Raw genomic sequence first — 41,390 nt, 5'->3', positions numbered from 1 at the left:
TGGCGAACATAGCGGTTTGGAACCACCTGATCCCATCTCGAACTCAGTAGTGAAACATTCCTGCGCCAATGATAGTGTGAGGTCTCCTCATGCGAAAGTAGGGCATCGCCAGGGCTTTATTTAGTAGTACGAAGCAACATAGAAAATCATATGTTGCTTAAATGTAAAGAGCATATGCTGGCGTAGCTCAGTTGGTAGAGCAACTGACTTGTAATCAGTAGGTCCCGGGTTCGATTCCTGGTGCCAGCACCATCTAAGTTTAAAATAATGTCAATTGGTATTGACATTATTTTAACATTAAAAGACAATTGCGTTCATTCTGGAGGGGTTCCCGAGCGGTCAAAGGGATCAGACTGTAAATCTGACGGCTCTGCCTTCGAAGGTTCGAATCCTTCCCCCTCCACCAGTTACAAAGGTTAAACAGCGGGTGTAGTTCAATGGTAGAACTTCAGCCTTCCAAGCTGATAGCGTGGGTTCGATTCCCATCACCCGCTCCAAATATTAAAAGTTTTGTACTTAGAGTTATTAAGCTAGTATAAGCCCACATAGCTCAGGCGGTAGAGCACTTCCTTGGTAAGGAAGAGGTCGTTGGTTCGAGTCCAGTTGTGGGCACCATGTAAATATTAATTTAGCAAACGGGGAGACTTTCCGATGGCGAAGGAAAAATTTGAGCGTAAGAAGCCACACGTTAATGTGGGGACAATCGGTCACGTAGACCATGGTAAAACTACATTAACCGCAGCTATTACAACCATTATGGCTAAGAAGTTTGGTGGAGAAGCAAAAGCGTACGACCAAATTGATGCTGCACCAGAAGAAAGAGAGCGTGGAATTACAATTTCTACTGCACACGTTGAGTACGAATCTACGAATAGACACTATGCTCACGTTGATTGCCCAGGCCATGCTGACTATGTTAAGAACATGATCACTGGAGCTGCACAGATGGACGGCGCTATATTAGTTGTTTCTGCAGCTGATGGCCCAATGCCACAAACTAGAGAGCACATCCTATTATCACGCCAAGTAGGTGTACCATACATTGTTGTATTCATGAATAAAGCAGATATGGTAGACGATCCTGAATTACTAGAATTAGTAGAAATGGAAGTGCGTGATTTATTAAGCAGCTATGAGTTTCCTGGTGATGATATTCCAATCGTTGTTGGCTCTGCTCTAAAAGCATTAGAAGGCGACACAAGCGAGATTGGTGTAGCAGCTATTGAGAAATTAGTAGACACATTAGATGCTTATATTCCAGAGCCTGTACGTAATATTGATAAAGCATTCTTATTACCAATCGAAGACGTATTCTCTATTTCTGGACGTGGTACAGTAGTAACTGGCCGTGTTGAGAGCGGAATTGTTAAAGTTGGTGAAGAAGTTGAAATCGTAGGAATAAGAGATACACAAAAGACTACTTGTACTGGTGTTGAAATGTTCCGTAAATTACTTGACGAAGGTCGCGCTGGAGATAACGTAGGGGTATTATTGCGTGGAACTAAGCGAGATGAAGTTGAGCGTGGACAAGTACTAGCAAAACCAGGTACAATTAAGCCTCACACTAAATTTGAAGCGGAAGTATATGTACTATCTAAAGATGAAGGTGGAAGACATACACCATTCTTCAATGGATACCGACCACAGTTTTACTTCAGAACAACCGACGTGACAGGAACTTGTGATTTACCTGCCGGTATTGAAATGGTAATGCCTGGTGATAACGTACAATTAACTGTTAACTTACATGCACCGATTGCGATGACTGAAGGTTTACGTTTTGCAATTAGAGAAGGTGGCCGTACTGTAGGCGCCGGTGTTGTTGCTAAAATAATCGAGTAACGTTTTAAGTTTTGGCATGAATACTCTGATTCATGCCAACTAATTTAGGCCAGTAGCTCAATTGGCAGAGTGGCGGTCTCCAAAACCGCAGGTTGGGGGTTCGATTCCCTCCTGGCCTGCCAAATTACTAAGTAAATATGAAAAGTACAAACGAAAGTAAGACGCAGGATATACTATCTTGGTTCGCTATAGTGGCTATCACTATAGCGGCCTTTTTTTGCACCTATTACTACTCACTATCTGGTCCAATTCAAGCAATGCTATGGCTTAGCTGGCTTGTTTTAACTTTGATCCTTGGTTACTTCACAACTATTGGCAAACAAGTCTTTTCATTTGCTCAAGAAGCAAAAATTGAATTGCTTAAAGTAGTTTGGCCAACCCGTCAAGAAACTATACAGACGACGACCATAGTAATGGTTATGGTTACACTAACTGGTTTTATTCTCTGGGGAATAGATTCGGCTATGATGTGGGCTATAGCTAAAATAACACATTTAGGGTGAATAAGGTGGATGAGCAGAAATCAAAGCAATGGTACGTTGTGCATGCCTATTCAGGGTATGAAAATTTCGTAATGCGGGAAATTATATCTCGAGCTAAACACCATAATCTTGAAGAGAAAATTGGTGAAGTGGTTGTTCCTTCCGAAGAAGTTGTGGAAATGCGTTCTGGTCAAAAACGTAAAAGCACTCGTAAATTTTTTCCGGGTTATGTACTAGTAAATATGGTAATGGATGATCAAACTTGGCATATGGTGAGAGCCATTCCCAGGGTTTTAGGTTTTATTGGTGGAACAAGTCAAACGCCTACTCCTATTACTGATAAAGAAGCCCAAGCGATTATGCAACGGGTTGAAGATGGTGTTACTAAACCAAGACCTAAAATTCTCTTTGAACCAGGTGAGGTTATTCGTGTTAAAGAAGGTCCTTTTGTGGACTTTAACGGTGTAGTCGAAGAAGTAAACTATGAGAAGAATAAATTAAAAGTTGCTGTTCTTATCTTCGGACGTTCGACACCAGTAGAGTTAGAGTTTGGTCAGGTTGAAAAGAGTTAAACGGCTAAGCAAATAAAGTTTTTGTTAATCGGGGAGCTAATTTAAATTAGCGTATGACCCATAAGGAGTAAATATGGCTAAGAAAGTAGAAGCATATATAAAATTGCAAATTCCAGCAGGAAAAGCAAATCCAAGTCCACCTGTAGGACCTGCACTAGGTCAACGCGGTGTAAATATTATGGAGTTCTGTAAGGCGTTTAACGCGGCAACTCAAAATATGGAACAAGGCTTACCAACACCTGTTGTAATTACTGTATATAATGATCGTAGTTTTACCTTTGTTACCAAGACACCACCTGCTTCTGTGCTGTTGAAGAAAGCTGCTGGGATTCAAAGTGGAAGTGGTACACCCAACACTAAGAAAGTGGCTAAGCTACACGTTAGTAAACTGGAAGAAATTGCGAAATTAAAAGCACCTGATTTAACTGCAGCCGATTTAGCAGCAGCAGTTCGAAGTATTGCAGGTACTGCTCGCAGTATGGGTATTGACGTTGAAGGTTTAGAATAAGGGGTTAGCATGTCAAAATTAACGAAAAAGCAAAAGAAAATTGCTGAGGTAGTAAAAGTAAATCATTTATATACGGTTTCAGATGCAGTAGCGATATTGAAGCAATTCACATCATCAAAATTCCGTGAAAGTTTAGATATTAGTATTAACTTAGGCGTTGACCCACGCAAATCTGATCAAGTTGTTCGCTCGTCTACGAACTTACCCAAAGGTACAGGTAAGACAGTACGAGTTGCAGTCTTCGCACAAGGCGACAATGCAACTAAAGCTAAAGCTGCCGGTGCAGATATTGTTGGTTTTGAAGACTTAGCAGATAAGATTAAATCAGGATTTATGGATTTTGATGTGGTCATTGCTACTCCAGATGCAATGCGCATAGTTGGCCAGCTAGGTCAAGTTTTAGGTCCAAGAGGCCTAATGCCGAATCCTAAAGTAGGTACAGTGACTACCAATGTTGAAAATGCAGTCAATGATGCCAAATCTGGTCAGGTTCGTTATAGAACAGACAAAAACGGGATTATTCATTGTACAGTCGGTAAAGTTGATTTCCCAGCTGAAGACATCTTAGAAAATATGGTTGCTCTTATTAATGATCTTAAAAAGGCGAAGCCTACTTCTTCTAAGGGACAATACTTAAAGAAAATCTCCCTATCTTCAACAATGGGTCCTGGATTGCCTATTGATATTTCATCAATACCTGTATAAAATACACACCCATTTTAAGAATTCACGGCATAGATTAGGTTCCATGCCGTCGAAGACCGCAGGTGCTTCGGCTTAATTTCCTGCGCAGACGGTGAACCGGCTCAGAATATTTCAGAGACGGCCACCATAACTGTCAAATCCTAGTGATTTGTACAACTTAGGAGGTCAGTAACGTGACATTAGATTTAGCTGGCAAAAAAGCCGTAGTAGAAGAAGTGGCAGAAGTTGCTTCAAAGGCTATTTCGGCAGTAGTTGCTGATTATCGTGGTTTAACTGTTAATCAAATGACGCAGTTACGTACACAAGCTCGAAAATCAGGTGTATACCTTCGTGTGGTAAGAAACACTCTTACCCGCAGAGCGTTTAAAAACACTGAATTCGAATGCTTAAACGATTTACTCGTAGGTCCTTTATTTGTAGCCTTATCTCTAGAAGCACCTAGTGATGCGGCACGTTTATTAAAAGACTTTGCGAAAACGTTTGATAAACTTGAAGTTAAAGCTCTATCTGTAGGCGGTAAAGTATATAATGCGGCACAAATTGATGCTGTAGCTAGCTTGCCGACTCGTGATGAAGCGATAGCCAAGTTAATGTATGTAATGAAAGCGCCTGTTGAGAAATTTGTTCGTACTCTTGCTGAACCACATGCTAAATTAGTGAGAACTATAGCAGCAGTAAAAGATCAAAAAGCAGGTTAATTACGATTTAATCATAACCCAATTTATAATTTAGGAGCTAGTAATGGCTGTATCAAAAAATGAAATTTTAGAAACAATTTCTAACATGTCAGTAATGGAAGTTGTTGAGTTAATCGAAGCAATGGAAGAGAAATTTGGTGTTTCTGCTGCTGCAGCTGCAGTTGCAGTTGCTGCCCCAGCTGCTGCTGGTGCTGCTGCTGAAGAACAAACTGAATTTAACGTTGTTATGACTAGCTTTGGTTCTAACAAAGTAAACGTTATTAAAGTTGTTCGTGGTATCACTGGTCTTGGCTTAAAAGAAGCTAAAGATTTAGTAGAAGGTGCACCATCAACAGTTAAAGAAGCTGTATCTAAAGACGAAGCTGAAAAAATCAAGAAAGAACTTGAAGAAGCTGGCGCTACAGTAGAAGTTAAATAATTAAGTTACATTAGTTATACAAGACCCAGCCATGGTTACATGGCTGGGTTTATGCGTTTGAAGTCATCAATAATTTACAGAGGAACCACCATGGCCGTTGCAGAAGCTAAACCTCAATATTCACATGCTGAGAAAAAACGATTTCGCAAAAGCTTTGGTAAGCAGACTGATATAATGGATATACCCAATCTGCTTGAAATCCAACTTAAGTCCTATAGGGATTTTCTCCAAGCTGATAGCAAATTAAATGAACAAATGAATACCGGATTGCATGCAGCATTCTCATCGGTGTTTCCCATTGAAAGTTTTTCTGGTAATGCAAGACTAGAATATGTTGGTTATAAGTTAGGTGAACCTGCATTCGATGTTCGCGAGTGTAAATTAAGAGGGTTAACCTATTCTGCTCCATTGCGAGTTAAAATAAGATTAGTAGTACTTGATAAAGATGCAAGTGATGAACCTAAGCCAATAAAAGACATCAGAGAGCAAGATGTTTTTATGGGCGAAATTCCTTTAATGACTGATGTAGGTACTTTTGTTATTAACGGTACTGAACGAGTTGTTGTATCGCAGCTACATCGCTCACCTGGTGTTATATTTGAACATGATAAAGGAAAGACCCACTCATCAGGAAAACTACTATATTCCGCACGAATTATTCCTTACCGTGGTTCATGGTTAGATTTTGAATTTGATCCGAAGGATTGCGTCTACGCACGTATCGATAGACGACGTAAACTACCGGTATCTATTTTATTAAGAGCCTTAGGTTATGAAGCAGAAGATATTCTTGCTGAATTTTTTGAAATTACAAGCTGTCACCTTAAAAACGGTGAGTATCATATTGACCTCATTCCACAACGCTTAAGAGGCGAAATTGCTTCTTTTGATATATTAATTCCTGACACAGGTGAGTTAATTGTTGAGCAAGGTCGACGCATAACAGCACGCCATATTAAGCAAATGGAAAAGGCGCTGATGAAGGATCTAGTCGTTCCTAGAGATTACTTGCTCGGTAAAACACTCGCTAAAAATATTATCGACACGGCAACTGGTGAGTTCATTGCCCAAGCCAACGACGAAATCACCGAAGATTTGCTCGATACCATGGCTAACAGTGGTATTGTGAATATTGATATGATTTATACCAATGATCTCGATCATGGTTCTTATATTTCGGATACCTTAAAAATCGATCCGACTACTTCCCAATTGGAAGCTTTAGTTGAAATTTATCGTATGATGCGTCCCGGTGAACCACCAACCAAAGAAGCAGCAGAAGCTCTATTTAAGAATCTCTTCTTTGTTGATGAGCGTTATGATTTATCTGCCGTAGGACGGATGAAATTTAATCGGCGCGTAGGTAGAAAGAACGATGATGGTCCTGGTACTTTAACCAAAGAAGACATTCTATCAGTGATTAAGACCTTAATCGATATCCGTAATGGTATTGGAATGGTTGATGACATTGACCATCTAGGAAACCGCCGGGTTCGTAGTGTTGGTGAAATGGCGGAAAACCAATTTAGGGTTGGTCTTGTTCGTGTTGAACGCGCAGTCAAAGAACGTTTAAGCCTAGTGGAGTCAGAAAATTTAATGCCGCAAGACTTGATTAATGCTAAGCCAGTCTCTGCTGCAGTAAAAGAATTCTTTGGCTCAAGCCAGTTATCACAGTTTATGGATCAAGTGAATCCTTTATCGGGTGTAACCCATAAACGACGTGTATCAGCCTTAGGCCCAGGTGGTTTAACACGTGAGCGCGCCGGATTTGAAGTCCGTGACGTTCATACCACTCACTATGGACGTGTTTGTCCTATTGAGACACCTGAAGGTCCAAACATTGGCTTGATCAATTCCTTATCCGTTTATGCTCGTACCAATGATTATGGTTTCATTGAGACCCCTTGCCGTAAAGTAGTTGATGGTCGCGTAACCGATGAACTGGAATACCTCTCGGCCATTGAAGAAGTTGATCAATATATTGCACAATCTAGTGTAGCTCTTGATGCTCAAGGTAACATTTTAGCTGATTTAGTTCCTTGCCGTCATCAAAATGAATTTTCTCTTACTACACCTGATAAAATTAATTATATGGATGTCTCGCCCAAACAAATCGTTTCGGTAGCTGCATCGCTTATTCCATTCTTAGAGCATGACGACGCGAACCGCGCATTAATGGGTTCAAACATGCAACGTCAGGCTGTTCCTACTTTACGTTCAGAAAAGCCTTTAGTAGGTACTGGAATGGAACGTATTGTGGCCTCTGATTCTGGAGTATCCGTTGTTGCTAAGCGCGGTGGAGTTATTGATTTAGTGGATGCATCTCGTATTGTTGTCCGTGTGAATGATGATGAAACTACTGCTGGGGAAACTGGGGTTGATATTTATAACCTGACCAAATACTTCCGTTCTAACCAAGATACCTGTATTAACCAGCGTCCGATAGTTTCTACGGGTGATCGTATCCAACGAGGTGATGTGCTCGCGGATGGTCCATGTACTGATATGGGTGAATTAGCCTTAGGGCAAAATTTACTCGTCGCGTTTATGCCTTGGAATGGATATAACTTCGAAGACTCTATTTTATTATCTGAGCGAATCGTTAAAGAAGATAGATTTACAACGATTCATATAGAAGAGCTAACCTGTATTGCACGCGATACCAAACTTGGTACTGAAGAGATCACTGCGGATATTCCGAATGTGGGCGAATCTGCTTTATCTAATTTAGATGAGTCAGGTGTTGTATTTATTGGTGCAGAAGTAAGTGCGGGTGACATTCTGGTTGGTAAGGTAACACCAAAGGGTGAGACTCAATTAACTCCTGAAGAAAAATTACTAAGAGCGATTTTTGGTGAAAAGGCTTCCGATGTTAAAGATTCATCATTACGTGTTCCTTCTGGTATGAATGGTACAGTTATTGACGTACAAGTTTTCACTCGTGATGGTCTTGACAAAGACGCCCGTGCTAAAAGCATCGAAGAAGAGCATTTAGCTCGCGTGCGCAAAGACTTAATCGATGAGCGCCGAATTCGTGAGGAAGATATTTATCACCGTGTTGCGAATTTGCTGTTAGATAAAGTTGCTAACGGCGGACCCAGTAATTTAAAACCTGGCTCTACTGTGTCACAAGATTATTTAGATAGAGTGGATCGTGAAAAGTGGTTTGATATCCGCATCGAACATGATGAAACAAGCCAGCAATTAGAGCAGTTATCGAAGCAATTAGAACTACTTACTAAAGAGATGGAAAAGCGCTTTAATGATAGTCGTAAGAAAATCATTCAAGGTGATGATCTCGCTCCTGGCGTCTTAAAAATTGTTAAAGTTTATTTAGCAGTTAAGCGACGTATTCAGCCTGGTGATAAGATGGCGGGACGTCATGGTAACAAAGGGGTTATCTCAATGGTTGTGCCAATTGAAGACATGCCTCATATGGAAGATGGTACGGCTGTTGATATCGTACTCAATCCTTTAGGCGTACCTTCACGGATGAATATTGGCCAGGTACTTGAAACCCATCTAGGACTTGCTGCAAAAGGCTTAGGTCAAAAGATTGAGCAATTGCTAGAAAAGAAAAAGACCAGCGAAGAGATAAAGTCTTTCTTGAATCAAATTTACAACCATGATAAGCAGCGTATAAACCTTGATTGCTTGAGTGAAAGTGAATTATTTAGATTGGCTGATAACCTTCGTGCTGGTGTGCCAATGGCTACACCTGTTTTCGATGGTGCATCAGAAGACGAAATTAAGCGGATGCTATTGTTAGCTGATTTACCCTCAGATGGTAAAACAACTCTAATAGATGGTAGAACAGGTAATAAGTTTGATAACAAAGTAACTGTAGGTTATATGTACATGCTGAAATTAAATCACTTAGTTGATGATAAGATGCATGCTCGTTCTACGGGTTCTTATAGCTTAGTTACCCAACAACCTCTAGGTGGTAAAGCGCAATTCGGTGGACAGCGCTTTGGAGAGATGGAAGTGTGGGCACTAGAAGCTTATGGAGCTGCATATACATTACAGGAAATGTTAACTGTTAAATCAGATGACGTAGGCGGAAGAACAAAGATCTATAAAAATATAGTCGATGGTGATCATCGTATGGACCCAGGTATGCCTGAGTCTTTCAATGTGCTATTGAAAGAAATTAGAGCATTAGGTATTGATATTGAATTAGATCATGATTAACCGTTTCGTGATACTGACTAACCAATTTTTGGAGGCATAGACTTGGCTACTCTAAGCAACGACCCAATGAAAAAAGCACCTGTAATGAGTGATTTATTAGGAATCCTCAAACAACAGGGGCAAAGTGAAGAGTTCGATGCGATTAAGATCGCATTGGCTTCACCAGAATTAATTCGCTCATGGTCTTATGGGGAAGTAAAAAAACCTGAAACGATTAATTACCGCACTTTTAAGCCAGAGCGAGATGGCTTATTCTGCGCAAAAACGTTTGGACCAGTTAAGGACTATGAATGTCTGTGTGGTAAGTACAAACGTTTAAAACATCGTGGTGTTATCTGCGAAAAATGCGGCGTAGAATTAGCATTGGCGAAAGTTCGTCGTGAGCGCATGGGCCACATTGAATTAGCAAGCCCAGTTGCACATATTTGGTTTCTTAAATCGCTTCCATCCAGAATTGGTTTATTGCTGGATATGACCTTAAGAGATATTGAGCGCGTTCTGTATTTTGAAGCTTTTGTGGTTGTTGACCCGGGCATGACTGAATTAGAGCGTGGGCAATTATTAAATGATGAAGCCTATCTTGATGCTATGGAGCAATACGGCGATGAGTTCGATGCGCGCATGGGTGCAGAAGCTATTCGCGATTTATTACGGCAAATTGACCTCGAAGATGAGATACGCAATTTACGGGAAGAACTACCGACGACCAATTCTGAAACTAAAATTAAAAAAATCACTAAACGCTTAAAACTACTAGAAGCGTTTTATGATTCAGGAAATAAACCTGAGTGGATGATCATGGATGTATTGCCTGTTCTTCCGCCTGATTTACGACCTTTAGTACCACTTGATGGTGGCCGATTCGCTACCTCAGATCTCAATGATCTTTATCGACGCGTTATTAATAGAAACAATCGTTTAAAGAGACTCCTTGATCTTAACGCCCCTGATATTATCGTACGCAATGAAAAACGTATGTTGCAAGAATCGGTTGATGCTCTGCTTGACAATGGTCGAAGAGGGCGTGCTATTACTGGTACGAACAAAAGACCATTAAAATCACTTGCCGATATGATTAAAGGTAAGCAAGGTCGTTTTCGTCAAAACCTTCTAGGAAAGCGCGTTGACTATTCTGGCCGTTCGGTAATTGTAGTGGGTCCCACTTTGCGTTTACACCAATGTGGTTTGCCTAAAAAAATGGCCTTAGAATTATTCAAACCCTTTATTTTCTCCAAATTAGAGTTTCGCGGTTTAGCAACCACGATCAAAGCTGCGAAAAAAATGGTTGAACGAGAAGAGTCAGTGGTATGGGATATTTTAGATGATGTAATTCGTGAGCATCCTATTCTGTTAAACCGCGCGCCAACTTTACACCGTTTAGGTATTCAAGCATTTGAGCCTGTTTTAATCGAAGGAAAGGCAATCCAATTGCATCCTTTAGTTTGTACGGCTTATAACGCGGACTTCGACGGAGACCAAATGGCGGTGCATGTGCCCCTAACTCTGGAGGCGCAATTAGAAGCCCGATCATTGATGATGTCGACCAACAATATTTTGTCACCAGCGAATGGTGAGCCAATTATTGTTCCCAGCCAAGACGTGGTATTAGGCTTATATTATCTGACCCGTGAAAAAGTTAACGCTTTAGGCGAAGGCAAAATATTTGTCAGTGCGCAAGAAGCGAAAAACTTCTATGAAGCTGGACATATTGATATTCATGCCAAAATAAAAATTCGCATGCTGAAAGACGAGAGTACTGATTACCATTTAGTAGAGACTACAGTGGGTCGTGCTATTCTGGCTGAAGTATTACCGAAGGGCATGCCTTTTGCTACTATCAATAGAACTATGACTAAAAAGGTAATTTCTAAAGTTATCGATAATTGTTATAGAAACTTTGGTTTAAAAGAAACAGTAATCTTTGCTGACCAATTAATGTATACAGGATTTAAATACGCTACACGCTCTGGTATTTCTATTGGTATAGAAGATATGGAAATACCTGAAGACAAAGCCACCATCATTGAGCATGCAGATAACGAAGTACGTGAGATCGAATCGCAATTCCGTTCAGGCCTCGTAACCAATGGTGAGCGTTATAATAAAGTAATCGATATTTGGTCACGTACTAATGAATTAGTTGCTAAGTCGATGATGACGCGAATTGCGACTGAAGAAGTTACTAATATTGAAGGTAAAAAAGTTAGACAAGAATCCTTTAACCCGATCTTTATGATGGCCGATTCAGGCGCAAGGGGTTCGGCGGCACAGATAAGACAGTTAGCTGGTATGCGTGGATTAATGGCAGCACCAGATGGCTCGATTATTGAAACGCCCATTACTGCAAACTTCCGCGAGGGATTGAATGTATTCCAATACTTTATTTCTACTCACGGAGCCCGTAAAGGTCTAGCGGATACCGCGTTAAAAACAGCAAACTCTGGTTATTTAACCCGACGTTTAGTTGATGTGGCACAAGACGTAGTAATTACTGAAGATGACTGTGGTGTTGATACGGGTATTCTAATGCAACCGTTGATTGAGGGGGGAGATATTGTAGAACCTCTACAAGAACGGGTGTTAGGACGAGTTGTCGCAACAGATGTCTATATTCCAAATCAAACGGAACCTGTAGTAACAGCCGGAACCTTACTTGATGAAGAGTGGGTTGCTAAACTGGAAAAGCATGGTGTCGATCAAATCATGGTTCGCTCACCAATTACTTGCCAGACTCGCTTTGGGCTATGTGCTAGCTGCTATGGCCGTGACCTAGCTCGCGGACATCTAGTTAATACCGGTGAGGCTGTAGGGATCATCGCTGCACAATCAATTGGTGAACCTGGTACTCAGTTAACCATGCGTACCTTCCACATTGGAGGCGCCGCATCTCGAGCAACTGCTGCTAATAATATCCAAATTAAAACGAAAGGTGTTATTCGTTTACATAACATCAAAACGGTAACACATGAGAATAAAAACCTGGTAGCGGTATCGCGTTCAGGAGAAGTTACTATTGTGGATGAGTTTGGTCGTGAGCGCGAACGCTATAAAGTACCTTACGGTGCGGTAATTTCGGTTCATGATAACTCGCCAGTAGATGCTGGACAGGTTATTGCTACTTGGGATCCACATACCCATCCAGTTATTTCTGAAGTAAGAGGAAATCTGAAGTTTGTTGATTTGATTGAAGGTATGACCATGAATCGACAAACTGATGAATTAACCGGCTTGAGCAATATAGTAATTATCGATGCTAAACAGCGTAGTGCTGCTGGTCGTGACTTAAAACCAATGGTGAAATTAGTTGGTGATGATGGCGAAGATATCTATCTAGCAGGTACCAATGTCCCTGCACAATATTATCTACCAGTAGATGCGATTGTAAATTTTGAGGACGGCGGTTTAGTCGGAATTGGGGACGTCATTGCTCGTATCCCACAAGAACGCTCTAAAACACGCGATATCACCGGGGGTCTACCAAGGGTTGCGGATTTATTTGAAGCCCGTAAGCCGAAAGATTCAGCCGTTATGGCAGAGGTCTCTGGTTTAGTTAACTTTGGTAAAGAAACTAAAGGCAAACGTAGATTAATTATTAATGTTAATGAAGATCAATGCCATGAAGAATTAATTCCCAAATGGCGCCATATTTCTGTGTTCGAAGGGGAACATGTGGAACGTGGTGAAATCATTGCAGAGGGAGCATTTAACCCGCATGATATTTTACGTTTGTTAGGAGTAGGTGCTTTAGCAAATTATATTGTGAATGAAGTACAGGACGTATATCGTTTACAAGGTGTAAAAATCAATGACAAGCATATTGAAACTATTGTCAGACAAATGTTACGTAAAAGAGTAATTACCTTTGCAGGAGATTCAAAATTCCTAGTAGGTGAGCAAATTGAAGAAAGCGTTATGCTGGAAGAAAATGATCGCCTCATTGCAGAAGGTAAACAAGTTGCTCGTGGTACTCCAATTCTATTGGGTATTACTAAAGCATCATTAGCTACAGAATCATTTATTTCTGCTGCATCGTTCCAGGAAACCACTAGGGTTCTAACCGAAGCTGCAGTAAGCGGAAAAATTGATGATTTACGTGGCTTAAAGGAAAATGTGATGGTAGGTCGCTTGATTCCAGCTGGAACTGGGTACACTTATCACCAAAGCCGAAAGGCAAAAAAAGCAAGAGCTGCAGCAGGTGGTGACCATGTAATTCATACAGTTACTGCAAGTGATGTTGAACATGCGTTAAGTGAAGCATTAAACGCAGATAATCATGATCACTAATCTGGATTCAAAAAAGGCAGGTTTAAACTTGACAAACCTGCCATACCTATATAGAATCCGGCCTCCTTATGCATTCGAAATATTCACAAGTGACAGATCGGAGTTAAGTAGAAATGGCTACTATTAATCAGTTAGTAAGAAAGCCTCGTGCCGACGTAAAAAAGAAAAGTAACGTCCCAGCACTAGAGTCATGTCCACAGCGACGCGGTGTATGTACACGCGTTTATACTACTACACCTAAAAAACCTAACTCAGCTATGCGTAAGGTTGCTCGTGTACGTTTAACCAATGGGTTTGAAGTAAGCTCATACATCGGTGGTGAAGGCCATAACCTCCAAGAACACTCTGTTGTTCTTATCAGAGGTGGTCGTGTTAAAGACTTACCTGGGGTGCGCTATCACACCGTTCGCGGTAGTTTAGATACTTCAGGAGTTAACGATCGTAAACAAGGTCGTTCTAAGTATGGTACAAAAAAACCAAAAGATAAAAAATAACTGATTGTAGGAAATTAAGATGCCTAGAAGAAGAGAAGTCCCCAAACGAGAGATTCTGCCAGATCCAAAACATCACAGTGAGTTATTGGCAAAATTTATTAACGTATTAATGGTTAGCGGTAAAAAATCTACTGCTGAAAAAATTATTTACGGTGCTTTAGATGTTTTAGAAGAGCGCGTAAAGAAAACTAAAAAAGCTGACGACGAAAGTGGCGATTCAGGTTCTAGTAGTGCTACTAGCCTTGTTTTACGTTATTTCGAAGATGCTTTAAATAACGTGCGCCCAAGCGTGGAAGTTCGTTCACGCCGTGTAGGTGGAGCAACTTACCAAGTTCCAGTAGAAGTAAGACACGACCGTAGTATTGCTTTAGGTATGCGTTGGATCGTTCAAGCAGCTCGTTCACGTGGTGAGAAAGGTATGATGCTACGTTTAGCTGGTGAGCTGATGGATGCCTATGAAACTAAAGGGTCGGCAGTGAAAAAGCGTGAAGACACTCATAAAATGGCGAAAGCAAACCAAGCCTTTGCTCATTTTAGATGGAATTAAGAGAGGTATTCCGTGTCAACTCCATTAAATCGATATAGGAACATAGGCATTGCTGCCCACGTGGACGCTGGTAAAACTACCACGACTGAACGTGTTTTGTACTATACCGGTATGTCTCATAAAATTGGTGAGGTACATGACGGCGCTGCGACTATGGACTGGATGGTTCAAGAGCAAGAGCGCGGCATTACCATTACTTCTGCAGCGACTACCTGTTATTGGCAAGGTATGGATAAGCAGTTTGAGGCACATCGTATTAACATTATTGATACACCGGGACACGTTGACTTCATGATTGAAGTAGAGCGTTCTTTACGTGTTCTAGATGGTGCGGTGGTAGTATTTGATTCAGTATCAGGTGTTGAACCTCAGTCCGAGACAGTGTGGCGACAAGCAAACAAATATGGTGTTCCACGTATCGTGTTTGTGAACAAAATGGATAGAATGGGCGCTAACTTTCATCGGGTTGTAACCCAGATAAAGCAGCGTCTAGGTTCAAATCCGGTAGTGGTGCAAATTCCTGTTGGAGCGGAAGAAGATTTCAAAGGTGTCATTGATCTTATCAAAATGAAGGCTATTCATTGGGATGAAGATAATAAAGGTATGACCTTTCAATATGGTGAGGTACCGCAAGAGCTTTTAGCAGAGTGTGAACAATACCGTACTTTATTAGTCGAAGCAGCTGCCGAAGGTTCTGAAGACTTGATGGAAAAATACCTTGAAGGTAAAGAACTTACTGAACAGGAAATTAAAACCTCATTACGCCACCTTACAGTGACCAACCAAATTGTCCCTGTATTTTGTGGTTCAGCCTTTAAGAATAAAGGTGTCCAAGCAGTATTAGATGGCGTAGTTGAGTATCTTCCTTCACCTATTGATATCCCTGATGTGCAAGGTACAGATGAAGACGGCAATGAAACATCAAGAAAAACCAGTTATGATGCCCCTTTCTCTGCGCTAGCTTTTAAGATTGCAACAGATCCCTTCGTTGGAACTCTTACCTATTTCCGAGCCTATTCGGGGATAGTAAAGTCTGGCGATACCGTACTAAATTCGGTTAAAGATAAAAAAGAACGAATTGGGCGTCTATTGCAAATGCATGCTAATTCGCGTGAAGAAATTAAGGAAGTTCGTGCAGGTGATATCGCAGCAGCAGTAGGTTTAAAAACTGTGACCACTGGGGATACTCTTTGTGATATTGCTCATCCAGTAATATTAGAAAGAATGGATTTTCCAGATCCGGTAATTGCAGTTGCAGTGGAACCAAGAACTAAGGCTGACCAGGAAAAAATGGGTATCGCTTTAGGTAAGTTGGCGCAAGAAGATCCTTCATTTAGAGTTCATACAGACGAAGAAAGCGGTCAAACAATTATTGAAGGGATGGGTGAATTACATCTTGAAATTATTGTCGATCGTATGCGAAGAGAGTTTAATGTAGAAGCGAATGTCGGAAAACCACAAGTTGCTTATCGTGAAACATTAAAACAACCTGTAGAGCAGGAAGGTAAATTCGTAAGACAATCAGGTGGGCGTGGACAATACGGTCATGTTTGGTTGAAAATTGAACCTCAAGAAGCAGGGAAGGGTTACGAATTTATTAATGCAATTGTTGGTGGTGTAATTCCAAAAGAATACATCCCGGCAGTTGATAAAGGTATTCAGGAACAAATGCAAAATGGAGTAATTGCTGGTTACCCAGTAGTGGATGTTAAAGTTACTCTATTTGATGGTTCGTTCCATGAAGTAGACTCAAGCGAAATGGCCTTTAAAATTGCTGGTTCGCAATGCTTTAAACAAGGCGCTTTAAAAGCTAAGCCAGTTTTACTTGAGCCAATTATGGCAGTTGAAGTTGTTACTCCAGAAGATTACATGGGTGATGTGATGGGTGACCTCAATAGACGTCGTGGTTTAGTTCAAGGTATGGAAGATTCTCCAGCTGGAAAAATTGTTCGAGCTGAAGTACCACTTGCAGAGATGTTTGGTTACTCAACTGATCTACGTTCTGCTACTCAGGGAAGAGCAACATATACGATGGAATTTTCTAAGTACGCTGAGGCACCTAATAATATTGCTGAAGCAATTATCAAGAAACAATAAAAGTTAATGAGGTTATTGAAATGGCGAAGGAAAAATTTGAACGTAAAAAACCACACGTTAATGTGGGAACAATCGGACACGTAGATCACGGTAAGACAACATTAACAGCGGCTATTACAACCATTATGGCTAAGAAGTTTGGTGGAGAAGCGAAAGCGTACGACCAAATTGATGCTGCACCAGAAGAAAGAGAGCGTGGAATTACAATTTCTACTGCACACGTTGAGTACGAATCTACGAATAGACACTATGCGCACGTTGATTGCCCAGGCCATGCTGACTATGTTAAGAACATGATCACTGGAGCTGCACAGATGGACGGCGCTATATTAGTTGTTTCTGCAGCTGATGGCCCAATGCCACAAACTAGAGAGCACATCCTATTATCACGCCAAGTAGGTGTACCATACATTGTTGTATTCATGAATAAAGCAGATATGGTAGACGATCCAGAATTACTAGAATTAGTAGAAATGGAAGTGCGTGATTTATTAAGCAGCTATGAGTTTCCTGGTGATGATATTCCAATCGTTGTTGGCTCTGCTCTAAAAGCATTAGAAGGCGACACAAGCGAGATTGGTGTAGCAGCTATTGAGAAATTAGTAGACACATTAGATGCTTATATTCCTGAGCCTGTACGTAATATTGATAAAGCATTCTTATTACCAATCGAAGACGTATTCTCTATTTCTGGACGTGGTACAGTAGTAACTGGCCGTGTTGAGAGCGGAATTGTTAAAGTTGGTGAAGAAGTTGAAATCGTAGGAATAAGAGATACACAAAAGACTACTTGTACTGGTGTTGAAATGTTCCGTAAATTACTTGACGAAGGTCGCGCTGGAGATAACGTAGGGGTATTATTACGTGGAACTAAGCGAGATGAAGTTGAGCGTGGACAAGTACTAGCAAAACCAGGTACAATTAAGCCTCACACTAAATTTGAAGCGGAAGTATACGTACTATCTAAAGATGAAGGTGGAAGACATACACCATTCTTCAATGGATACCGACCACAGTTTTACTTCAGAACAACCGACGTGACAGGAACTTGTGATTTACCTGCCGGTATTGAAATGGTAATGCCTGGTGATAACGTACAATTAACTGTTAACTTACATGCACCGATTGCGATGACTGAAGGTTTACGTTTTGCAATTAGAGAAGGTGGCCGTACTGTAGGCGCCGGTGTTGTCGCTAAAATAATCGAGTAATTATAATGAGTAATAATCAAAATATTAAAATTAGATTAAAATCCTTTGATCATCGATTAATCGACTTATCAACTCGTGAAATCGTTGAAACAGCAAAACGTACTGGCGCACAAATCCGTGGGCCAATACCTTTGCCAATTCGCAAAGAAAAATTTACTGTATTGATTTCTCCGCATGTTAATAAAGATGCGCGAGATCAATATGAATTACGCACTCATAAACGCCTGGTCGTTATTGTTCATCCTACTGAAAAAACAGTTGATGCTTTAATGAAATTAGATCTGGCTGCTGGCGTAGACGTTCAGATAAGCCTTGATGACTAGTTATTAGGCAAGGATAAACAAGAGGTGTTACAATCATGATCGGTTTATTAGGTCGTAAAGTTGGAATGACGCGTATTTTCACTCCAGAAGGAATATCTATTCCTGTATCTGTTGTTGAAGTACAACCTAACCGCATTTCACAAATTAAAACTTTAGAAAATGACGGTTATTCAGCAGTTCAATTAACTGCTGGAACAAAAAAAGCAAATAATGTCGTTAAGCCCCAAGCTGGACATTTTGCTAAAGCAGAAATTGAAGCTGGTGATATGCAAGTTGAATTTCGTATTGATAACGAAGATGAGTTCAAGCTTGGACAAGTTGTATCAATAAGTGAGATCTTTTCTGCAGGACAGCATGTTGACGTATCTGGTACTACTAAAGGTAAAGGTTTTGCAGGAACTGTAAAGCGTCATAACTTTAGAACCCAAGACGCAAGTCATGGTAACTCTAGATCACATCGTGTTCCAGGTTCTATTGGTCAGAATCAGACACCAGGCCGTGTATTCAAAGGTAAGAAAATGGCAGGACATTTAGGTAATGTTCGTTGCACAGTTCAAACTCTTGAATTAGTACGTGTTGATGCTGAAAGAAATCTACTGCTCATTAAAGGTGCTATTCCTGGTGCTCCAGGTGCCCGCTTAGAAATTAAGCATGCAGTAAAAAAGCAAGCAAGAGGTGAGTGATGGAAATTACAACAATCGATACGAAAGCAAAAATTAACTTAAACAGCGATGTTTTTGCTTATGGTTACAATGAAGGCTTGGTTCATCAAGCAGTAGTAACCTACATGAATAATGCACGTAGTGGTAACAGTGCACAGAAAACCCGTTCTGAAGTGCGTGGTGGTGGTAAAAAGCCATGGAACCAAAAAGGTACTGGTAGAGCTAGAGCTGGAACTATCAGAAGCCCCTTATGGAGAAGTGGTGGAGTAACTTTTGCTTCTAAAAAGCGAGATTATTCACAAAAGCTTAATAAAAAAATGTACAAACGCGCATTACGTAGTATAATCTCCGAACTTTGCCGTACTGAGAATCTAATTATTGTTAGTGATTTTCAATGTGAAAGTCATCGAACAAAGGATTTTGCAAACAAAATGAATCAGATGAACATTAAAAATGCGCTGATTATCATGAGTGAAGTTGGTGAAAATGAATATCTAGGTTCTAGAAACTTAATTGACTACGATATCTGTGATGTTACAACTATAGATCCTGTTTCCTTACTTAGATTTGAAAAAGTTGTTGTTACAGAAGCTGCAATTAAAAAAATTGAGGAACAGTTACAATGAATGCTGAAAGACTGATGATGGTTCTACGTGAACCACATACTTCTGAAAAGACTACTGTAATGGCCGACAAGTTTAAACAGTTCACTTTTAAAGTATTGAAAGATGCTACTAAAGACGAAATTAAAATGGCTGTTGAACACATATTTAATGTAAAAGTTAAAAATGTATCTGTTGTTAATGTGAAGGGTAAATCTAAGCGCTTTAAACAAACAAGTGGTAAGCGTAGTGACTGGAAGAAAGCATTTGTATCTCTTCATGCTGATCAAGATATTGACTTTACAGTTACTGAATAAGGTAGATTAAGATGGCACTATTAAAATCCAAACCTACATCGCCAGGTAAACGTGGCGAGATACGTGTAGTTCATCACAATATACATAAAGGAAAGCCTCTTTCTTCATTGGTTGAAACTTTGAAGAAAACTGGTGGACGTAATAATCAAGGTCGTATTACTGTACGGCATATTGGTGGTGGACATAGTCAAAAATACCGTATTATTGATTTTAAAAGAAATAAAGATGGAATCAATGGTCGTGTTGAGCGACTAGAGTATGATCCAAATAGAACAGCTTTAATTGCTCTAATTGCTTATGCAGATGGTGAGAAAAGATACATCATCGCTCCAGCTAATTTAGAAGTGGGTGCCACAGTTGTTAGTGGTGCTGACTCACCAATTAGCGTAGGTAATTGTTTGCCTCTAAAGAATATCCCTGTCGGTACTACAATCCACTGTGTGGAAATGAAAGCAGGAAAAGGTGCGCAGATGCTTCGTAGTGCTGGATGCAGTGGACAATTAGTTGCTAAAGAAGGTGTTTATGCAACTCTTAGATTGCGCTCCGGTGAAATGCGTAAGATACATGTCTTATGTCGTGCTGTTATTGGTGAAGTTAGTAATAGCGAACATAGCTTACGTGCTTTAGGTAAAGCAGGTGCTAAGCGTTGGAGAGGTATTCGCCCAACAGTTCGTGGGGTTGCTATGAACCCAGTTGACCATCCACATGGTGGTGGTGAAGGTAAAACTTCTGGCGGACGTCATCCTGTATCTCCATGGGGATTACCGACTAAAGGATACAAAACTAGAAGTAATAAACGTACTGATGGTTTTATCGTTAGACGTCGTAAGAAAAAATAATTTTTGAGAGGATATCAAGTGGCTCGTTCTATAAGAAAAGGTCCATTTATTGACCATCATTTGATCAGTAAAGTAGAAGCTGCAATAAAAGCTAAATCTAAGAAACCAATTAAAACTTGGTCTAGACGTTCTACAATCGTTCCAGAAATGATTGATTTAACTATAGCTGTGCATAACGGTAAAGATCATGTCCCCGTATTTATCACAGACAATATGGTTGGTCACAAATTAGGTGAGTTTGCCATGACTCGTACATTCAAAGGCCATTCTGGTGACAGAAAGGCTAAAGGTAAGTAAGAGGGTATGATGGAAGTTACAGCTAAATTAAAAGGTGCTCCTTTATCTGCCCAAAAAGGTAGGTTAGTGGCCGATATGATACGTAATATGAACGTGTCAAGTGCACTTGATGTCCTCAAGTTCACACCCAAAAAAGGTGCTCAATTAATGCTTAAATTATTAGAGTCTGCGATAGCCAATGCAGAAAATAATAATGGTGCTGATATTGATGATCTTAAAGTAGGTATGGTATGCGTTGACGAAGCTACAACTTTAAAACGCATTAGTCCCAGAGCCAAGGGCCGCGCAAATCGTATTTGCAAGCGAACTTGCCATATCACCATTAAAGTATCTGATGAGGAATAGCAATGGGACAAAAAGTTAACCCGATAGGTATACGCCTCGGTATTATTAAAGATTGGAATTCTAAATGGTTTGCTGGAAAGCGCTATGCTGAATTTTTAATTCAAGATATCAAATTACGTACCGAATTAAAGAAAAAATTAATGGCAGCAGCTGTTAGTAAGATTTTAATTGAACGACCCGCGAACAATGCTGTGGTAACAATTCTTACTGCTAGACCTGGTGTTATTATTGGCAAAAAAGGCGGCGGTATTGAAGCCTTGCGTCAAGAAATTTCTAATAAGTTAGGTGTGCCTGTGCATCTTAATATTGAAGAAATTAAGAAGCCAGAATTAGATTCCACTTTAGTTGCCGAAGGTATTGCGCAGCAGTTAGAGCAACGTGTTATGTTCAGAAGAGCCATGAAACGTGCTGTTACCTCTGCATTAAAAGCTGGTGCTAAAGGTATTAAAATTTGTGTTAGTGGTCGATTAGGCGGTGCTGAAATTGCACGTAGCGAATGGTATAGAGAAGGCCGTGTCCCTTTACATACTTTTAGAGCTGATATTGATTATGGTACAGCTGAATCTAAAACTACCTACGGAATTATTGGTGTTAAGGTCTGGATTTTCAAGGGCGAAATTCTCCCTCAAAAGAAAAGATCAACAGACAGCGCCCAGTGAGTGAGGATTAAAAATCATGTTGCAACCAAAGCGTACTAAGTACCGCAAACAAATGAAAGGTCGTAATAGAGGTTTGGCTCTACGCGGCAGCAAAATCAGTTTCGGTGAATTTGGTTTAAAAGCACTAGAGCGTGGACGTTTGACTGCACGTCAAATCGAAGCTGCTCGTCGTGCTATGACTCGTCATATTAAGCGTGGCGGAAAAATTTGGATTCGTGTATTTCCAGATAAGCCTATTACGCAAAAGCCACTAGAAGTAAGACAAGGTAAAGGTAAAGGTAGCGTTGAATATTGGGTTGCGCAAATACAACCTGGTAAAGTTTTATTTGAAATGGAAGGTGTATCAAAAGAGCTTGCTATGGAAGCTTTTAATTTAGCTAAGGCAAAACTTCCTTTCAAAGTAACCTTTGAAGAAAGGACGGTAATGTAATGAAAAAGATTGACGAATTACGCAATTTAACAGCAGATGAATTGCAAAGCGAATTGCTTTCATTACGTAAAGAACAATTTAATTTACGAATGAAAAAAGCAAGTGGCTCACTAGATAAAACACATCTAATTACTATGGTGCGTAAGTCTGTGGCACGAGTAAAAACATTGTTGACTGAAAAGGCAGGTAAGTAACATGTCTACTAGTGAATCAAATGCCAGAACACTGGTTGGAAAAGTAGTTAGCGACAAGATGGATAAAACTATTGTTGTGATGATAGAGCGTACTGTGAAACATCAAAAATACGGAAAAATCATGAAGCGTAGAACAAAAATTCATGCCCATGATGAAAATGAAGTATGTCAAATTGGCAATATTGTTAAAGTCCGCGAGTCAAGACCACTCTCTAAAACGAAAACATGGGTACTTGTTGAAGTAATTTCTTAATCAAAATGGTTGATTTACTTTTAAAACCCGAAAAGGCCTGATATAATCAGCAACCTTTTTCTGTTCGAAATTAGAGCTGGAGAAATAAAATGATCCAAATGCAGACGGTGCTCGAAGTAGCTGATAACAGCGGAGCACGCAAAGTAATGTGTATTAAGGTACTTGGTGGCTCACACCGACGATATGCACGTGTCGGAGATGTGATAAAGGTTAGTGTCAAAGACGCTATTCCAAGAAGTAAAGTAAAAAAAGGTGCTGTGATGAAAGCTGTTGTAGTTAGAACAGCGCAAGGCGTTAGACGAGATGATGGTTCTTTAATTCGTTTTGATGGTAATGCTGCAGTACTTTTAAACAATCAGAATGAGCCAATAGGTACCCGTATATTCGGCCCTGTTACTCGCGAGCTACGTGAGAGATTCATGAAAATTATCTCCCTAGCTGCTGAAGTTTTGTGAGAAGGATTAAATATGAAACGCATTAAATCAGGCGATGAAGTAATCATTATCGCAGGTAAAAGTAAAGGTCATGTAGGTAAAGTTCTTCGTGTTATTGATGATGCTGTTGTAGTAGAAGGCGGCAACTTAATTAAGAAGCATGTAAAGGCGAATCCGCAACAACCTGAGAACCGTGGTGGAATTATATCGAAAGAGGCTCCTCTTCACGTTTCGAATGTGGCTCATTACAACCCTATTACTAAAAAAGCTGATAAAGTCGGCTTTAAGTTTATTGATAATGGCGGCGTTAGTAAAAAAGTTAGATATTTTAAATCTAATGACGAAATAATTGACCGTGTTTAATTAGGTGATTGAAATGGCTAGACTTAAAGAGTTTTATAAGAAAGACATCGTCCCTATGATGATGAAGCGATTTAACTACGCTAGTGTTATGGAAGTACCTAAGATACTAAAAATAACTTTAAATATGGGCGTGGGCGAAGCAGTTGGTGATAAAAAAGTAATGAATCATGCTGTAGAAGACATGACTCTTATTTCAGGACAAAAACCTGTTGTCACTAAAGCAAGAAAATCTCTCGCAGGATTTAAAATTCGTGAGGGATGGCCAATTGGTTGTAAGGTTACCCTACGACGTGAGCGCATGTATGAGTTCATGGATCGATTAGTATCTATTACTCTACCACGCGTAAGAGATTTTCGTGGTTTAAATCCTAAATCATTCGATGGTACTGGTAACTACAGCATGGGAATACATGAGCAAATCGTATTTCCTGAAATTGATTATGATAAAACTGATGGTATTCGAGGTTTAGATATTTGTATTACTACAAGTGCTAAAACTAATGAAGAAGCTAAGGCTTTATTAGAAGCATTTAATCTTCCATTGAAAGATAGAGATAAAAAATAAAGGTGATATTGTGGCTAAAAAATCAATGCTTATGCGAGAGTTAAAGCGTCAAAAGCTAGTGGCAAAATATAGAGAACGCAGAAATGAGTTAAAGCAAATCATTAAGTCATCTACAGATTTCCAGGAAATAATGGATTGTCAGGCTAAATTAGCAAAGTTCCCTGTTAATTCTAATCCTGTTCGCCATAGTACACGATGCCAGTCTTGTGGAAGACCCCATGCAGTATATCGAAAGTTTAGTCTGTGCAGAATTTGCTTAAGACAACAACTTATGGTGGGTAACGTACCTGGCGGCAGAAAGTCAAGCTGGTAATTTTTTTGGAGAACGATTGTGAGTATGCATGATCCAGTAGCTGATATGCTAACCCGAATTAGAAATGGTCAAGGCGCTAAACATCAGCAGATAACATTGGTTTCTTCTAAATTAAAAGAAGAAATTGCTCGTGTTTTAAAAGAAGAAGGTTATATTGAAAACTACTTCGTTGAAACATTAGAAAATAATTTAAAGTCAATAACTTTAAAACTTAAGTACTACCATGGTAGACCAGTTATTGAACTAATTAAAAGAATAAGCAGACCTGGGCTAAGAGTTTATAAATCTTATAAAGATTTATCATCAATTCCTGGTTTCGGTGTGGCTATATTATCTACATCCAAAGGTATAATGACGCATATATCTGCGAGATCAAAAGGTGTAGGTGGCGAAGTCATTTGTGAAGTGGCTTAATACTTGCGAGGAATGATATGTCTAGAGTAGCAAAAGCCCCAGTAAAGCATGCTGCCAATGTTGAAGTAACAGTGGTGGATGGTGAAGTTACAGTTAAAGGGCCAAAAGGAACGTTAACACAAAAAATTAATCGATTAGTGAGTATTACTAAGAATACAGAAGCTAATCAATTAGAATTTGCGCCAGCAGCAAATGACCCTAAAGCTTGGGCTCATGCTGGAACAGCAAGAGCATTAATAAGTAATATGGTTCATGGTGTTACTGAAGGTTTTGTCGTAACCCTTGAATTAGTAGGTGTGGGATATCGTGCGCAAGCTAAGGATAAATCAATTAGCTTGGCTTTAGGTTATTCTCATCCGATTGAGTATGAATTACCTAAAGGAGTTACTGTAGAGACTCCAAATAATACGACTATCGTACTAAAAGGTGTTGATAAACAAATTCTGGGCCAAGTAGCTTCTGAGATCAGAGCATTTAGACCACCAGAGCCTTATAAAGGTAAAGGTATACGCTATGCTGGTGAAGTAATTGCTCGTAAAGAAGCCAAGAAGAAATAGGGTATAAGTAATGAATAAGCAAATCTCGCGTAACAGACGTGGATTAAAAGCAAAAGCTTTAATCCGTAAATCGGGTAGAGCAAGATTAGTTGTATATAGAAGTGGAATGCATATCTATTCACAAATAGTCCAAGCTGACACACTCGGTGATAAAGTTTTGGTAACATGCTCAACAATTGATAAAGAAATAAGAGCTAGCTTATCTGGCAAATGTAAAGTAGATCAAGCTTCTTTAGTGGGCAAGCTTTTAGGTAAGCGCGCTAAGGATCAGGGTATTACTGAGGTTGCATTTGACCGTGCAGGCTATAAATATCATGGCCGAGTGAAAGCGCTTGCTGAAGGTGCTCGCGAAGCTGGATTAGATTTTTAAGGAACAACTATGGCATTCGATGAATCAACCAAATCTGATGGTTATCAAGAAAAGTTAGTATCAGTAACTCGTACTGCTAAAGTTGTTAAAGGCGGACGTGTTTTTGGCTTTGCTGTTTTAGTTGTGGTAGGCGACGGTAAAGGTAAAGTTGGCTTTGGTCGTGGTAAGGCTCGTGAAGTGCCAATTGCGATTCAAAAGGCAATGGATCAAGCGAAGAAAAATATGGTTTATATTCCTCTAGCTGGATCTACTATATTCCACGAAATTACGTGGACTTATGGTGCCTCTAAAGTATTTATGAAGCCTGCAAGCGAAGGTACGGGGATTATCGCTGGTGGTGCAATGCGTGCAGTATTAGAAGTATTAGGTGTCCATAATATTCTTGCAAAAAGCATTGGCTCAACAAATCCAAGTAATATTGTACGAGCTACTATTGGTGCTTTAACTAATATTGGTACTCCTGACTACGTTGCTGCCAAACGTGGTAAAACTGTTGATGAAGTTATGGCGGGTTAATAATGGAAAAGACAATCAAAATTACATTAGTTAAAAGCTTAATTGGTAGAAAGCCAAAGCATATTAACATTGCTAAACAACTAGGTTTGGGTAAAACTAACTCTAGTGTTTCTCACAATGATACTCCAGCGATTCGTGGTCTTGTAAATGCAATTAACTACTTATTGTTGGTGGAGGAGAGTGTATAATGAACTTAAATACATTATCACCAGATCCTGGTTCAAGACCCTCTAAAAAACGCTTAGGTAGAGGTATTGGTTCAGGTCTAGGTAAAACGAGTGGTAAAGGTCACAAAGGTCAAAAAGCTAGAGCAGGTGGCTTTCATAAAATAAACTTTGAAGGCGGCCAGATGCCCATTCAACGCCGTTTACCAAAAATGGGATTCAAATCTCGTGTAGGTAAAACTGTTGACCAAGTATGCCTTAATGAACTTGAAAAATTAACAGCTGAAGTAATTGATCTTAATGTATTACGTCAAGCTGGATTAATTAACTCTAATATTAAAGATGTTAAAGTTATTTTATCTGGTGAATTAACAAAAGCCATCAAGCTTAAAGGTTTAAGAGTCACTAAAGGCGCTCGTTCAACCATTGAAGGTTTAGGCGGTAGCATAGAAGAGTGACTATGAAAAACCAAAAACATACCTCGGGCCAATCCACTGGTGGTTTGGCTGAATTAAAATCTAGATTAATGTTTGTTATTCTGGGAATTTTAGTTTATCGTCTTGGTGCCCATATTCCTGTTCCAGGATTAGACCCAACAAGATTGGCTAATTTCTTTAATGAGCAGCAAAATACAATCTTTGGATTGTTCAATATGTTTTCTGGTGGAGCTTTATCGCGTGTAACTGTATTCGCTATTGGAATAATGCCTTATATTTCTGCGTCAATTATCATTCAACTTTTTTCTGTAGTATCTCCGAAGTTGGAGCAGCTAAAGAAAGAAGGTGAGTCTGGACGTAGAAAAATAAATCAGTACACCAGATATTTGACTTTATTACTATCAGTGTTTCAATCTTTAGGGATGGCGCGATGGTTGGCAGGACAACAAATTGCATTGCAAGCTGATTTCTCATTCTATTTTACAGCAGTAGTGACTTTGGTCACAGGGACAATGTTCCTCATGTGGCTCGGTGAGCAAATTACTGAAAAGGGTGTGGGTAATGGGATATCCCTGATCATCTTTTCTGGTATTGTTTCTAGTATGCCAGTAGCAATAGCTTCAGTGTTACAGCAAGTTAAAGAAGGTCAGATGCAAGCGTTAACCTTAGTGGTTGTTACTGTTGTGGTCGTAGTGGTAACCGGCTTTGTCGTCTTTATGGAGCGTGCTCAAAGGCGTATACGGGTGAATTATGCTCAACGGACTCAAGGCCGGAAGGTATATGCAGCTCAAACCAGTCATCTACCATTAAAAATTAATATGTCAGGGGTAATTCCACCAATATTTGCCTCAAGTATTATTTTACTTCCGGCTACTTTGGCGCAATTTTTTTCCCATACTAAAGGTATGAGCTGGTTGTCTGACGTAGGAATGGCCTTATCACCTGGTCAACCTTTGTACTTGATCGTGTATGCTATTGCAATATTGTTTTTTGCCTTCTTTTATGCAGCGTTAGTTTTTAATCCCAAAGATACCGCTGAGAATTTGAAGAAATCTGGCGCCTACATACCTGGTATTAGACCTGGTGAGCAAACTACTAAATATATAGATTCAGTAATGACTCGCTTAACTCTAATTGGTGCATTGTACCTAGTTCTAGTATGTTTGTTGCCACAAATTTTAATGTATACATGGCATGTGCCTTTCTATTTTGGTGGTACATCATTATTGATTATTGTCGTAGTTATTATGGATTTTGTTGCTCAAATACAGGCCCATTTAATGACTCAGCAATATGATTCGTTAATGAAAAAGGCTAACTTTAAAGGTACTAAGTTACCTGGTCTATTATGATCTTTATCGGAGTTTTGGAATGAAAGTAAGAGCATCTGTAAAGCGCATTTGTCGCAATTGCAAAATTATTAAAAGAAGTGGCACTATACGTGTAATTTGTAAAGATGCCCGACATAAACAAAAACAAGGTTAATCAACTTGATTTTGTTTTACAAAAATAGTATTCTTCTGTCCCTTTCGACAGAACAAAATAACGTTCGGAGAAGCTAATGGCTCGTATTGCAGGAGTGAACATACCTGACCACAAACATGTGGTAATTGCTTTAACAGCTATATATGGTATTGGTAAGACAACATCTTTAAAGTTATGCACCAGTCTTGATATTGAACCTTCAGCAAAGGTTTCACAGTTATCTGATGCTCAACTTGAAGCTTTGCGTGTAGAAATCGCAAAAATGACTGTAGAAGGCGATCTACGTCGTGTGGTAACCATGAATATTAAAAGACTAATGGATCTTGGTTGCTATAGAGGATTAAGACATAGAAGAGGCTTACCTTTAAGAGGTCAACGTACGAAAACTAATGCTCGTACAAGAAAAGGCCGTAGAAAAGGCACTAGTAACTGATTTTTCATGTAGGAACATAAGATGGCAATAACTAAGTCAAAACAGCAAAAAGTACGCAAGAAGGCGAAGCGTGTAGTATCTGATGGTATCGTACACGTTCATGCTTCTTTTAATAATACTATTGTAACCTTTACTGATCGACAAGGTAATGCGTTATGTTGGGCTACTTCAGGTGGCTCAGGCTTTAGAGGCTCAAGAAAGAGTACTCCTTATGCTGCTCAAGTTGCAACTGAGCGTGCTGCCGCTGTAGCTAAAGAATATGGTATGAAATCTGTTGCAGTATTTGTTCATGGTCCTGGCCCTGGAAGAGAGTCAACTATTCGTGAATTAATAACTCAAGATTTTAAAATTGTTGAAATAACCGATGTTACTGGTATACCCCATAATGGATGTAAACCACCTAAAAAACGTCGTGTATAAGACTCAGGAGTAATTAATGGCTAGATATCTTGGTCCAAAGTGTAAATTATCACGTCGTGAAGGCACTGATTTACTATTAAAAAGTGGTGTTCGTGATCATAAATCCAAGTGCAAATCTGAAAAGTTGCCTGGACAGCATGGTGCGAATAAACCACGTTTAAACAGTTATGGAATTCAGCTTAGAGAAAAGCAAAAAATTAGAAGACTATATGGTGTTCTTGAAAAGCAATTCCGTAATTATTATAAATTAGCAGCAAAGCAAAAAGGTTCAACTGGTGAAAACCTGATGAGTCTTTTAGAAAGACGTTTAGATAACGTTGTTTATCGCATGGGATTTGCAAGCACCCGTGCAGAAGCTAGGCAACTTGTTACCCATAAGGCAATACTTGTTAATGATAAGATAGTTAATGTTCCATCATTTTTAGTAAGTGCTGGTGATGTTATTACTGTTCGTCAAAAGGCTAAGAGTCAAGGCAGAATTCAAGCTGCTTTAGCTTTGTCTGAGCAAAGAGCACCTTGTGATTGGATTACTGTAGATACCTCTTCGTTCAAGGGTACGTTTTCTACAGCACCAACATTAACTGACTTGTCTTCAGACTACAACGTAAACCTCGTTGTGGAACTTTACTCTAAGTAAGCTCGGAGAAATAGCTGAATGTATACTGAAATCAATGAAATGCTGACACCTAAAGTCCTCAAAGTACAGGCTGAGTCAACATATAAAGCTAGAATCGTTCTAGAGCCATTGGAGCGAGGATTTGGTCACACGCTCGGCAATGCTTTGAGACGTATATTATTATCATCTATGCCAGGTAGTGCTATTACTGAGGCGTCCATTGATGGCGTTCTCCATGAGTACAGCACTATTGAGGGAGTACAAGAAGACGTAGTTGATTTATTGCTTAATCTTAAACTAGTAGCAATTAAAATGACTGTAGGTACAGAAGGCTATGTGACTTTAAATAAACAAGGCCCTTGCCAAGTTACTGCAGGCGATATTCAATTAACTCATGGATTAGAAATTATCAATCCTGAGTTAGTTATTGCTAACCTAAATGAGAAAGGCAAATTGAACATTACTATGAAAGTTGAGCGTGGAATAGGCTTTCATAATACAGATTCATTTGTTCGTCATTTTGACGATGAAATTGAACACAAATCTGTTGGTAAGTTAAAAATAGACAATGGTTTTTCACCTGTTAAACGAGTTGCTTATTTTGTTGATAGCGCAAGGGTTGAAAATAGAACCGACCTTGATAAATTAACTATTGAATTAGAAACAAACGGAACTATCGATGCTGAAGAGGCTATACGCATTTCAGCCAGTATTCTTCAAAGACAGCTACATGCTTTTGTGGATATGAAATTTGAAGAATCACGTTCTGACAACAAAGAGCGTAATGACTTTGATCCCGTTTTATTACGTTCTGTTGATGATTTAGAGTTAACTGTTCGCTCTGCAAATTGCTTAAAAGCAGAAAATATCCATTATATAGGCGATTTAGTTCAAAGAACTGAAAATGAATTATTAAAAACTCCTAATTTAGGTAAGAAGTCTCTAACTGAAATTAAGGATGTTTTAGCTTCTAGATCTTTATCGTTAGGAATGAAACTTGAGAATTGGCCGCCAGCAAGTCTAGGCGAGTAATATTTAGGAGTCTTTGTTATGCGTCACCGTAATTCGGGCCGTAGTTTTAGCCGTACTAGTAGTCATCGTAAAGCTATGTTTTCTAACATGTGTTGCTCTTTAATTGAGCATGAGTTAATTAAAACAACTCTGCCCAAAGCTAAAGATTTACGTCGCTACATTGAGCCTTTAATTACTGTTAGTAAGGCTGATTCAGTTGCATCGCGTCGTCATGCTTTTAACATCTTACGTTCTAAGTCAGCAGTAGGTAAGCTATTTACTGATCTTGGCCCACGTTTTGCTAAAAGACCAGGCGGTTATATTCGTATCATCAAATGTGGTTTTAGAGATGGCGATAATGCACCAATGGCTATTGTTGAACTTTTAGATCGACCTGTTGCTTCTGAAGAATAAATTAAAGCAAAATCTATTATTTTAAACCCGCTTTAGGCGGGTTTTTTATTGCCCTCATTATTAGAGCGCATACCTTTCTTTCCCGATATTGATCCGAATTAACCAGCCCTAGCTGTCGCTCCTGTAGTTCTGTCCCATATTATCCTTCCTCCCGGTTTCTTAACTACCTATGATATTGTCCAGTATTTTTACTCTGGTATTGCCAAAGAAAATGGAACAAACTATCTAAAATCTTGTATTTATTCTCATGGAAAGCTATCTTTTGAAGATGATAGTTTAATTTAGCCTGTTAAATAAAATTTAGACTATCAGATTGTTTCCAAAATAAACATATAATACAAAATTAAGGACGATAATGAAACTTATGAATAGAAAAAGTTGTCTTATTACCGCCGCTTTTCTAGTAACTACTGCGAGCCATGCAGCAGTGGGCCTGGAAGATGTATGTATCTATTATAATGCTACATCATCAGCAACTGTTGGGTTTAAAGTGGCAGCCAAAGTTTCAATCTGGCAGAAGAATATCCTCTGTGGGGTCATCTATGTGGACCCAGGTTCAACCGAATGCTATCGCTACACCCAAAGTGCTACCTGTAATACAGCAGCAACAGCTGCAACTCAGGTCCTTGTTGAACCACTTTACGTTAATGGAACCCTAGCTATTCCTGCTTCTACCGCCTACCAGTTAACAGGCTCTTCTGGTACGACCTCTGTAGAGCATTTAACCGTAGGAAATGGAGCTTGGACAGCTACTAACGCAGCCCCTAGCGTCATTACAGCGGGTACTCTATATACGATAACCGCTGATTATCTTGAACCAGGACTGCAGTCAGGCTCAGAGCTTTCTCAAGAATAACCCTATTTACGTTAAGGACAACAAATGAATCGATATAATAAAAGATTAGGTATTATCGCGGCTACTTTTTTTTTAAACAGTGTTGTGCACGCTGCAGTTGGTTTGGAAGACATTTGTATTACCTATAATGCGACTGCATCAAGCACGGTGGGTATCAAACTTCCTGCACGGGTTAATATTTGGAAGAAGACTACTCTTTGCGCTACTTTGGATGTCTTGCCTGGTAACACCACCTGTTATTTTTATAAGCTCTCTCCAACTTGCAACACGGCAGCTAATGCGGCTACAACGGTCATTGCCCAGGCCCTCTATGTTAATAATACCGAGGCTATCCCCGAATCCTCTCCTTATGCGCTAACTGGGACAGCGGGAACTACTGCAGTGGAGAATATAACACTAACAAATGGTGCTTTTACGGCAACCAATGCGGTGCCTAGTGTTATAACAGTATCCGGTACGGCTTATTCCTTTGCAGCTGGAAGTAATTACCCAGCCTTAAGTCCATTAGAAAACGCGGGCGAGAACTAAACGTTTTGTTTGTCACGGCTTCTAGCCGTGGCATAACTGTTTTTGGGGCGAACGCGAGATAGAAGCCCTTTGGTCGCAAGGGTTTAAGCTTTAAATCAGATTTCTTGTGCAGCTTATCAGGGATAATTAAAAACTGCGGGAGTCTATTTAAGCTCAATCATCTTTTAACGGCCTAACAGCGGAGGCTGCTTATTGTAAGTATGCTAATCCAGAGTTCGAAATGAAAACATTACCATGGCTATATTGCCAAAGCTTGTAATCCAGGATTTACCCATTTAAATTTGAGCTCCAGAACCTGTGAATTTAAATCAATTGGGTGGGAAAATGACCAGGCAAATCTATAAGGACATCTAGGCCAAACCCCTAAAAGAAAGGGGTTTTCTATAGTTTGGGGTCCTAGAATGGGATATCATCATCTAATTGATCAAAGGCATCATGCATGGCTGGTGCTGAACTTGGTTTTTGCTGCTGGTAGGCGGGCGCGCTACTTTGTTGATAGGCTGGTGGAGCCTCTTCATAACTTGGGCCGCCAGTTCCTTTACTGTCTAGCATTTGAATATCTGCAGCGATAATTTCGGTGGTGTAGCGGTCTTGTCCTTGTTGATCTTGCCATTTGCGTGTACGTAAACTCCCTTCAATGTAAAGTTTAGAACCCTTGCGTACGTATTCCCCAGCAATTTCTCCCAAGCGATTGAAACAAACGACCCGATGCCATTCAGTACGATCTTGTTTTTCTCCAGTGGCTTTATCTTTCCAAGATTCACTCGTTGCGATTGATAGAGTGGTAACCGCATTACCGTTAGGCATATAACGAACCTCAGGATCTCCGCCTACATTGCCTACTAAAATTACTTTATTAATGCCTCTAGCCATAAAAATCTCCTGTGCGAAAGTTAGTACGATAGTATATCGAATTTGTTGCTTATTTCGTAGGGCTTAATTAATCGCATATTCCTTTATTAGCGACTCTGCACTGCCTACATGGTACAATTCTTTATTAATCTTTATATAAATTACTGATTCTTCCTCAGCGAATACTACTTCTTTAACTCCTGCTAAATTTAATAGCTTGCTAACTAAATCCTCACTGGCTCGTTCTTGATTCGGCCAAGATAGAATAAGGGTGGTGGTTGATTTCATTTTCATAGGCAAAGAAGAGAACAACCATAGGAGGCTTAGTAAGGTATTGGCAATAAAAATGCTTTTATCTTGCTGCCAGGCGTATAAAAAGCCTGCAGAGGTACCTCCTGCAAAAATGCCCAGGAATTGCGCGGTGGAGTAAACCCCCATTGCTGTTCCTTTACTATTGGGGTTTGCTTGTTTAGAAATTTGTGAGGGTAATAAGGCTTCTAAGATATTAAATCCAATGAAGTATAAGAGCATTAGTGCACATAGGCTATACCAGTGCTTTCCGGCAAAAATTAAAATGCCCTGGGCCAATGCGGTGCATAGCACCGAGCTTAAAAAGACCAATTTGGTTTTATGTTTTTTCTCGCCGTAAATAATGAAAGGAATCATCGCAATGAATGCCACTATCATAAGTACTAAATAAAACGACCAGGGTTGGGAGAGGTCTTTTTGCTCAATGTGGTAGTTCAAGATTAAGGGCAGGACAAAGAAGGTCGAGGTTAGGATAAAATGCTGGCAAAAGATACCAAAATTTAAATGCAGTAAATGGGTATTGCTTAATACAGAGCGGAGCAGAGCTGGATTAGTTTCACTGTCGCCATGAAAACGCTCTTGATCCGGGTTAGGGATAACAATATGGAGTAATAATAAGCCCAAAATGGCCAAAAAGGCGGTTAAATAGAAAATTCCTGCAAGACCATAACTTTTCGAAAGCGCAGGACTGATGACCATTGCAAGACTGAAGGAAAGACCAATAGTCATCCCAATAACCGCCATCGCCTTAGTACGGGATTCATCGGGTGTTAAATCAGCAAGTAAAGCAATTAATACACTTCCTACAGCACCAGTACCTTGTAAAGTACGCGCCAAAATTATGCCATAAATGGAGTCGGTGAATGCACCAAGGAAACTCCCAATAATAAATAAAATGAGTCCGAGCGTAATTATTGGCTTACGTCCCCATTTATCCGATAAAAGCCCAAAAGGCATCTGCAAGAAGCCTTGACTAAGACCATATGCACCCAAGGCAATGCCAATGAGCGCTGGTGTTGCACCTTTAAAGTCAGCCGCATAAAGGGTAAAGACCGGGATTAAAAGAAATAACCCTAACATGCGAAATGAAAAAAGGGCGGCGATAGGAAAAACAGTTTTAGACCAAGAGTACTTCATTGACGGTGCGGATAAATTCATCATGGGGCAAATGGTACAAACTTAGAGCTTTAGACACAAGGTAATTTACTAATAAATCCCTTACTCTGATTGACAGCGATGCAGAATCCGGGTAGTTTGGTGCTTTTTTATACTAGAGGCATTTTTAATGAGTTTACAATTTCCAGGAACAGTTGCTTTAATAACTGGGGGAGCACGTGGAATAGGTAAGGCGACCGCTTTAAAATTAGCACGAGCTGGTTCTGATATCGCATTAGTTTATTATAATAGTTCAGATGAAGCGCAGCAATTAGTTAAAGAAATTGAAGCTTTAGGACGCAAGGCAGTAGCCTTGCAAGCGAATGTGGCTGATCACCAGTCAGTGAAAGAGGTTTTTGCTCAATTTAAAGAGCATTTTTCCCAGCTCAATTTTTTAGTGAGCAATGCTGCAAGTGGGGTTTTAAAGCCGGCATTAAAAATGTCTACTAAACATTGGCGGTGGTGTCTTGAAACCAATGCCTTAGCATTAAATCACTTAGTTAGTGAAGCCCGTGAATTAATGCCTAAAGGGGGACGGGTGATTGCCCTTTCTAGTTTGGGGGCAATACGTGCTATTCCTAATTATGCCTTTATCGGTGCATCAAAAGCGGCGTTGGAAGCTTTAGTTCGGTCTTTGAGTTTAGAATTAGCGCCTAATGGGATTACCGTGAATACTATTTCTGCCGGGGTTGTTGATACCGATGCCCTGAAACATTTCCCTAATCGTGAACAGCTCTTGGATGAGTATCAAGCCCATTCTTTAGCAGATCGGCCTTTAACACCAGAAGATGTGGCTAATGCGGTTTATTTATTATGTTTGCCGGAAGCCTCTATGATTAATGCTCATACTTTGTTTGTTGATGCAGGTTATAGTCAAATTGGTTAACCAGGCGAGAAGCCAACTCCTACTGCACGGGTGGGTTGGCGGTTAAAATTTATACTTTTGCTGCGCTTAAAGATGATAAAAAAAAAATATATGTTATAATCAGCTCCTTTGTGATCTAGGTTCGTTCTGAGGAAAAATAATGAATGTAGCAGGTGTTTATCCTAAAGTTAGGCAAATTGTTGCTGATGTATTAGTAATTGATGAAGAGGAAGTTTCTTTAAACAGTCGGTTAATTGCTGATTTAGGTGCGGAATCAATTGATTTTCTTGATTTAGTATTTCAGCTAGAAAAAGAATTTAAAATTAAGATTCCTCGTGGCCAATTAGAAAAAAATGCTCGCGGTGAATTAGCTGAAGATGAGTTTGAAAAAGGTGGCGTTTTAACTGAGCAAGGCCTCGCTTCTTTAAAAAATTATTTAAGCGAAGTCCCCGCTGAGCAATTCAAAGCCAACATGAAAGTCAACGAAATTCCTATGTTATTTACGGTTGAAACTTTTTGTAAGCTGGTCGTTGCCGCAAGCCAAACAGCGGAAACTGTAGCTTAATAATGCGTTTTTTATTTGTTGATCGGATCATTGAATCTTCCCCTGGTGAGTTCATTAGGGGATTGAAGCATATTACTCAAGACGACCGCTGTTTAACGCTCGATAAACAAGGGCAACCTTGTTTTATTTCCTCCTTAATTGGCGAAACCTTAGGGCAGCTTGCTGCTTGGAATGTGATGGCGCATAATGATTTTAGCTTGCGGCCTGTTGCAGGAGTAGTTGCCAGTGCTCGTGTCTGTCGGCCTGCTTATCTTGGTGAAACTTTGTTATTAGAATCCTATATTGACGCGGTTGATGATACCGCCGTTCAGTATCATAGCATCGCCCGAGTAGGTAATGAGCCCGTTTTCATTATTGAAGGTGCTTTGGGCCCCTTATTGCCAATGACCGATTTCATTTCTTCGCAAGAGGTGCGGGCGCAATACCAGGAAATTTATCGCCCGGGAGATTGGGCGCAGATAAGTTCTTCAGTGAACTCCGATATACCCCATACACTAGACATGAACATTCTGCCTTATACCGCAATGACTTTTGATCGCCTTATTGATTCCATCCCTGGTGAGAGTATTAGTGCGGAAAAAAGAATTACGCGCGCAGCGCCTTATTTCCCGGATCATTTCCCAAAAAAGCCCGTCTTACCCATGACGGTGTTGTTGGAGTGTATCCAGCAGTTAACTGAGCAATTCCTTATTATTGCCTCTTTGACTGAACGCTATCAAATCGTGGAGCTGCGCCGAATTAAGATGAACGTTTTCGTACAACCTGGTGAGGTGGTACTTTGTTCTATGAAAGTAAAACAACAGTCTCATCATGAGTTAATCTTAGCTTGTCGTTGTGAAGTAGAGGGTAAAAGAGTTTGTGTTGTTGAAGTGGTATTGAACGCAAAAGGGTAAAGAATATGAATAAGAAACGAGTAGCTATTACTGGCGTGGGCATTGTATCTCCTTTGGGAAATGATGTGGACTCCACCTGGACCCAATTGATGGCAGGAAAATCGGGTATTGCACCGATTACTCATTTTGATGCCCAGGCTTTCCCTACTAGGATTGCGGCGGAAGTAAAAAACTTTAAGCCTGATACCAGGCATAATGGGAAGCATTTACGCTTTGCCATGCCATTTACTTATTACGCACTCTCTGCTGCCCAACAAGCCTTTGATGATGCAGGAATTCACCCTACGGCTCAAACCGCCGGGAAATGGGGCGTAGTCGTTGGCAGCGGGATGATGACTGCAGAATTTGATTACTTACATCGCTTTCAACAAAGCTGCGCTCCAGATGGGGAGGTAAACTGGGATTTGTTGCAGGCCAATAAAAAAGAATTTTATAAGTTAAATGATTTTGGCAAAACCACTTCTAATTCAGGTTTATCTTTATTGATCCAGCAGTTTGGTATTCAGGGTTATGCAACCTCCGTACATACTGCTTGTGCCTCCGGCGGCCAAGCCTTAGGACTCGCCATGCAAGTTATTCGCCGCGGCGAGGCTGATTTTATGTTGGCTGGCGGTTTCGATTCAATGATAAATCCCTTGGGGCTTTCTAGTTTTTGCCTGCTAGGTGCCTTGTCGACTTATAATGAAACCCCTCATACGGCTAGTCGTCCTTTTGATGGAACTCGAAATGGCTTTGTATTAGGGGAAGGCGCTGCTTTTTTAATTTTAGAGGAATGGAATAAAGCAAAAGCTCGTGGTGCTCACATTTATGCAGAATTAGCAGGTGAAGGAAACTCATTGAGCTCCTATCGGATTACTGATTCACATCCTAACGGCGATGGTGCTTTACAAGCCATCGAAGGTGCTCTACGCGATGCAGGAGTGCGCGCTGATGAAGTGGATTATATCAACGCACATGGAACCTCGACTAAAATGAATGACTTAAGCGAAACCAATGCGATTAAAGTAGTCTTTGGTGAGCGGGCTACCTCTATACCGACTAGTTCCACTAAAAGCCAAACCGGCCATTTAATTGCCGCAGCAGGTGCTTTAGAGGCCGTGCTTTCGGTTAAGGCTATTGAGCAATCACGTCTTCCTAAAACAGCCAATTTAACAACAGCTGATCCCGAATGTGATTTAGACTACATTGTGGATGGCCCGCGTGAAAAATCTTTAGCAGTGGTTATATCGAACTCATTTGGATTTGGCGGTTCTAACAGCTGCTTGTTATTTAAGCATCCGCAGTATGAAGGAGCATTATAATGACTGATCTCAACAGGGTATTTATCACTGGGCGTAGCGCCTTAACTGCCTCTGGAGCTAGTGCTGATGAAACATGGAATTCGGTATTAGCAGGGCAATCAGGGATTGCGGCTGTCGAGGACTGGGCGATAAATCAATGGGCTTGTCATTTAGGCGGCGAGTTAAAGAATTTTCAAGCGGCTAAGATGTTACCTGACCGTAAATTAATTAAGGTGATTTCGCGTCAAGACGTGATGGGAATTCATGCGGCGGTAAAAGCGGTAGAACATAGTGGCATGATTAGCTATCGTGATAACTTAGAGTCAGTCTCTGATTTTAATGAGCAAACTGCAGTCTATGTAGGCTCTCCCGGAAATAAGTATTTCCAACAATATGACTTTTTACCCTTAATTGCAAAAACTCAAGCCAACATGCAGGCTTTTGCCGAACAATTATTTGATGAAGTTCACCCCATGTGGCTACTACGTATTTTACCTAACAACGTGTTAGCTTATACCGGTATTACTTATGGCTTTAAAGGGGTAAATCATAATGTGACCAATCATGCCGTTGGTGGTGCGCAAGCTATTTTAGAGGCCTATCATGCAATCCGCACTGGACAAGCAGAGCGGGCGGTGGTGGTTGCTTATGATACTGGCATTGAACCACAAGCCATGTTTTACTACGAACAACTTGGGGTTTTAAGTGAGCGGCATTTAAAACCCTTTGATCAAGCCCATGATGGGACTATTTTGGCCGATGGCGCTGCGGCTCTCGTATTAGAAAGTGAGGCTAGTGTGCAGGCGCGTAATGCAACCTGCTATGCTGAACTGATGGGTGGCCTAACTGCCAGTGAAGGGCAGGGGCTATTTTCTATCGAGACTGAAGGTGGGCAGTTGGCTTCTTTAATAGCAAATACCCTAAAGGCTACTGATTTAGTTCCTGAGGCTATTGGTTTAATTGTTGCTCATGGTAATGGCAACACTAAATCCGATGATAGTGAAGCTGCTGCTATAAATGCGCTTTTTGCTCAGCACCATACCCCCGTGTCTGCATTTAAATGGTCTATGGGGCATACTCTATGTGCCTCTGGAGTTATTGATGCCGTAATGACAAGCTATGCCTTAGAACATCGTTGCGCTCCTGGTATTGCTAATTTAGAGAAAAAAGCATCGGCTTGCGCATCCTTATCTTTAAGCCCGGATCATCAGGAGCTAAACACGGATTACGCCTTGCTAATTAATCGTGGGTTTGCCAGCATGAATGCTTGTTTGGTGTTAAAAGCTTGTGAATAATATAACGCATAAAATTAAAGCCCTCCCGATTAGCTTAGCGGGGCGTTTTCTTTATCGGTTTATTCCCTATCGCCGCCGCTTGGTTCTGGCTAACATAGACCAAGTTTTTGGCGAGCAATTAAACCGCGCAGAAAAAATTCATTTAGCAAAATCCTACTATTCTCATTTGGCTACGTCGTTTAAAGAGGCCATGCAGTTAAGGTTTATGAGTGAGGAGCGTTTAAGAAATAAAGTGCAGGTCATTGGTCATGAGCATATGCTGTCGGTGGTTGCGCAAAATAAAGGTGTCTTAGTGGTGACGGGACATTTTGGTAATTGGGAATTTGCTCCGCTGGGGGGAGTACTTAATTTTAAAGAGTTTCAAGGGCAATTTCATTTTATAAGAAGAACTCTGCGCTTCAAAGCTCTAGAACGGATGATGTTTAAAAATTATTATAATGCGGGTTTGAATGTTATCCCTAAAAAAAACTCTCTAGATAAAGTATGCGCGGCCTTAGATCAAAATCATGCGGTCATTTTTGTTTTAGATCAACACGCCTCCTTAGTTAATCGTGATGGCATTGCGGTAGAATTTTTTGGCAAGAAAGCAGGTACTTATCGTAGCTTAGCTACATTAGCGCGTCATACCGGGGTGCCGGTTATTCCTGCTGCAGGTTATCGTTTGGCTAATGGCCAACATGTATTAGAATTCCATGAACCCATTCCTTGGCAAGATTATGGCTCCACAAAAGAGTCCCTATATTACAATACCTTAGCTTATAACCGGGCTTTAGAGCGGATCATTTTAGCGAATCCAGCACAGTGGAACTGGATGCATAAGCGTTGGAAACTCTAGGCTGTAGAATGACAGCGATAGCCAGCAAAACCGGTATACCAAAATAGTTTGTTTTGCGGCAGATCTTTTGCCAATTCAAATAGCCTCCTGTTCCGCCTCTGTTAAATTAGTTGCCATTAGTACAATTGTTGGTAGAGACCGTAATACTAGGCGAGCCACTGCATGCGCATATCGTATTCGCTCCAGAAGTGCTATACCCTGAGGACGATGTACTGTATTGTGTTTCGCATTCAGTGTTACAACAAGCACCGGCAGTATTCGCAAGCGCACCGGGCGTAATAAAATAACTCGTGGTTAAAATACTAAAGAAAGCCATTTAATTTTTTTCACACAAACTCCTAGCATAGCGGGTTAGTAACTCATGTTACGCACATAAACTTGTAGTTTGACTAAAAAGCATTAGAATTCCGCCCTTAATTTTAGGGAGGGAATTAAATGGATATGCTTGATCTTTATAGTGATTATTTGATTT

52 protein-coding genes, 5 tRNA genes and 1 rRNA gene are annotated in these 41,390 nt (G+C 40.2%); 55 read left to right on the top strand and 3 right to left on the bottom strand.

The genetic code is table 11. The features are described from left to right. From rrf to ELY15_RS02245, 49 genes are all read left to right on the top strand, one after another. Positions 1-114: ribosomal RNA gene (gene rrf / locus ELY15_RS02485) — 5S ribosomal RNA — on the top strand; the annotation flags it as partial. 62 nt (positions 115-176) lie between these two features. Next, positions 177-252 (top strand) — tRNA-Thr (locus ELY15_RS02480). 69 nt (positions 253-321) lie between these two features. Further along, positions 322-406: transfer RNA gene (locus ELY15_RS02475), tRNA-Tyr, on the top strand. Between the two features lie 17 nt (positions 407-423). Continuing rightward, a tRNA-Gly gene (locus tag ELY15_RS02470) sits at positions 424-497 on the top strand. A 42-nt stretch (positions 498-539) separates the two neighbouring features. Further along, positions 540-615, top strand: a tRNA-Thr gene (locus ELY15_RS02465). A gap of 36 nt (positions 616-651) precedes the next feature. Continuing rightward, entirely contained in the window at positions 652-1,842 is a 1,191-nt protein-coding gene (gene tuf, locus ELY15_RS02460) for an elongation factor Tu (protein WP_127098064.1), read from the top strand. A gap of 46 nt (positions 1,843-1,888) precedes the next feature. Next, positions 1,889-1,964: transfer RNA gene (locus ELY15_RS02455), tRNA-Trp, on the top strand. 15 nt (positions 1,965-1,979) lie between these two features. Continuing rightward, positions 1,980-2,345, top strand: coding sequence for a preprotein translocase subunit SecE (gene secE / locus ELY15_RS02450; RefSeq protein ID WP_127098075.1), 366 nt, complete (start codon positions 1,980-1,982; stop codon positions 2,343-2,345). Positions 2,346-2,350: 5 nt separating this feature from the next. Further along, on the top strand, positions 2,351-2,896 hold the full coding sequence (nusG, locus tag ELY15_RS02445) for a transcription termination/antitermination protein NusG (RefSeq protein ID WP_199744145.1): 546 nt from the start codon (positions 2,351-2,353) through the stop codon (positions 2,894-2,896). 73 nt (positions 2,897-2,969) lie between these two features. Continuing rightward, positions 2,970-3,404, top strand: coding sequence for a 50S ribosomal protein L11 (rplK, locus tag ELY15_RS02440; protein ID WP_127098073.1), 435 nt, complete (start codon positions 2,970-2,972; stop codon positions 3,402-3,404). A 9-nt stretch (positions 3,405-3,413) separates the two neighbouring features. Next, positions 3,414-4,109: a 50S ribosomal protein L1 gene (gene rplA / locus ELY15_RS02435; protein ID WP_127098072.1), complete on the top strand. Its 696-nt coding sequence runs from the start codon at positions 3,414-3,416 to the stop codon at positions 4,107-4,109. 173 nt (positions 4,110-4,282) lie between these two features. Next, entirely contained in the window at positions 4,283-4,807 is a 525-nt protein-coding gene (gene rplJ, locus ELY15_RS02430) for a 50S ribosomal protein L10 (RefSeq protein WP_127098071.1), read from the top strand. A 43-nt stretch (positions 4,808-4,850) separates the two neighbouring features. Next, on the top strand, positions 4,851-5,225 hold the full coding sequence (gene rplL, locus ELY15_RS02425; RefSeq protein WP_127098070.1) for a 50S ribosomal protein L7/L12: 375 nt from the start codon (positions 4,851-4,853) through the stop codon (positions 5,223-5,225). Positions 5,226-5,315: 90 nt separating this feature from the next. Then, positions 5,316-9,419, top strand: a complete 4,104-nt coding sequence (gene rpoB / locus ELY15_RS02420; protein WP_127098069.1) for a DNA-directed RNA polymerase subunit beta — start codon at positions 5,316-5,318, stop codon at positions 9,417-9,419. 84 nt (positions 9,420-9,503) lie between these two features. Further along, on the top strand, positions 9,504-13,703 hold the full coding sequence (gene rpoC / locus ELY15_RS02415; RefSeq protein ID WP_199744150.1) for a DNA-directed RNA polymerase subunit beta': 4,200 nt from the start codon (positions 9,504-9,506) through the stop codon (positions 13,701-13,703). A 113-nt stretch (positions 13,704-13,816) separates the two neighbouring features. Next, positions 13,817-14,197, top strand: coding sequence for a 30S ribosomal protein S12 (gene rpsL / locus ELY15_RS02410; protein ID WP_127098067.1), 381 nt, complete (start codon positions 13,817-13,819; stop codon positions 14,195-14,197). A gap of 19 nt (positions 14,198-14,216) precedes the next feature. Continuing rightward, the gene (gene rpsG, locus ELY15_RS02405) at positions 14,217-14,744 is read left to right on the top strand and encodes a 30S ribosomal protein S7 (RefSeq protein WP_127098066.1); all 528 of its coding nucleotides are present in this window, start codon (positions 14,217-14,219) and stop codon (positions 14,742-14,744) included. Between the two features lie 12 nt (positions 14,745-14,756). Then, entirely contained in the window at positions 14,757-16,841 is a 2,085-nt protein-coding gene (gene fusA, locus ELY15_RS02400) for an elongation factor G (protein ID WP_127098065.1), read from the top strand. Positions 16,842-16,861: 20 nt separating this feature from the next. Then, a complete protein-coding gene (gene tuf / locus ELY15_RS02395; protein ID WP_127098064.1) occupies positions 16,862-18,052 on the top strand; it encodes an elongation factor Tu in 1,191 nt (396 codons plus the stop codon). Between the two features lie 5 nt (positions 18,053-18,057). Then, positions 18,058-18,375: a 30S ribosomal protein S10 gene (rpsJ, locus tag ELY15_RS02390; protein ID WP_058533001.1), complete on the top strand. Its 318-nt coding sequence runs from the start codon at positions 18,058-18,060 to the stop codon at positions 18,373-18,375. Positions 18,376-18,410: 35 nt separating this feature from the next. Continuing rightward, positions 18,411-19,058 (top strand): 50S ribosomal protein L3, encoded by a 648-nt coding sequence (rplC, locus tag ELY15_RS02385; protein WP_127098063.1) that lies wholly within the window; start codon positions 18,411-18,413, stop codon positions 19,056-19,058. After that, positions 19,058-19,663, top strand: coding sequence for a 50S ribosomal protein L4 (gene rplD / locus ELY15_RS02380; protein WP_127098062.1), 606 nt, complete (start codon positions 19,058-19,060; stop codon positions 19,661-19,663). Before rplC ends, rplD begins: the two co-directional genes overlap by 1 nt. Beyond that, positions 19,660-19,956 (top strand): 50S ribosomal protein L23, encoded by a 297-nt coding sequence (gene rplW / locus ELY15_RS02375; protein ID WP_127098061.1) that lies wholly within the window; start codon positions 19,660-19,662, stop codon positions 19,954-19,956. Before rplD ends, rplW begins: the two co-directional genes overlap by 4 nt. Positions 19,957-19,967: 11 nt before the next feature. Continuing rightward, positions 19,968-20,795: a 50S ribosomal protein L2 gene (rplB, locus tag ELY15_RS02370; RefSeq protein ID WP_127098060.1), complete on the top strand. Its 828-nt coding sequence runs from the start codon at positions 19,968-19,970 to the stop codon at positions 20,793-20,795. 18 nt (positions 20,796-20,813) lie between these two features. Then, a complete protein-coding gene (gene rpsS / locus ELY15_RS02365; RefSeq protein WP_127098059.1) occupies positions 20,814-21,092 on the top strand; it encodes a 30S ribosomal protein S19 in 279 nt (92 codons plus the stop codon). Between the two features lie 9 nt (positions 21,093-21,101). After that, complete coding sequence (rplV, locus tag ELY15_RS02360) at positions 21,102-21,437, top strand: 50S ribosomal protein L22 (RefSeq protein WP_127098077.1); 336 nt, start codon at positions 21,102-21,104, stop codon at positions 21,435-21,437. A 2-nt stretch (positions 21,438-21,439) separates the two neighbouring features. Beyond that, a complete protein-coding gene (gene rpsC, locus ELY15_RS02355) occupies positions 21,440-22,096 on the top strand; it encodes a 30S ribosomal protein S3 (protein WP_127098058.1) in 657 nt (218 codons plus the stop codon). A 16-nt stretch (positions 22,097-22,112) separates the two neighbouring features. Then, positions 22,113-22,526, top strand: coding sequence for a 50S ribosomal protein L16 (gene rplP, locus ELY15_RS02350; protein ID WP_127098057.1), 414 nt, complete (start codon positions 22,113-22,115; stop codon positions 22,524-22,526). Continuing rightward, entirely contained in the window at positions 22,526-22,720 is a 195-nt protein-coding gene (gene rpmC / locus ELY15_RS02345; RefSeq protein WP_127098056.1) for a 50S ribosomal protein L29, read from the top strand. Before rplP ends, rpmC begins: the two co-directional genes overlap by 1 nt. A 1-nt stretch (position 22,721) precedes the next feature. Then, positions 22,722-22,973, top strand: a complete 252-nt coding sequence (gene rpsQ, locus ELY15_RS02340; protein ID WP_127098055.1) for a 30S ribosomal protein S17 — start codon at positions 22,722-22,724, stop codon at positions 22,971-22,973. 89 nt (positions 22,974-23,062) lie between these two features. Next, positions 23,063-23,428, top strand: a complete 366-nt coding sequence (gene rplN, locus ELY15_RS02335; protein ID WP_058533012.1) for a 50S ribosomal protein L14 — start codon at positions 23,063-23,065, stop codon at positions 23,426-23,428. A 12-nt stretch (positions 23,429-23,440) separates the two neighbouring features. Continuing rightward, positions 23,441-23,770 carry a 50S ribosomal protein L24 gene (rplX, locus tag ELY15_RS02330; RefSeq protein ID WP_127098054.1) on the top strand — a complete coding sequence of 110 codons (330 nt, stop codon included), beginning with the start codon at positions 23,441-23,443 and terminating at the stop codon, positions 23,768-23,770. 13 nt (positions 23,771-23,783) lie between these two features. After that, positions 23,784-24,335, top strand: coding sequence for a 50S ribosomal protein L5 (gene rplE, locus ELY15_RS02325; protein ID WP_127098053.1), 552 nt, complete (start codon positions 23,784-23,786; stop codon positions 24,333-24,335). 10 nt (positions 24,336-24,345) lie between these two features. Continuing rightward, positions 24,346-24,648 (top strand): 30S ribosomal protein S14, encoded by a 303-nt coding sequence (rpsN, locus tag ELY15_RS02320; RefSeq protein ID WP_127098052.1) that lies wholly within the window; start codon positions 24,346-24,348, stop codon positions 24,646-24,648. Positions 24,649-24,666: 18 nt separating this feature from the next. Then, positions 24,667-25,062, top strand: coding sequence for a 30S ribosomal protein S8 (gene rpsH / locus ELY15_RS02315; RefSeq protein WP_127098051.1), 396 nt, complete (start codon positions 24,667-24,669; stop codon positions 25,060-25,062). 17 nt (positions 25,063-25,079) lie between these two features. After that, a complete protein-coding gene (rplF, locus tag ELY15_RS02310; protein ID WP_127098050.1) occupies positions 25,080-25,619 on the top strand; it encodes a 50S ribosomal protein L6 in 540 nt (179 codons plus the stop codon). A gap of 10 nt (positions 25,620-25,629) precedes the next feature. Then, positions 25,630-25,989: a 50S ribosomal protein L18 gene (rplR, locus tag ELY15_RS02305; RefSeq protein WP_127098049.1), complete on the top strand. Its 360-nt coding sequence runs from the start codon at positions 25,630-25,632 to the stop codon at positions 25,987-25,989. A 9-nt stretch (positions 25,990-25,998) separates the two neighbouring features. Further along, entirely contained in the window at positions 25,999-26,505 is a 507-nt protein-coding gene (gene rpsE, locus ELY15_RS02300) for a 30S ribosomal protein S5 (protein WP_127098048.1), read from the top strand. 2 nt (positions 26,506-26,507) lie between these two features. Beyond that, positions 26,508-26,693: a 50S ribosomal protein L30 gene (gene rpmD / locus ELY15_RS02295; protein WP_127098047.1), complete on the top strand. Its 186-nt coding sequence runs from the start codon at positions 26,508-26,510 to the stop codon at positions 26,691-26,693. Then, complete coding sequence (gene rplO, locus ELY15_RS02290) at positions 26,693-27,127, top strand: 50S ribosomal protein L15 (protein ID WP_127098046.1); 435 nt, start codon at positions 26,693-26,695, stop codon at positions 27,125-27,127. The genes rpmD and rplO overlap by 1 nt, the downstream gene beginning before the upstream one ends. 2 nt (positions 27,128-27,129) lie before the next feature. Then, positions 27,130-28,458: a preprotein translocase subunit SecY gene (secY, locus tag ELY15_RS02285; RefSeq protein WP_127098045.1), complete on the top strand. Its 1,329-nt coding sequence runs from the start codon at positions 27,130-27,132 to the stop codon at positions 28,456-28,458. Between the two features lie 19 nt (positions 28,459-28,477). After that, the gene (rpmJ, locus tag ELY15_RS02280; RefSeq protein WP_010946099.1) at positions 28,478-28,591 is read left to right on the top strand and encodes a 50S ribosomal protein L36; all 114 of its coding nucleotides are present in this window, start codon (positions 28,478-28,480) and stop codon (positions 28,589-28,591) included. Between the two features lie 76 nt (positions 28,592-28,667). After that, complete coding sequence (gene rpsM, locus ELY15_RS02275; protein ID WP_127098044.1) at positions 28,668-29,024, top strand: 30S ribosomal protein S13; 357 nt, start codon at positions 28,668-28,670, stop codon at positions 29,022-29,024. Positions 29,025-29,045: 21 nt separating this feature from the next. Then, on the top strand, positions 29,046-29,444 hold the full coding sequence (rpsK, locus tag ELY15_RS02270; protein ID WP_127098043.1) for a 30S ribosomal protein S11: 399 nt from the start codon (positions 29,046-29,048) through the stop codon (positions 29,442-29,444). 16 nt (positions 29,445-29,460) lie between these two features. Then, the gene (gene rpsD, locus ELY15_RS02265; RefSeq protein ID WP_127098042.1) at positions 29,461-30,081 is read left to right on the top strand and encodes a 30S ribosomal protein S4; all 621 of its coding nucleotides are present in this window, start codon (positions 29,461-29,463) and stop codon (positions 30,079-30,081) included. Between the two features lie 18 nt (positions 30,082-30,099). After that, complete coding sequence (gene rpoA, locus ELY15_RS02260) at positions 30,100-31,092, top strand: DNA-directed RNA polymerase subunit alpha (RefSeq protein WP_127098041.1); 993 nt, start codon at positions 30,100-30,102, stop codon at positions 31,090-31,092. Between the two features lie 18 nt (positions 31,093-31,110). Then, positions 31,111-31,485: a 50S ribosomal protein L17 gene (gene rplQ, locus ELY15_RS02255; protein WP_127098040.1), complete on the top strand. Its 375-nt coding sequence runs from the start codon at positions 31,111-31,113 to the stop codon at positions 31,483-31,485. A 355-nt stretch (positions 31,486-31,840) separates the two neighbouring features. After that, on the top strand, positions 31,841-32,341 hold the full coding sequence (locus tag ELY15_RS02250; RefSeq protein WP_127098039.1) for a hypothetical protein: 501 nt from the start codon (positions 31,841-31,843) through the stop codon (positions 32,339-32,341). Positions 32,342-32,365: 24 nt separating this feature from the next. Then, positions 32,366-32,869: a hypothetical protein gene (locus ELY15_RS02245; protein WP_127098038.1), complete on the top strand. Its 504-nt coding sequence runs from the start codon at positions 32,366-32,368 to the stop codon at positions 32,867-32,869. Positions 32,870-33,265: 396 nt separating this feature from the next. Here ELY15_RS02245 and ssb read toward each other — a convergent pair whose 3' ends face one another. Next, positions 33,266-33,742 (bottom strand): single-stranded DNA-binding protein, encoded by a 477-nt coding sequence (gene ssb / locus ELY15_RS02240; protein ID WP_127098037.1) that lies wholly within the window; start codon positions 33,740-33,742, stop codon positions 33,266-33,268. Between the two features lie 63 nt (positions 33,743-33,805). Beyond that, positions 33,806-35,167, bottom strand: a complete 1,362-nt coding sequence (locus ELY15_RS02235) for an MFS transporter (protein ID WP_127098076.1) — start codon at positions 35,165-35,167, stop codon at positions 33,806-33,808. Positions 35,168-35,315: 148 nt separating this feature from the next. Between ELY15_RS02235 and fabL the strand changes: the two genes are divergently transcribed. From fabL to ELY15_RS02205, 6 genes are all read left to right on the top strand, one after another. After that, entirely contained in the window at positions 35,316-36,071 is a 756-nt protein-coding gene (gene fabL / locus ELY15_RS02230; protein WP_127098036.1) for an enoyl-[acyl-carrier-protein] reductase FabL, read from the top strand. Between the two features lie 139 nt (positions 36,072-36,210). After that, complete coding sequence (locus tag ELY15_RS02225) at positions 36,211-36,615, top strand: acyl carrier protein (RefSeq protein ID WP_127098035.1); 405 nt, start codon at positions 36,211-36,213, stop codon at positions 36,613-36,615. 2 nt (positions 36,616-36,617) lie between these two features. After that, on the top strand, positions 36,618-37,508 hold the full coding sequence (locus ELY15_RS02220) for a hydroxymyristoyl-ACP dehydratase (RefSeq protein WP_127098034.1): 891 nt from the start codon (positions 36,618-36,620) through the stop codon (positions 37,506-37,508). Positions 37,509-37,513: 5 nt separating this feature from the next. Next, entirely contained in the window at positions 37,514-38,809 is a 1,296-nt protein-coding gene (locus ELY15_RS02215; protein ID WP_127098033.1) for a beta-ketoacyl synthase, read from the top strand. Next, the gene (locus ELY15_RS02210; protein WP_127098032.1) at positions 38,809-40,083 is read left to right on the top strand and encodes a beta-ketoacyl synthase; all 1,275 of its coding nucleotides are present in this window, start codon (positions 38,809-38,811) and stop codon (positions 40,081-40,083) included. Before ELY15_RS02215 ends, ELY15_RS02210 begins: the two co-directional genes overlap by 1 nt. Then, entirely contained in the window at positions 40,076-40,918 is an 843-nt protein-coding gene (locus ELY15_RS02205) for a lysophospholipid acyltransferase family protein (protein WP_127098031.1), read from the top strand. The genes ELY15_RS02210 and ELY15_RS02205 overlap by 8 nt, the downstream gene beginning before the upstream one ends. A gap of 106 nt (positions 40,919-41,024) precedes the next feature. Here the strand turns inward: ELY15_RS02205 and ELY15_RS02200 are convergent, their stop codons facing one another. Beyond that, positions 41,025-41,234, bottom strand: coding sequence for a hypothetical protein (locus ELY15_RS02200; protein ID WP_127098030.1), 210 nt, complete (start codon positions 41,232-41,234; stop codon positions 41,025-41,027). Positions 41,235-41,390 lie beyond the last annotated feature (156 nt).

The sequence above is a fragment of the Legionella sp. km772 genome, from assembly GCF_003989735.1.
In the GTDB taxonomy this organism is placed as follows: domain Bacteria; phylum Pseudomonadota; class Gammaproteobacteria; order Legionellales; family Legionellaceae; genus Legionella.
Note: the sequence above shows the minus strand (reverse complement) of the source record. Positions and strands in the feature narration are given on the sequence as shown.

Excerpts from the sequence above, each read along its gene's own strand:
- tuf (WP_127098064.1), top strand. The coding sequence starts at position 652 with ATGGCGAAGGAAAAATTTGAGCGTAAGAAGCCACACGTTAATGTGGGG.
- secE (WP_127098075.1), top strand. The coding sequence starts at position 1,980 with ATGAAAAGTACAAACGAAAGTAAGACGCAGGATATACTATCTTGGTTC.
- rplK (WP_127098073.1), top strand. The coding sequence starts at position 2,970 with ATGGCTAAGAAAGTAGAAGCATATATAAAATTGCAAATTCCAGCAGGA.
- rplA (WP_127098072.1), top strand. The coding sequence starts at position 3,414 with ATGTCAAAATTAACGAAAAAGCAAAAGAAAATTGCTGAGGTAGTAAAA.
- rplL (WP_127098070.1), top strand. The coding sequence starts at position 4,851 with ATGGCTGTATCAAAAAATGAAATTTTAGAAACAATTTCTAACATGTCA.
- rpoB (WP_127098069.1), top strand. The coding sequence starts at position 5,316 with ATGGCCGTTGCAGAAGCTAAACCTCAATATTCACATGCTGAGAAAAAA.
- rpoC (WP_199744150.1), top strand. The coding sequence starts at position 9,504 with ATGAGTGATTTATTAGGAATCCTCAAACAACAGGGGCAAAGTGAAGAG.
- rpsL (WP_127098067.1), top strand. The coding sequence starts at position 13,817 with ATGGCTACTATTAATCAGTTAGTAAGAAAGCCTCGTGCCGACGTAAAA.
- rpsG (WP_127098066.1), top strand. The coding sequence starts at position 14,217 with ATGCCTAGAAGAAGAGAAGTCCCCAAACGAGAGATTCTGCCAGATCCA.
- tuf (WP_127098064.1), top strand. The coding sequence starts at position 16,862 with ATGGCGAAGGAAAAATTTGAACGTAAAAAACCACACGTTAATGTGGGA.
- rpsJ (WP_058533001.1), top strand. The coding sequence starts at position 18,058 with ATGAGTAATAATCAAAATATTAAAATTAGATTAAAATCCTTTGATCAT.
- rplC (WP_127098063.1), top strand. The coding sequence starts at position 18,411 with ATGATCGGTTTATTAGGTCGTAAAGTTGGAATGACGCGTATTTTCACT.
- rplD (WP_127098062.1), top strand. The coding sequence starts at position 19,058 with ATGGAAATTACAACAATCGATACGAAAGCAAAAATTAACTTAAACAGC.
- rplW (WP_127098061.1), top strand. The coding sequence starts at position 19,660 with ATGAATGCTGAAAGACTGATGATGGTTCTACGTGAACCACATACTTCT.
- rplB (WP_127098060.1), top strand. The coding sequence starts at position 19,968 with ATGGCACTATTAAAATCCAAACCTACATCGCCAGGTAAACGTGGCGAG.
- rplV (WP_127098077.1), top strand. The coding sequence starts at position 21,102 with ATGGAAGTTACAGCTAAATTAAAAGGTGCTCCTTTATCTGCCCAAAAA.
- rpsC (WP_127098058.1), top strand. The coding sequence starts at position 21,440 with ATGGGACAAAAAGTTAACCCGATAGGTATACGCCTCGGTATTATTAAA.
- rplP (WP_127098057.1), top strand. The coding sequence starts at position 22,113 with ATGTTGCAACCAAAGCGTACTAAGTACCGCAAACAAATGAAAGGTCGT.
- rpmC (WP_127098056.1), top strand. The coding sequence starts at position 22,526 with ATGAAAAAGATTGACGAATTACGCAATTTAACAGCAGATGAATTGCAA.
- rpsQ (WP_127098055.1), top strand. The coding sequence starts at position 22,722 with ATGTCTACTAGTGAATCAAATGCCAGAACACTGGTTGGAAAAGTAGTT.
- rplN (WP_058533012.1), top strand. The coding sequence starts at position 23,063 with ATGATCCAAATGCAGACGGTGCTCGAAGTAGCTGATAACAGCGGAGCA.
- rplX (WP_127098054.1), top strand. The coding sequence starts at position 23,441 with ATGAAACGCATTAAATCAGGCGATGAAGTAATCATTATCGCAGGTAAA.
- rplE (WP_127098053.1), top strand. The coding sequence starts at position 23,784 with ATGGCTAGACTTAAAGAGTTTTATAAGAAAGACATCGTCCCTATGATG.
- rplF (WP_127098050.1), top strand. The coding sequence starts at position 25,080 with ATGTCTAGAGTAGCAAAAGCCCCAGTAAAGCATGCTGCCAATGTTGAA.
- rplR (WP_127098049.1), top strand. The coding sequence starts at position 25,630 with ATGAATAAGCAAATCTCGCGTAACAGACGTGGATTAAAAGCAAAAGCT.
- rpsE (WP_127098048.1), top strand. The coding sequence starts at position 25,999 with ATGGCATTCGATGAATCAACCAAATCTGATGGTTATCAAGAAAAGTTA.
- rpmD (WP_127098047.1), top strand. The coding sequence starts at position 26,508 with ATGGAAAAGACAATCAAAATTACATTAGTTAAAAGCTTAATTGGTAGA.
- rplO (WP_127098046.1), top strand. The coding sequence starts at position 26,693 with ATGAACTTAAATACATTATCACCAGATCCTGGTTCAAGACCCTCTAAA.
- secY (WP_127098045.1), top strand. The coding sequence starts at position 27,130 with ATGAAAAACCAAAAACATACCTCGGGCCAATCCACTGGTGGTTTGGCT.
- rpmJ (WP_010946099.1), top strand. The coding sequence starts at position 28,478 with ATGAAAGTAAGAGCATCTGTAAAGCGCATTTGTCGCAATTGCAAAATT.
- rpsM (WP_127098044.1), top strand. The coding sequence starts at position 28,668 with ATGGCTCGTATTGCAGGAGTGAACATACCTGACCACAAACATGTGGTA.
- rpsK (WP_127098043.1), top strand. The coding sequence starts at position 29,046 with ATGGCAATAACTAAGTCAAAACAGCAAAAAGTACGCAAGAAGGCGAAG.
- rpsD (WP_127098042.1), top strand. The coding sequence starts at position 29,461 with ATGGCTAGATATCTTGGTCCAAAGTGTAAATTATCACGTCGTGAAGGC.
- rpoA (WP_127098041.1), top strand. The coding sequence starts at position 30,100 with ATGTATACTGAAATCAATGAAATGCTGACACCTAAAGTCCTCAAAGTA.
- rplQ (WP_127098040.1), top strand. The coding sequence starts at position 31,111 with ATGCGTCACCGTAATTCGGGCCGTAGTTTTAGCCGTACTAGTAGTCAT.
- ELY15_RS02250 (WP_127098039.1), top strand. The coding sequence starts at position 31,841 with ATGAAACTTATGAATAGAAAAAGTTGTCTTATTACCGCCGCTTTTCTA.
- ELY15_RS02245 (WP_127098038.1), top strand. The coding sequence starts at position 32,366 with ATGAATCGATATAATAAAAGATTAGGTATTATCGCGGCTACTTTTTTT.
- ssb (WP_127098037.1), bottom strand. The coding sequence starts at position 33,742 with ATGGCTAGAGGCATTAATAAAGTAATTTTAGTAGGCAATGTAGGCGGA.
- ELY15_RS02235 (WP_127098076.1), bottom strand. The coding sequence starts at position 35,167 with ATGAAGTACTCTTGGTCTAAAACTGTTTTTCCTATCGCCGCCCTTTTT.
- fabL (WP_127098036.1), top strand. The coding sequence starts at position 35,316 with ATGAGTTTACAATTTCCAGGAACAGTTGCTTTAATAACTGGGGGAGCA.
- ELY15_RS02225 (WP_127098035.1), top strand. The coding sequence starts at position 36,211 with ATGAATGTAGCAGGTGTTTATCCTAAAGTTAGGCAAATTGTTGCTGAT.
- ELY15_RS02220 (WP_127098034.1), top strand. The coding sequence starts at position 36,618 with ATGCGTTTTTTATTTGTTGATCGGATCATTGAATCTTCCCCTGGTGAG.
- ELY15_RS02215 (WP_127098033.1), top strand. The coding sequence starts at position 37,514 with ATGAATAAGAAACGAGTAGCTATTACTGGCGTGGGCATTGTATCTCCT.
- ELY15_RS02210 (WP_127098032.1), top strand. The coding sequence starts at position 38,809 with ATGACTGATCTCAACAGGGTATTTATCACTGGGCGTAGCGCCTTAACT.
- ELY15_RS02200 (WP_127098030.1), bottom strand. The coding sequence starts at position 41,234 with ATGGCTTTCTTTAGTATTTTAACCACGAGTTATTTTATTACGCCCGGT.